This window comes from Mesorhizobium argentiipisi (SeqCode) (genome assembly GCF_037179585.1).
GTDB classification, from domain to species: domain Bacteria; phylum Pseudomonadota; class Alphaproteobacteria; order Rhizobiales; family Rhizobiaceae; genus Mesorhizobium; species Mesorhizobium argentiipisi.
Genome location: NZ_JAPYKO010000039.1, coordinates 1 through 44,104, shown reverse-complemented (window position 1 = coordinate 44,104; position 44,104 = coordinate 1). Strand labels below are relative to the sequence as shown.

Genomic DNA, 44,104 nt, shown 5'->3' with positions numbered 1-44,104 from the left:
GACGCTCTAAAGCCTAGAGACCTCACCTATTTCGTCCCCCGGGTCAGTTCTGGTGATTTTCAACAGCAAGAATGTTCGACCCTGGTTCAGGTTCCGGCCGGGCATGCAGCGAGTGCCGGACCTGCGCCTTCATCCAGTCGATCTCTGGACCAGCTGTACTATCCACAGAACGCTGCATCCTTTGCGAGTAACCGGCGTTGAAGAGGATCGTTCAGGATGGTTTCCATGGGTGCAAAGATGAAAGTGCCGGTAGCCGAAGCCTCTCAGGAGGCCGATATCCTCGTGAACAAAACGGCGCATTTCGTGGGCGAATGGATCGATGAACACAAGGCTGAAGCTCCGGTAGCGCTCCCTGCGGAAATCGTAGCCGCGGAATTGGCGGATCAATGTATCGCTGACGCTGAAAACGAGGGCATAGGGCCTGACGAGATCAGCGAAGAAGTTGGCGACCTCAAGGAATATATCGCCGAGACCGTGCTGGAGAAGCAAAGCGATGGCGGCGGCGATGTTCATGGATCGATCTCACCTGCGCCATCTGCCGTTGGAAACGGGGAGCCAAATGCCGAAATTCCGCATTGAGTTCCTCGAATCCACGGCGCTGCCACCGATCTACGTCGAGATGGAAAGCCTCGAAACCGCGAAAGCCGAGGCCAAACGGGCTGCCAAGGAAGCCATGCTCGACGGCATTGCCGGAGACCCGACCTCCTGGACGACCAAGATATATGACGAGGCCGGTTATCTGGTGGCGACCATCGAGTTTCAGGATCTGGCGTCCGGCCGACAGCGTCCCGGTCAAGCGGATGAGGCCGGCGAGCCTGGCGTAATGCGCTCAGGTTGAGATCTGATCCAGCGCCGACGAGAGCGCTCGCATCGATATCCGGGCCATGGCGATTTGCTTCAGCCCGCCGTGCGGGCTTAGTCGTCGCCTTTGTAGGTTTTGGCGGCTTCCTCGATCTTGCGCCAATCGTTGCCGTAGCGCCGCACCAGCTCTCGTGCCTGCGCGGGCGATAGATTCTGCGTCTCGACGATATGCTTCACTTCCGTCTCTTCGCCCTTCAGCGGACGCGAGCGCGGCCGCCTGGAGTGTTTGGCTGTCGCCGCATCTTGTCTCGCCATGCATGACCTCGCTCGGATCGGTATCAACCGCCGAGCCGAAGGAAGGTTTCCTGAACCGCTCGTCAGCCCGGCTCGATCTCCGAAAACAGCCAGTCGCGAAAGGCCTTCACCTTGCGCTGGCGGATCGCTTCCGGCGGATAGACCAGATAGAAGCTCGACACCGCCTTCAGTGCGTGGTCGAACGGCCGCACCAGCCTGCCGGTGGCGAGGTCGGCTGAAACCAGCATGGTGCGTCCGAGCACCACGCCTTCGCCTTGCACGGCCGATTCCACCGCGAAGGTGGCGGAAACCCGCCGAGATCGCGCCGGCCTATCTCTATCTCATGCAGAACGAGTTCATGACCGGCGAGACCATCCACATCGACGGCGGGCAGCGGCTGGTGTGAGCGGACCAGGCCGGAGCCTCCATTTGAAGTTCCGGCCTCCAACTGTGGCCATCGATCAGTGCCGGCATCGCCGCCAGATCTGCGCTAAACATGGCGTTTCCGGGGGAACGCTAATATAGATGATGCTCGAATGAGCAGCGCCTCCACATCGTCGAGGAATGCCGTGCGAAGGGTCATCGTCGCAGCCATGTGGATTGCCGCCGCGACAGGCGCCGACGCCCATGACTGGTACGAGAATAAGTTTGACCCGGTGACGAACTTCAAATGTTGCGGCGGCACGGATTGCCGCCCCATCCCGGAATCCTCAGTGCAGTCCAGGGCCGACGGCGGCTATGTTTACTTGCCCGATGGTTTCAACATCCCGCGAGACCGCGTGCAGGAATCGCCGGACGGCCGTTATCATATCTGCGAGAACCATTACGTGATAACCAACCAGCCCTATCTGCGCTGCTTCTTCGCGCCGCGGCTCAAAATCTCGCGGCTGCTCCCTCGCTAGCCGGGCCCTCGATCTGGATCGGACCTGACACCGGCCATCGCCACCATTTGAGCTTTCACTTTCGTGCGAAGCTGAAGGTGAAATGGCTGCCGCGGTGATAGACGGCGGCATGGACGACCGGGGTTCCGGTCCCATCGAAACAGGTTTCCGTAATGAGCAGGGCTGGCCCGAAGTCGCGCAGGTCGTTGCGCTGCACGATTTCGTCGGGCAGCGTCACGGCTGCAACGGAGGCGGCCGACATACGCGGCTGATGGCGGTGCTTTTCCAGCAGGGCGAGCAGCGAGCCGCTCCATTCGATGTCGAAAAGGCGCCCCGGCAAAAGGCTGCGCGGCACGTAGTCGAGCGAATAGATGAGGGGCAGATCGTTGTGCAGCCGCAGCCGTTCAAGCCGGATGACGCGCTCTCCGTCCGCCAGGCGCAATTGCTGCTGGATCAATGGATCGGGCGTTTCCTCGGCGATAGAAAGGACCTTGTTGACGGTGGTGTAGCCATAGTGGCGCGACATGTCGGTCACGCTTTCGAACACCGTGATTGGACGGTCAACCTGGACAGCGGAGTTCGCGGTCACGAAGCGGCCGAGACCATGGGTGACGGAGATGATGCCGTCCTGTTCGAGAAGCTTCAGCGCTTCGCGGAGGGCAGGGCGCGAGATGCGGAAGCGCTGCGTCAGCTGCGATTCCGTTGGGAGCCGGTCGCCGGGTTTGAGCCCTTCGGTCCTGATGAGGTCGGCCAAGCGGTCGCGCAGCTGAACCGCCAATGTGCGCGCATCCCGAAGCGGCTCGTCCAAGTCCCTCTTCCCCATTGTGCCAACTCTCCTTTTGTTGTCGGACAATCGCGCTCAGGTCAAGCGGAGGCATGCCGTGGCGATCGCATGGCGTATAGGCAATGCTGCGAACCGATCCGCAAAATTTCTCTTGAAATGTCTTCCTGCAGATGTCAGTTGTCTTACAACTCAGTTGATCGAGGGAACGATGCTTAATTTCGATGAAGCCCGGTTTGTGCGCATCCAATCGGGGGCGGTAGCCTTGCGCGAGCGCATTGAAGCCGTTGTGGCGCAGTGCCTCGCCGCCGGGGCGCAAAACATCTTCTTCCTCGGCACCGGCGGGGCAGCGATCCTGATGCATCCGGCCGCGCAATTGCTGCAGCGCCGATCCGGCTTTCCGGCCTTAGTCGACATCACCGCCGAGCTGCAGCTTGCCCAATCCGTGCACCTGACCGACAAATCGATCGTCGTGTTGCCCTCGCTCTCCGGCACGACCAAGGAAAGCGTGGCGCTGCTGTCCCGGATCAAGGACGTCGGGGCGACGGTGATCACGCTGGTCGGACATCAGGAGACGCCGCTCGGCAAGGGCGGGGACCATGTCTTCGTCAACTTCGCCGAGGACGACACGTCCTGCGAATCCTTCTATCTCCAGTCGCTCTTCATCTCGCTTGCAGTGCTGAAGCATCGCGGTGAGCTCGCCCAATCCGAACGGATTCTCGCTGAACTGGAACAGTTGCCGCGACTGTTGCTGGAGGTGAAGCGGAGCTATGAAAAGGAAGCCGCCGGCTTCGCACAAAAACTCGCCGCCTCCGACTATCACATCATCACCGGCGCCGGGAATGTCTGGCCGCAGGCCTGGTATTACGGCATGTGCATCCTGGAGGAGATGCAGTGGATCCGGACCCGCCCCGTGCACGCTTCAGACTTTTTCCACGGCACGCTGGAGCTGGTGGACAAGGACGTCAGCGTCGTGCTCTTCAAGGGCGAGGACAGCGCCCGGCCATTGGCCGATCGCGTGGAGACATTCGCGCCTACCTACACGGACAAGTTGACGGTGCTCGACACGGCCGATTTTGAACTGCCCGGCATTTCGCCGGATGTACGCGCGCTGGTTTCGCCGATCGTGCTCGCGACCGCGCTTGAACGGGTCAGCGCGCATCTCGAGGTAATCCGCAACCACCCGCTGACGACGCGCCGCTACTATAAGCGCGTTGCCTACTAGCGCCGGTCTCCGCGCCGGCGCTGACCACGTAGCACAGGATATGAGCAGCTTTCGATTTGCCACCGTCGGCGACAACTGCATCGACCGCCTCGGAGCGCCGATCGGCCGCTCGCTGGTCGGCGGCAACGCGCTCAACGTTGCCGTCCAGCTTGCCCGGCTCGGCCAGAAGAGCTTCTATTTCGGCGCTGTCGGCCGCGACGCCGAGGGCGAACGCACCCGCGCCGAGCTCGAAGCCAATCAGGTGGCGGTCAAGCACCTGCGCATACGCCAGCGCAACACCGCCTGGACCGACATCAAAGTCTTGCCGTCCGGCGAGCGTTTGATTGCCGCCGAGGATTTCGGCGCCTGCGCCGGCTATGCGCCGGACGAGGCCGAACTGGCGATTCTGGAGGCGATGGGTCACGTCCATATCGGCTGGCTGGACGATGGCGGCGCCTTGCGCAGGCACCTGTCGCGGGCGGGCGTCAGCGTCTCGCAGGACATTTCGGTCAACGCCGATCCCGCCGATCTCGGTGTGGAGGGTTTGAGCATAGTTTTCTGCTCGACTGGCCAATCTCGCGATGCGGCCGAAGCAATGGCCGCGGATCTCTTGTCGCGCGGCGCAGGCTGCGCCGTCGTCATGCGCGGTGCCGTGGGGTCGATGGCGCTGACGGCCCGCGAACGCGCCGAGACCGGCATCCGCCCGGTCGAGGTCGTCGACACGACCGGCGCCGGCGACAGTTTTATTGCCGGTTTCGTGCATGCATGGCTGGCCAGGAAGCCGCTGGTGCAATGCCTCGAAAGCGGCCGCGATCATGCCGCTCTGGCCTGCCGCCATCTCGGCGGCTTTCCCCAGGAGGGGATGCCGCATTGAAGCTCAGCGTTTGAGCGATCGCCCGAACCGTTCCTCGATGCGGGACTGCAGGAATTCGAGCCCGATGGACAAAATCCAATAGATCATCGAGGCGGTGATCAGCATCTCGATATGCCGGAACTCGGTCTGGCCCTGCGTGCGCGCCAGATACATGATCTCCCAGACCCCGACCACCGAGACCAGGGAGGAATCCTTCAGCATCGCGATGAACTGATTGCCCGTCGGCGGCACGATGACGCGCATCGCCTGCGGCAGGATCACCAGGAACATCGTCTGGTTGGGGCTGAGTCCAAGCGCGGTGGCTCCCTCGGTCTGGCCGCGCGGAATGCTTTCGATGCCGGCCCGGAAAATCTCGGTCATATAGGCGCCGTAGCAAAGCGACAGGGCCATGATCCCGGCGGGCACGGCCCCGATCACATAACCGACCTGCGGCAGGCCGAGATAGATGATGTAGATCTGCATCAGCAATGGCAGCCCGCGAAACAGCGACGTGTAGAACGTTGCCAGGCCATAGACGATGCCGTTCTTGGAGAGCTTGGCTATGGCGCCGATGAAGGCGATGATCGTCGCGATGGCGATCGAAATGGCGGAAATGTAGAGCGTCGTCACCACGCCCTGCGAGATGAGGAAACCGATCTTCCTGGCAATGAAAGAAAAGGACAGGTCGAAGGAGTAGAAGAAGAGCATCAGCAGCACGAACAGCTCGATCCAAACGGCCACGATCTGCTGCTTGCGCCCGAGTTGCTGCAGCGCCTTCCAGTTGGCGGCCACGATCAGCGCGATCAGCACCGCTGAGACGGCTCGCGCCACCGCGGGATTGGCCGCAAGCCACTCGATTGAGCTCGGGATCAGCTTGCCGATCCAGTCTGCCTTGATGCCGAGACCGTAGAGGCCCGCGGCGAAAGCGGCGAGCGCCAGGCACAGGCCGATGCGGCGCGCGGCGTCCGGATAGTTGAGCAGCAGTCTGCCGATCACCTGTCGATATCCCTTCTGGTTAGCGGGGGCGTTCGCGCCACCAATCCTGCGCCTGCAGCTTCCAATAGGTGAGTTGCGCCGCGGCAAGCCCCACCGGCCCGCCTGCCCAGGCCAGTCCGAACGGCGCGAACAGAAGGTGGCGGTCCGACTGGCCCAGTATCGCTTCGGCGACCACCTTGCCGGCTATGGCCGTCGTGTTGATGCCGTGCCCGCCAAACGCGGTGAGATACCAGGCGCCTGGCTGCAGCTGCCCGATCTGGGGCATCAGGTGGCGGGCGTAGGCCATCAGTCCTGACCAGGCGAGTTCGGTCTTGAGCGCATGGAGCTGAGGGTAGGTTCCCACCATCTCACGGCGCAATTCCCTGGCCAGCGTCGCCGGCGAAGCGGCCCGCGTGGTAATGCGCCCGCCCCAGAGCAGCCGCTTTCCATCCTCCACGACGCGGTAGTAGTCGCCGGCCCGGCGGTTGTCGCCGACGGCATCTGTCGTCGCGATGGCGCCGGCGATGAGATCGGGGGCTTCCTCGCTCAGCATCACATAGGTTGCGATCGGCAACATGGCCCGCTTCAGCCGACCGACCAGCGGTCCTGTATAGCCGCCGGTGGCAAACACCGCTTGCCGCGCGCGTACTTCGCCGCTTGCGGTGCGTAGGCTCTTGTGCGGGCTATCGAGTCTGGCCTCGATCGCGCTGGAGCCTTCGTGAATCCTGCCGCCCAGCCGCTCGATCTCCGCCCCGATGGCGCGCAGATAGTTCAGCGGATGCATATGGAAGGCGTTGGCATCGCGCAGGCCCTGGTAGTAGCGCTCGGAACGCAGCACAGCGCGCACCTGGTCGCGCTCGAGATATTCGAGCCGATAGTCGAAATCCCGCGCCAGCCTCTCTGCATGAGCCTTCAGTTCGGCGCCGCCGTCATGGCGCAGCACGCCCATGATGCCGGGGCGAGGCTTCGCCGCCGTGATGTTGAGATCCTTGATTGTGTGCCGCACGAAATCGACGCCTTCGATCGACAGCCGATGCAGTTCTCGTGCCGCCGCCGCGCCGGCCATCGCGGCGATCTTGTCGCTGCCGGTCGCGAAGCCCGGGCTGACGAAGCCGCCGTTGCGGCCCGAGGCGCCGAAGCCGATGCTCTCGGCTTCGAGCAGCACGACCTGCTGCCCGGCCCGCGCCAACTGCAGCGCCGTCGTCAGACCGGCCAGTCCGCCGCCGACAATGACTGTGTCGCATTCGGCCGGACCCGCGAGCGGTGGTCTGACCTTCTCGTCGGCAAGTGTGCGTCGATAGTAGGTGTCGGGATAGGTCATGATGGGTTCTGATGGAGCAGGCGGCCTTGAGGGGCCGCCCGCGATGAGCGTCAATCGGCGCTGTAGTTCTTGCCGTACCACTTGGTGGTCAGCGTGGCGAGCGTGCCGTCTTTCTTCATCTGGTCGATGATGCCGCCGATCTTGGTGGTCCACTCGGCATCGCCTTTGTCGGCGATCACCACCAGCGGCTCGCGGAAGGCGTAGTCGCCCTCGAGAATGCGCAGCGGGTAACCGTTCTTGATGGCGTTTTGAGCGGTCTGCTCGGGCGCGATGACCGCGTCGAGCCGCACGCCGTCCCCCAGTCTCAAATCGTCGAAGGGCAGCATGGAATCCGCGAAAGTCCGGATCTCGCCAGGCTGCAGCTTGTATTCGACAGGCGGAAGGCCGGGAGCGTCGATCTCCAATTGGCGGCGGATGAAATCTTCCGACGTGGTGGCGGTCTCGACGCCGATCACCTTGCCGTTCAGATCGTCCACGGATTTCGCCTTGCTGTCCTTGTGGACCACATAGACATAAGGGCTGTAGTAATAGATGCCGGCGAAATCGATCACCCTCGCCCGGGCCTTGGTCGGCGTCACCGAGCCGACGCCGAGATCATAGCGGCCCTGCCAGTGGCCGCCGGTCATGGTCGCCCAATCGGGCGTCTCGAAGCTGACCTCGACGCCGAGCCGTTTGGCGATCTCTTTCGAGACCTCGATATCGAAACCGACCAACTGGTTGCTCTCGTCGAGAAAGCTCTGCGGTGGCCAACCGCTGTTGGTCGCGACCACCATGGCCTTCTTGGTTGTGACGCGATCCAGGGTTTCTCCCGCCCACGCTGCCGACGCAAATGCGAGCGCGCCGGCAGCCAACGCGAAACAAGCGATAAATCTCCTCACGAAACCTCCCTCTCGTATGTAAGATGTCTGACAACGTAACTTGTCCGGAAGGGAGAGGATGAGTCAAGCGTCTTTATCTGCGCATTGTCGAGTTTCGGCCTGCGATGCGCGTCCCGGCGTTGGCGTATGTTGGCGTCAGCTTCGACGGCCGGAGAGTGTTCTTCGGCCAGAAGCGCATGCGGTCCGGCGCCGGTGCGCCGCTTCCTTCCCGACCTGATTGAGCGCGTGCTGCAAGGCCGCATCAAGCCTGGCAAAGTCTTCGACCTCCCGCTGGCCCGAGGTCGCCGAAGGCTACCGCGCGATGGACGAACGCCGCGCCATCAAGGTCATGCTCGAGGTGCAGCCGGCGGCCCGGCTGCGAACCGTTTCAAGGCTAGGGAACCACCGCCCATAGCGTCTTCGCAAATCCGCGTTTGTCGAGCTGCCACGACTTGCCGGCAACCGTCGCCTTTCCGTTCCGGCATTTGTAGGAAAAGACGGCGTCGTGACCGGTCGCAAAGGCCGGCACGAAGTCGTCATTGGGGTTGGTCTTGCAGAACTCGTCCGCGCCGGGATTGTCGCGCGCCGCGTTCATTTTCGCGCAGGGCAGGTTGGCCCCGACGAAGCAGGCCAGCACCTTGCCGTTCATGCAGCGGTAATTGGCCTGCGTCTGCAGTTCCGATTCCGACGGCGTGCCCTTTGCGTCTGGAAACAGCTTCTTGAACGCCTTGACCGTACCGCCGTAAAGCTCGTGCGAATAGGGGCGGACCGTGTCGTCGTTCTTCATCTGGCGGCAGAGCTTGTAGAGGTTCTGGGCGAGCGCCGCGTTAGCGGTCGCGGCGGGCGTGGTAGCGGATGCGGGCGCCGCCATAGCGCTGACGCCAGCGGCAGCGAAAAGGGCCGACACGAGCGCTGAAGCAAGAAAGCCGATTGTCGAAAGGCGAAATGCAGTCATCGTAATCTCCTTGGACTGACCGGAGCAAAACGCGCAAGAAGCCGTTAGACGAGACGATAAGATTGCAGGAGCGACAAAGATGGCGCAACCCGTCGACAAACAGGAGCCACTCACCTTCCGCTTCGCCGATGACGGGCTGGTGCCCAACCATCCGCGCTGGCCGATGCTCGTCTATCCCGGCGCGGTGCCGTTGCCGGACGACGTCGATCCGGCTGCCGTCTTCGAGGATATTTTCGGCGCCAATGGCTGGGGCGACAGCTGGCGCAACGGCATCTACGGCTTCGTCCATTACCATTCGCGCATCCACGAGGTGCTGGGCATCGCGCGCGGCGCCGCCGAGGTCCGCTTCGGCGGCGACAAGGGCAAGGTGCTGGAGGTCAAGGCCGGCGACGTGGCGGTTCTGCCGGCAGGCACAGGCCACCAACGCCTGTCCGGCTCGGCTGACCTTCTGGTGGTCGGCGCCTATCCGCCTTTCGGCACATATGATCTGTGTCGCGGTCCGGAGCAGCATGCCGAGGCGCTGCGCACCATCCCGAAGGTCGGCCGGCCCGACAAGGATCCGCTCTTCGGCGGCGACGGGCCGCTGCTGAAAGCGTGGAGCGAAGGCTGATGGAGTAAACCGGAACGCGCGGTCCCCCGCCTACGGATAATGCGTTTTTTTGGGCGCGTAGGTTGCCGGATCGAAATCGAGCTCCTTCGGCAGCGGCTGGCTTGAGCACTCCAGATGCATCTGGCGAGCGAGAAGCCGCCGCTGTTGCTGCTCATGCTCCTTCACCGCCGCAACCATTCCCATGCTGTAAGGCCCAAGCAGAACCCCGAATCCCCAACCGGGATGGTTCTTCTCGCGTTGGGCATAGTCAGCGGCGGCAGTACGGGCCTGCTGGCATTGCGGCGATGTCCATTTCGGATCCTGCTGCGACAGCGAAGCGCCATCATCGATGGGAGAGGACACGCATCCCGCCACTGCCGCGCTCAGCGCGACGATCACCGCAATTCTCATCCTTGAGTCCCTGCTAATTTAAGGCGGAGAGAACACAGAACGCTCCTTCGTACAAGCGAGATAGCGGCGAAAAGCAAGGGGCAGGGCGGGACTGCCGCCATCGTCGTCCGTCTGCGCTTCCGAAATTTTTCAGCGCCTCGTTCCGTTTCCATCCGCGGTTTCGTCTCTGCTTCATCCGCCGCGAAAAAGGAGAACCGCTATGGCTGGAATGGTCGTAATCTACAAGCAGCCGGCTGACGCGAAGGCGTTCGACAAGCATTATTTCGAGACGCACATACCGCTGGCCAAGAAGATACCGGGTCTGAGGAAATACGAGGTCAGCCAGGGGCCGATCACGGTTGTGGCCGGACCAGCCGACGTCTACCTGATCGGGACGCTTTATTTTGACGATCTCGAAGCGATGAAGAGGGGTTTCGCAAGCCCGCAGGGAAAGGCGGCTGGCGCCGACCGCCGGCTTTACGCGCCCGATGAATCGGGAGTCCAGATGTTCCTCTTCGACAGCAGGGAAGTTTGAGGCCGCGGCTGAGACAGGACGATCGGTCCGCCGAGAGCCACGGCCGGATCGCTGATCACGTCGACTTTCCCCGCTCGATGTCGGTGCGTTTTTGCTCCGCCGCGGCAATCGCGGTTTCCATCACGGCATCCAGATCGGCCATCGCTTCCAGATGACCGTGATCGGCGATCGACTTGCGCAGCATGCGCATGGCCAGCAACGCGTCGTCCAATGCCTGTTCGACATTTTTAACCATGGCCGGGTCAGCCTTTGCGCCGGCTGCGCTTCTTCGGCGCCGGATCGTCGTCGGCCGGGCGATTTTCTAAGGCCTTGCGCGCCAGCGCCTCGGCCGCCACCGGGTCCGGCTGGCCGGCCGGTATCGTGACCGCGCCGGGCATCGCAGCACCCGGCTGTTCGCCCAACCCATTGTCCTCGCGCTCGATTTCCTCGCGAGCCTGATGCCAGTGCTCCTCGTCCTGGCCATTCGCTTCGCCGCTGCGTTGCCAGATCTCATAGGCACGGCGCTTGATGCGTTCGTATTTGTCGGTCGCCATTGTCTGGTCCTCCGTCATCTGCCTTCAAACGCGCGCTGGCCGCGAATGATCCATGACAGGGGCAGGGAACGGATAAGGTTGCGGCTCAAAACCTGCGGCTGAGATAGGCCGACCCGGCGAGGCCGAAGCGCCACTCGGCTTCCACGCCCTTGGTGAGGCCGATCCGGCGGCCGACGAGGATCGCGGCCGCACCGGCATCGGAATGGGCGAATTCGAAGGGCGGCGCGGTCAGCGAGAGCCCGTTATGCGAGGCGTCGACGCCGAGTGCCTGGCAAAGCTTGCCGGGACCGGAGCAGAGCAGCCGGTCGTTATCGGTGCCGCGCCGCTCGCGCATCTTGCCGATGCCGGATTGCGGCTGGATCGCTCGGATCAGCACCGCGCTGCCCGGCAGGCACACCGCGTTCAGGCACCAATGCAGCCCGTAGGAACGATAGACGTAGGCGTCGCCCGGGGCGCCAAACATTGGCGCGTTGCGCGGCGTGCGGCCGCGAAAGCTGTGCGAGGCGGGGTCGTCGGGCCGGTATGCCTCGGTCTCGACGATGATGCCGCCGACACCGGCAAGCCCAAGCCTGGCGCCGATCAGCGCGCGTGCCACCGCCAGGGCATCGCGCGCGAAGAAATCTGGAGCACAACGAGTGTCAACTGGCATGGTGGTAGACGTCAACCGGAGAGGCTATCGCTGGCGTTCTGTCATCCAAGCAGATTGCGCGCGGTGCGCATGAAGATTCGCGAACCGATCGGGATAAGATCATCGGGAAAATCATAATCGGGGTTGTGCAGGGAAGGGTGCTTTTCGCCAGCGCCGAGGAAGAACATCGCCGATTTGGCATTATGGCCGAAAATGCCGAAATCCTCCGAGGCGCGCATCGGCAGCGCCTCCTCGCTGCGCGCAACGCCTTCCTCGTCGAGCGCGCGGTTGAGATGCTCGACCGCGTCCGGCGCATTGACGCTGGCGACGAAGATTTCGTGATAGTCGAAGCGCACCGAGAGGCCGTGCTTGGCGGCGATCTTCGTGGCAAGCGCTTCCGCGGCGGCGACCTGCTCGGCCATGCGCTCGTCGCGGCGGGTGCGCAGCGTCGCCCACACCTCCGCATAGCCGGGCGCGATGCCGAACACGGCTTCGCCCATCGCGCAATGGGTGACGGTCACCATGCCGAAATCCTCATCAGTGAAGGTGCCGCGCCCGAGCGCGGGCAGCGCCGGCATCAATTCGCTCACCGCCGGCATCGGCGAGACGCCGGTCTCCGGCATCGACGAATGTGCGGTCTTGCCTTCGAGCACGATGCGCATGCCGCGCGAGGCGCAGTTGACGGTGCCGGTTTTCAGCCGCACCTCGCCGAACGGCACGCCCGGCAGATTGTGCAGCGAAAACGCAAAGTCCGGCGCGATCTCGGCAAAGCGCGGATCGGCGACGACCCCGGCCGCGCCGTTGCCGGTTTCCTCCGCCGGCTGGAACATCAGGACGACGCGCCCGCGCGCCGGCCTGTCGCGCCCGAACTGGCGGCCGAGTGCCGCCAGGATCGCGGTGTGCCCGTCATGCCCGCACATATGCGACTTGCCCGGCACTTCAGAGACATGTGCGACGCCCGAAAGCTCCTCGATCGGCAGCGCGTCGAGCTCCGAGCGGAACAGCACCGTCGGTCCGGCCTGTCCGCTGTCATAGACCGCCGCCACGCCGTGACCGCCGAGCCCCGTCAGCATCTTGTCCGGCCCGGTATCGGCGAGGAAATTCACCACCTCTTTCGCAGTCTTTTCCTCCTCATTCGAGATCTCCGGCTGGCGGTGCAGCTTGCGTCGCCATTCGGTGAGTTCGATGAGATCGCGGTTGGTCAGCGTCATGGACTGAGACTCCGATTGGGCTTTCCGGTCACACAAACACGATAGGTTTTTTCACGCGCCGTGCCATGGCGATCAATTCGGATAGGCCATCGGCCCCCGCAAAATCAATGCTGCTATCTCCACCTTCACCTGCGGCAAGTCGCGGCTAATCGGACGAAGGTCGACGCTCGTCCCGCAACGCCCCGTTCAGAACCGTTGCCCGATGGTCCCGTCTCGATCGGAGCCGCCGCCCGGTTTTCTCCCAGCTCCCGGCGCCGGCCAGATTCAACGGAGAAATGCGACGTAAACCGCTGAAATCCTTAACACGATTTTCATTCCGCTCGCCTAACCACTAGAGACATGAAAGGGCATGGCGAGCGGCTGGTGGTGGGTCCCTCCTCCGAGGGGAGGAGCGAAGCCGTGGAAGCCGGCATCCTGCGCGACCAGCTTGCGGATCTGAGCAAGGGCATCTTCATCTCGATGCCCATCGGTACGGTGCTCTCGGCCCTGATCCTGGCGGTGCAGCTCTTGTCCGGCGGCGGCCTTGCCGCGGTGCTGTGGTTCGTGGCGATCGCGCTGATCAACGGCGCGCGCGTGGTGCTTGCCGTCGCCCAATCGGAAGCCGCCTACGACAGGCAGGGGGCGGTGGACGCCCGGCTTTCCCTTTATGGCCTTATGGCGCTTGCTTCGGGCATCGCCTGGTCGTTTCTGGCGCTGCTGAGCGACGGATACACGACCAGCCAGGCGCCGCTCTATCTCATCGTGCTTGCCGGCATTTCGGCTGGTTCGGTCACCTACGGCACCTGCTATGCGCCGGCTTCGATCAATTTCATCACCCTGCCGCTCCTCACCGCCGCCGGCTGCGTGCTTGCCAATGGCGGTGTAGAAAATTACGTGCTCGCCTTCACCATCCTGCTTTTCCTCGGCGGCATGATCAGGAGCGCGCTGCTCGGGCAATCCCGCTTCCGCGAGACGAGCCGTCTCAAATACGAGGCGCGCGAATTCGCCGCCGAGATGGAGCGCAACTCCAGGCGCGACCCGCTGACGAATCTGCTCAACCGCTATGGACTGGAGCAGGCGATCGCCAAGCTAGGGCTCTCCGACGGCCCGTTCGTGGCCATGCTGATCGACCTCGACGGCTTCAAATCCGTCAACGACACCTATGGCCACAACATCGGCGACGACCTTTTGGTCAAGGTGGCGCGCCGGATCGAGGACCACGCCCCGCAAGGTGCCACGATCGCGCGCATCGGCGGCGACGAGTTCGTGCTGCTTTTCTCGGCCGGCAGATACCGGCAGCCAGCCGGCGAGCTCGCTTGCGCCATCATCGCGGCCATCGCCAATCCGGATCCGGAGCTGAATTCGGTGCGCGTCGGCGCCTCGATCGGCATCTATCAGTCGGAGAAGCCGCGCCTGACGGAAATGCTGCTCAAGGCCGATTTCGCGCTCTATGCCGCCAAGCGCGGCGGCAGGAATGAATATTGCCTCTTCGACGCCGGGCTGGATGCCGCGCTGGAACGCAAGAATTGCATCGAGCGCGACCTGCGCGGCGCGATCGAAACCGGCGCCCTCTGCTCCTGGTTCCAGCCCCTGGTGCGGCTCGACACCAACGCGGTCGTCGGTTTCGAGGCGCTGCTGCGCTGGCATCACGACGTCCATGGCGCCATCTCGCCACCCGAGATCGTCACCGCGGCGCGCGAAACCGGCCTGCTTTCGCTTCTGACCGAAACGGTGTTCCTCAATTGCTGCGCCATGATCGCAGAGCTGGTGAAACACGGGCGTAGGGACGTTCGCGTCGCAATGAACCTCTCGCCGCGCGAGCTCGAGGCCGGCAATGTCGACGACATGATCCTCGACGGCCTGAAGGCCAAGCATGTGCCGGCCGCGATGCTCGAGATCGAGATCACCGAGGAGGCGCCGGTCGACCGCGACAGGGTCGACGAGAAGGTCGGGCGCCTGGCGGATGCGGGCATATCGATCGTGCTCGACGATTTCGGCACCGGCTTCTCGACCCTGGTTTCACTCAAGGACAGCCGCATCCGCAAGATCAAGATCGACAAGGATTTCGTGCGCGACCTGGCGAAATCCATCGAGGACCAGGCCGTGGTCGAGGCGGTGATCGGCCTCGGCCGGACGCTGGGCATCGAGGTGATGGCCGAGGGCGTCGAGACCGACGCCGACCGCATGATCCTGCGCTCGCTGGGCTGCGTGATTGGGCAGGGCTATCTTTTCTCGGCCGCGCTCCCCATGAGCGATGCGCTCGCCCTCGACGCGACCGGCAGGTCCGCCACCGAGGCCCTTTTCGAGCCGCGGCGCACGCCCCAGAGCGGCAACGCCGCCTGATTGACCACCGGCAAGGGCATTCATTGACCCGGCAGGCACGGCGTCTGAAGGCCAGGGTAGCCGCGAAGGGTGCCCCGCATGAAACTTTTTGATTTTTGGGCCGTTGTGGCGCGATGCCCCCGGCCAAGCGCAAACCGAGACCGGCTGACAGCGCCACTCAGCGCGGCGCAAGCAAGCCGCCTCCGGCGAAGTCGCGCCATGAGAAGACGCGTCCGCCGAAACCCCGTGGCGCGCCCAAGCAACGGCCGGACAAGGCGCTGGAAGACAGGCAGCAAGAAGACAAGCTGAGAGAAGAAAAGGCGCGGCAAGAGAAGGCCCAGCGAGAGAGGGCACGACCTTCGACCGACAAGAACGCGCCCGAAAAGCGGCCCACCGATCCTGCGCCGGAGGCAATCGGCCATGCCGGGTCGCCGCCGCCCGAGGCGATCGAGCCCGGTCCCGCGCTTTCGCCCGAAGAGGCCGAGCGGGCGCGCAAGAAATATCTGTTGCGGCGCTTCTGGATCAGCGGGCGCGGCTATTGGGGTTTGCATGGCGACAGGCTCGCCTGGCCGCTGACGATCGGGCTGTTCACGCTCATCTGCCTCAATGTCGGTTTTCAATACGGCATCAACCGCTGGAACCGCGCGATCTTCGATGCCATCGAGCAGCGCGACGCCCACACCGTCTATTGGTTGAGCGCTATCTTCCTGCCGCTGGTCGCCGGCAGCATCAGCCTGGTGGTCGCCCAGGTTTACTTGCGCATGACCATGCAGCGCCGCTGGCGCTCCTGGCTGACCACGGCGGTCATCCAGCGGTGGCTGGCCAGCGGCCGCTACTACCAGCTCAACCTCGTCAAGGGCGACCACGCCAACCCCGAGGCCCGCCTGACCGAGGATCTGCGCATCGCGACCGAATCGCCCGTCGATTTCGTCGCCGGCGTTCTCAACGCCTTCCTGTCGGCCTCGACCTTCATCGTCGTCTTGTGGACCATAGGCGGTGCGCTGAGCTTTTCGCTGGGCGGTTCCACCATCACCGTGCCCGGCTTCCTCGTCGTCACCGCGGTCATCTATGCCGCGATCACCTCGACCTCGATGTTCGCCATCGGCCGGCGCTTCGTCCAGCTTTCCGAAGACAAGAACCAGGCCGAAGCCGAGTTCCGCTACGTGCTGACGCGTGTGCGCGAGAACGGCGAAAGCATCGCGCTGCTGGGCGGCGAGGAAGAGGAGAATGCCGGCATCGACCGCACCTTCGCCGGCGTGCTCGGCCGCTGGGCGCGGCTGACCGGCCAGCACATGCGCACGGCACTGGTCTCGCAAGGGTCCAGCCTGTTCGCGCCGGTGGTGCCGGTGCTTCTGTGCGCGCCGAAATTCCTCGACGGCTCGATGAGCCTTGGACAGGTGATGCAGGCGGCCTCCGCTTTCGCCATCGTGCAGGGCGCGTTCGGCTGGCTGGTCGACAATTATCCGCGCCTCGCCGACTGGAACGCCTCGGCCCACCGCATCGCCTCGCTGATGATGTCGCTCGACGGGCTGGAGCGCGCGGAGGAGAACGACCGGCTCGGCCGCATCCAGCGCGGCGAGACCGAGGACGGCGCCATGCTCAGCCTCAGAAATCTTTGCGTGACGCTCGACGACGGCACCTCGGTGGTGAAGGAAACCGAGGTGGAGATCCAGCCCGGCGAGCGCGTGCTGGTCTCGGGCGAATCCGGCACCGGCAAGTCGACGCTGGTGCGCGCCATCGCCGGCCTGTGGCCCTGGGGCAGCGGCAGCGTCGATTTCCACCCGGGCAAGCGCCTCTTCATGCTGCCGCAGCGCCCCTATATCCCGTCCGGCACGCTGCGCCGCGCCAGCGCCTATCCCGCCGCCGCCGACAACTGGAAGACGAAAGAGATCGACGCCGCCCTCGACAAGGTCGGTCTCGGCTATTTGAAGGACCGGCTGGAGGAGGAGGCGCCTTGGGACCAGACGCTATCCGGCGGCGAAAAACAGCGCCTGGCCTTTGCCCGCCTTCTGCTGCATGCGCCGGACATCGTCGTGCTCGACGAGGCGACCTCGGCGCTTGACGAGAAGAGCCAGGACAAGATGATGCAGACGGTGATCCAGGTACTGCCCAGGGTCACCATCATCAGCGTCGCCCACCGCGCCGAGCTGGAAGCGTTCCACACGCGAAAGATCACGCTGGAGAGGCGCGAGGGCGGGGCGCGGCTGGTGAGCGACGTGGAGCTTGTGTCACGCCGGAAGAAGCGCGGCTTGATCCAGCGCGCTTTGTGGGGCAGCGGCGTGAATGGCGGCAAAGGGTAAGGGGAGTGCTCCGAGGTTGTGCGTAATCACGGATTGGGGGACTGGCGCTGCCATCTGCTTATGGCAAATATGAAGATGGCGGAACGCTGAGGCCGCGCGTTCCTGCTTCATGACCAGCAGCGGGCAAAAAAGGGGGTGTGACAGATTGAAGGGGGTTGCGGTTTTAACCGAGGGAAGAAGCGGTTCGAACTGGCTGGGAAGTCTCACCAATGCGACGGGTATCATGGGCCGTTCGGGAGAATGGCTGAAGCAGCTCCATCTCGGTCCGGAACCGCGCAGATACGATGCGCTCGAGGAGACGGTGATTCGCGAAGCTTCGACCGCGAACGGGCGCTTCGCCATAAAGGTGTTTCCGCGCCATCTGAGCTGGTCGAAGGGCAAGTGCGGCAAGGACTTCCTGCTGGAAATTCGAAAGAACAACGATCTGGGCTTCATCCTGCTCGAACGCCGCGATCGGCTGCGGCAGGCCATTTCCTTCTACCGCGCCAGCGTTTCCAACGTGTGGGTAAGCCGGCACAAGAGGGCCGATTCTCCCGTCCCCTACAGCTTCGCCGGCATCAGCCAGGCTTTCTTCCAGATCGAGCAGAGCTACGCGTTCTGGCGGGCCTATGTGGATCTTTCGCAATTGCCCCGCCGGCATTTCTTCTACGAGGATCTCCTGCCGGACCCGGGGCCCTATATCGAAGCCGTCGCCGAATTGCTCGATGTTCCGGCGCCGGCCACCGTGCCGGTCTCCCAACTCGAGATCCAGCGCGACGACCTCACCGAGGATTGGGTCGAGCGCTTTCGGCACGAGGCAGCGAAGAAGGGCGCCATCGAGGCGATCGAGGAGGCGCCGGTGCCGCGCACGCTGGGTAATTTCGCCCGCATTGCCCTGAAGCGGCCTTTGAACAGAAGGCGATTCTGAGCGCCGCCGGAACAGCGGCTGGAGACAAGGCGACCGTGCTTCGGCTAGACTGAGCGCGGCGTGTGATCATCGAAGGGAAGCGTCGAAATGAGCGAAGTCAGGCCGCTTTCGGAGATCGCCAGCTATCACGCCCACATCTATTACGGCGATGCGGCGCAGCGCCGGCAGGCCGAATGGCTGCGCGAGCGCATCGGCGAGCGTTTTCGCGTGCGCCTCGGCAACTGGCGCGACGAGCCGGTCGGCCCGCATGAGCAGGCCATGTACCAGGTCTCCTTCGCCACCGGGATCTTCGCCACGCTGGTCCCCTGGCTGATGCTGAACCACGGAGGCCTCAGCATCCTCATCCATCCCAACACCACCAACCCCAAGCGCGACCACCTGATCGACCCGATCTGGATCGGCCGCGCGCTCGGCGTGCATGGCGAGGTGCTGGGGGAGGAGGATGAGGCAGAAGAGGCGCTGGAGGTGAATACTAAGCCGACGCTGGGGGTGTGAGGCGCACTCCGCAGGGCTTGGCTGCCATGCTTGCAACCACAGGGAAATCAAACGCTAACCCAAAGTTAGTCCATCGAACTTCTTGTGAACGCGCTCTCAGACGAGAGCGAGGACTAGTAGCGCTCTCAGTGTATTTCTGAGATTCCGTCCTAGCCTCGCTCAGACGCGCTGCGCGGAATGTACAGAGCATCCCCTGAAGGGACTTTCGCCGCGAATTGAAGCGTGAACAGGAGACGATTCTGGCCGTCTGTCACGTTCATGATCCATGGCGTCATATGATCCCAGAAGGACTGCTTGCTCTCGTTTATCATCTCGCCGGCAGCGCGCACGGCCTCTTGCCGCGCCGCATCCAAGTCCGGGAGATCGACCCCTTCTTGGTCGGGGGTGAAGGTGCCGTTATCGACGTGGAAATAATATTTGGTCATGCTGCTCTGGCCTGTTGGACAGAACCCCAACTCTCAGAGAACCGCTTTGTTGCCTTCCGCCTTGACAACCAGCGATAGCACGGGCCAGTTTCTCGGCGTCTGAGGATCAACCGGGGGTGCCCATGAAGAAGACCTACGAAAAGCCCATACTCGTGCGGAAGGCTAAGCTTTCCGCAATCGTCGCTAGCCCTTCGGCACCGACGGCGCCCGCGGGCTGATTGTATCTGAGAATCACAGGCCCGCTGGCTCCGGCCGGCGGGCTTTTTTACATCATCGGTTTTGTGAGTCCGCCCATCAGGCGCCTGTGCTTCTCGAAGAGGTGCAGCTTCTCGGGATATCCAAGCCTTAGCGCCGCGTTACACGACGGGCATTTGAATGAAGATATGGTCTTAAACCATGTGCCCTTTCGAATGATCGGGCGTTCGCACCGTGGGCACTCAAAAGTGAGGTATTCGTCGTTCAGTTCTTGAGGAATCGGCAATCCGGCACCTTTGGCGATGGATGCCCACCGTCATCGCAGGCAGTGGGGGCATCCATGAGTTGGCGACGAAAGGACTATGCTCGCCAGCACTCCCCAATGGCCGTGTCTAGAAAAGGTTTCGTACTGAAGGACTTATGAGTTGACGGATACGACGTTCGTCTCACGCGCATTGCGACTGACGGGTCGGATATAGGTATCGGAGGAACAACCCGGGCTTTCCGCTGTTCCCGAGTAGCCTGCCGCGCACGTTGCCAGTGTGCGCCCTTCAGGCTCCTTCAGCACCTGCCCGCTGGTTCCGGCCGGCGGGCTTTTTTATGAGTTTGAGAGCGCTGTCTTTATCTCGTCCAGCGTCTCGACGCCGTTCTCAAACAGCGTCATGATCTCCGCCGCCAGCGTCTCGCGCTCGGGACTGGCCAAGGGCAGATCGGCTCCAAGCTCTTTGAGCGCGGCTGCAAGTATCGCAAGCTGTTCCGGTGTGGCAGAACCGTTGTGCCGCATCTTCATCGCCCCTGAGCCCCTCGTTAACCGTCGCCCGTCCTGGTTCTTCTAGCCAGGAACAATAGGCATTAACATTTGTTGTATGCCGCATGGCCCATGCGGATTCAGCCGTTCCTGTAACAATTTTGCTCGCTGCAATAAGATTACAGGTGGCTCTCAACCGGCGAGCATGCACGCGCTCAGGAAGCGTGAGGCAAGCGGCAGGGGGACTAGCGCACGACGGCATCGTTGTAGAACTTCAGCCACTTCGGCAGGTCTGCAATCGGGAACGTTCCTCGCCAGATGCCCTTCACCAGAGTGAATGTGCCCGCCTTCGAATCGCAAGTCGCTGTCGCCTTCATGGGGGCGTTATAGGTCCGTGTTCGTGAAACCAAAGCCGGGGTCCGATCGTTTGCGGTTTGCAAACCAGCGGGTGCGCCATGCCGTCCACCTCGATCAGGAAAACCGAATACGATCCGGCGAGTAGAGTATTGTCCGTCTGGTTCGTGGCCAGCGGAAAGCGCTATGATTTTGAGGGGGTGCCACCAGAGACGTACACCGCGTTCCGGTCGGCGTTTGTCAAAGGCCGCTATTTCAACGACCATATTCGCAATCACTTCCGCTATCGCCGCATTCCGGACTAGCTGTCTAGTTCAAGCGGCTCGTGCTCATCCTGCTCGTGCCACAGGACTTGCCACATGTCTTTGCAGTCGACCATTTGACCGCACGTCTCACATCGATAGAAGTACGAATTGGCGTCCGGCTGGCAGTGCACCGTCACCTCTTTCGGACGGCCGAGCTCGGAAACCCTTGTCATCCTCGAAGCTTCCTCGCCTCCCGCTCCAAAGTCTTTCGGTCGTTGCCGTACTCTTTGATGAGATCACGAACGCGCTCGGGGCTAATCCCATGCTGGTTGGCGAAATAGCGGACCTCGTAGTCATCGTCGGCTGAAACTAGGTCGCGGTCGCGAGAACCCCGTTTGGTTTTGTCGTCTGCCATCTCTGCATCTCCTGGCCTGTTCTTGTGAACAGTCGCAACACGGGAATGTTCCCATTAGTATGAGCTAATGGAACCGATGCCGAGACGACGACTTGAATCCGGTACGGCGTATGGCGGAGCGTGGCTGTGCAGGATCAGCGATTTGAGAAGCCAGTGCGCATTGCGCTCGGCAAATCGGGCAACACAATCTACACGGTTGATCGCGTGGCGCAGGCGGCAGATATTCTCCTAAACCGATGGCCCGCGCCGACCGGCCGGAAGCACATAGCGGCGCGAAAGGCTTGCCTCCGCGTCCTCCGAGGGCTGAACGAAACACGGCACGCGCGAAAAGCCTTTGTGGAGGCCGCCGCAGAGGCTGATATTCTGGTGGAGCGCGATCCATTTGAATGAGCTTCCATGTGCAACGATTACGAGCAGCATATCGCCTGGGCCGAGTACTGCCGGATGATGGCCGAGCTGGCGCTGAAGATCCCAACGCACCAAGCCGAGCTTGATCTTCCCCAAGCTGACGACATACGCATCAACGATCCGGCGCCAATCATGCGAGCTGCCGGCGATGACGTCGAACTCGCCTCAATGACGTTCGGCTTTCCCCCGTCGGGACCGAAGGGAGGGCCGGTGTTCAACTTCCGCTCCGAAGGTCGCCGGTTCGCTGACAGCAAGCGCTGCCTGGTGCCGGCCTCTGCTTTCTTCGAGTTTACGGGCAACAAATACCCGAAGGCGAAACACCGCTTCGCTCCGAACGGTGCTTCGTTCCTGGCTATCGCCGGGCTCTGGCGTGAGGCGGCCGGCAACAAACCTCCTACCTTCACCATGCTGACGACCTATCCCGGGCCGGACGTCGCGCCGTATCACAATCGGCAGGTGGTTGTTCTTCGACCTGAGAATTGGAGGGCCTGGCTCGATCTGTCGAGACCGGAGAGCGAGTTGTTGCGACCCTTGCCGGCGGGATCGTTGTTGGTTGAAACGGTCAGGCCAGAGCGCGCCTGAGTTCAGTTGCGAAGCGGCTCCGGCACGCTGAGCGGTCCGATTTCTAGAATTCGTTTATAGGCGCCCGGGCGGCGCCAGAGGCCGCGTGCCCGCCCGTTCTCCCGGTCCCGCTTCGGATCGAACGCTATACCCCCGAAATGGGCAACAAAGGCATTCGCCGCATCCGGGTCCGCGAAGCAATGCAGCCGCCATTGCTCCTGCCTGCCATCTTCCCAGACCGCAATCACCGCCCTGATCCGGCATGAAAGGCCCTCCTGATCGAGGAATCGCTGGATCAGCGTAAAGTTGCGCCCTGTGCAGATGTCGTCGGGCAGGGCGACTTGGCGGGGCATGTCGCGGTCGATCACCGAAGGCGGCGGAATGCTGTGACTGCGCCCGACCATCAGTGGCGCTGTTGTCGCTCTCTGTGCTCCCAGGCTTCCTTCAGGATGATGTCGGTCTGTTCGCGCATTGCATCGGAAAGTGAAATCGCCAATCCCAGATCGTCCGGATAAATTGCCACGATCCAGGCCGCCGTGAGTTCCGCGATCGCCCGCTTCTGGCTGACATCCGATAGACCGCGCAGTTGCTTGGCCATCTTGCCGACGGCGCGGTGAATGGCAGGCATCTCGCGCTTTACGATCGTATATATTTCGGGCTGTTCAGCTTTGGTCGCACGCATCGGTTTCATTTTTCTGTCTCCTTTCATTACCAGTGAACAAAAAGAGAACAAAGACTCAAGGCACCCCTTGACCGCATGGGAATATGTTCCTCATTTCACGGTATGCCGGAACAACCCGAAAAGTGGCCACGAGGCCAGGCCTGGACGCTGATGCATGCCCATGAGGCAGGGCAGATCGCGCGCATCTCCTGCGGCCATTGCCATATTACACGCCACTACAAACCGATCGAGTTGCGCGAGGTGATCGGCAACGTCTCCATCGAGCAGGTGCGAGAAAAGGTACGTTGTCAGGTCTGCGGCAAGCGGGAGTGGATGTCCGCCGAACTCTTTCATGCCTATGGGCAGGAGCTTGTGACCATCCGTTTTCGGCGCCTGAAGGAAATAAGATGGGAAAGGCGTGTCATTTGGCGCGACGAATAGCGGCTAAGGGCTGCATTGGCAGCAGCAACGTAACAGGGTCTTGGCCTCGATATCGTGCCTGGCCTTGCCCCGGCGAGGCGCCCAGCGCATCCCAGCGGGTGATGTCGGCAAGCTAGGGCCGACCCTTCCGGCCCTCAACCCTCATCCGGCACGACAAACGAAAGCGCGATCAGGTCGTCGACGTCGATGCCGCCATGGCCATTGTCCAGCACGTCCGCGACCCTTTGAAAGGCCAGCATGTCATCCATGCTGAGGTTGGCTTCCCTCAGCCTGTCTTGCAAACCCGCCACCTTGGTTTCCAGGATCCTGGAAGTCTCGATCATGCTTGTCTCCGTTGCTGTCCAACGCCGCGTTCCACACACCCAGCATCAGGCACGTGAACACCACCGGCCCGATGAAAAGGCTGATGGCTATGCCAACCGCCGCCGCAATGCCCATCCGCTCCGCTTTCACGGCGGTCCTTGCAAGACCGTCATCGGCCGGGACGAGAATGGAAAGATCGCGGTGGTGGAGCGCGCCGTTGTCGTTTGCGGCCACCTCGAGCCGCTCCCGGAAGGGAAGCAGCGCCTGGCGAAAAGGTTCGCGGGAACTCATCCGCATAGGTCACGCCGCCTTGCCGTGGCGTTCGAAAAGCGCCAGCTTGGCCGAATAGCCAAGCCTGAGCTTGGCCTTGCAGGCGTCGCAATGGAAGGTGCTCACCGCCTTGAACCATGAACCGTTCCTGATGATCGGCCGGCGGCAATTTGGGCATTCATAGCGAAGACTCACGTCCCGCAACTCCTCGGAAATCGACATTGTCCACCTCTGTCCCCAGCCCCTGTTCTTTCTTCGGATGCCCGCCACCTGCGGGCAGGTGACGGACGATCCAGCCGACTGACGATGAAGGGACTGATTGCTCGTCAGCGCAGCCCTAATGAGACTGCGGGGCTTAGGTTTCACGCGATGGACCAATGCGCCGGCGAGTGGGACCTCAGTCCGTATCAGCGGAACCTAATGTTCTTCGCGCGCTTAAGGCCACATGAGCAGGCGCGGTCTCGACTTCTTCGACAGATGGATGGCGGAGCATCTGCCGAACGTCATGACGGAGGATCCCCTCGCGGTGGGCGATCTTGCCGACGAGGTGATGAAGGCGGCCGCGCACGAAGGCATCCCAGCCAGCGAGATCAACGAAGAAGTCGATAGCGTTTTCGAAGTGATCTCCGAGGCGCTGCAGCATCGCGAAGGCAGTTTGGGGGAGAGCGACCAGGCTGTCTTCGAATTGCTAGCAGGGCGCCTGGCAAGGGAAACCGGCATCACCCTGGATCAGGCCGGCGAGCTCATCGAATCAACCGGAACCGGCTGGGATTCGCTCCTTCGCGAGGCTCATTTCCTGAAAGAGCAGGGCGAATGAGCGAGCGTGGCGCGGAGTTCTTTGGCCGATGGATCACCGATAATGTGATGCGCGGCAATGTGGGCGCGGACATCCTCTCGGTGGCCGAGCTGACCCCCAAGCTGTTCGCCGATGCCAGGGCGGCAGGTATCTCCGAGGAGGAGATCGAAGAGGAAGTCGGAAGCGCATACGAGGCGATCATGGCGGCGATAGTCGGCTCCAAGGACAGCGGCAAACCGTAACTGTCGGGTGGCCGTCATGCTTCCTGAGCAGCTAGGTTAGATCAGGATGACGTTTTCGTTTAATCGCCATCCTGATCTAACTCTTTGTTGGAGCACGATCTTCTGCGAAAATCGGTTCCCACTTTTTGCACTCGCCGGGCTTCGGTTCGGGATCATGCTCTGGATCCACGCCGGACCATAGGAACATTAGCGCGCCCTAAGGGTTCTCTCAGCAAGAATCGAACACCCAGTTGGAACCATGGCCGAGTTAGCATTTGCTTTTGTGTATTATTCGGGGCTGACCGGCCATGACATGCTGGGCGCTGTCGTGTCTTTGACCGCGGGGCTTCTTCTCTACAACGTTATGCGCGAAGACCGGCCAAACCGATAACCAGCCCGACAATCATGAGCGGCCCGGCTCGAAGCGGGGGTTGCCCACGAGCCGGGCCTGACCGGCGGGGGCACGGACTAGATACAGGGCGCCGGCTGATATTGTCATATCAGCCTATGCTAAAGTCATCGCCCTCCGAACGAAGGACGCCGGGAACAGTCACTCGGCGGAACATTAGCATCTACTAATGATTTATCCTCCACAGGAGGATCTGCCATGCACAGCATTATCTATCTCGTCGGCCTCGTCGTTATCATTCTCGCCATCTTGAGCTTTTTCGGGCTTAGACGATAAGCGCCAAGCCCAACGCGGCCGAAACGGTCGCCAGACATATGCTGGTTTCCTAAATTCGAAAGTGCTAATATTGGCGGCGCTTGTCGAGGAAACCCGCGGATGGAGTTGGCTGCGCATATCTTCGCCGGTGTCTGGGGCGCCTGCGTTCTGGCGGCAGTCTGGTATTTTTCGACGCATTCGTCGCCGCCCGTTGCCGAAAGCAAGGAGCAGCGGGAGCTGCGTGAGTGGCTCGACAACCAATGGTAGGCGTGGTGGCAGCCAGCCGCCGGTTCGCTCACCCGCCAGCCAATCTCGGCAGCAGGAAAATCTCCGCCCCTGGCGGCAGCTCCTTCGACCACGTGTCGCGATAGATCGTGCCGTCGATCGCCACCGCGATCCCGCGGTCGATCCACGGCTCGATGCCCGGATACTGTTCCGCAAGCTTGCGGAATAGCTCCCTTATGTCCTTGGCCTCAATGTCGTGCTTGGCCTTGCCTCCGGCGACGGCGCTGAGCGAGCCCCAAAGGGTGACCTCGACCATCGCCGGCAGGCCTCGCCTCAGCCTTCCCGTTCCGCGTCGAGCGCCGCGAGAATGCGCGGCGGCGACATCGGGATGTGGGTCATGCGCACGCCGACCGCGTTCGACACCGCGTTGGCGATCGCCGCGAGCGGCGGCACGATCGAGGTTTCGCCCACGCCGCGCACGCCATAGGGGTGGTTGGGGTTGGGGATTTCCAAGATCTGCGTATCGATCATCGGCAGGTCGGAGCAGACCGGGATGCGGTAGTCGAGGAAGCCCGGGTTCTGCAGGCGCCCGTCCTTGCCGTATATATACTCCTCGTTGAGCGCCCAGCCGATGCCTTGCGCCGCACCGCCCTGGTACTGGCCCTCGACATAGGTCGGGTGCACCGCCTTGCCGGCGTCCTGCACCACCGTGTAGCGGATCACCCTGGTCAAGCCTGTCTCGGGGTCGACCTCGACGTCGCAGATATGCGTGGCGAAGGACACACCTGCGCCGTCGGCGACGAGCTCGCTATGGCCGGCGATCGGCCCGCCGGTCTTGCCGGAAGCGGCCGCGATGTCCTTCAGCGACAGCGGCGAAAGGTTGCCGTATTTCTCGCCCTTAGCGATGGCATGGCCCTTTTCCCAGGTCACGTCCTCCACCGGGATGTCCCACATCTGCGCGGCGCGATCCTTCAGGATCTTGATCGCGTTGCGGGCGGCCGAGATGGTCGCCATCGAGGAGGAGAAGGTGCCGCGGCTGCCGTCGGTCATGTCGTTGTAGCCGAGGGAAGACGTGTCGGCGACGACGGCCTTGACTTGGGAATAGTCGATGCCGAGCTCTTCCGCCGCCACCAGCGACAGCGAGGCGCGGGACCCGCCGACATCGACCGTGCCGACGGCCAGCGACACCGTACCGTCCATGCCGATGTTCAGGTCCGTGCAGGTCTGGCCGCCGAAATTGAACCAGAAGCCGCAGGCCATGCCGCGTCCCTGGTTGGCTTTCAGCGGCGCCTTCATATGCGGATGGCTCTTCACCGCTTCCAGCGTCGGCCCGATGCCGATCGGCCCGTAGACCGGGCCATAGGACGAGCGCGTGCCTTCCTGCGCGGCATTCTTGATGCGGAACTCCACCGCATCCATGCCGAGCTCCTTGGCGAGCTCGTCCACCACGCTTTCCACGGCAAAGGCCGCCATCGGCGCCGAGGGCGCGCGATAGGCCGCGGTCTTCGGCCGGTTGACCAGCACTTCGTAGCCGACGGTCTTGACGTTCTCGAGCTTGTAGCAGGCAAAGGCGGTCATCGCGCCGATCTCGGCCCAGGAGCCGGGGTAGGGACCGCAGCTGTAGCGCAGCGTCGCTTCCGCGGCGGTGATGGTGCCGTCCTTCTTCGCGCCGATCTTGACGTCGATCGAGGTGGCGCTGGTCGGGCCCGACGCGCGGAAAACCTCGTCGCGGGTCATCACCAGTTTTACGGGACGGCCGGCCTTGCGCGACAGGGCAAGCGCCACCGGCTCGGCCCAGACATGGGTCTTGCCGCCAAAACCGCCGCCGATCTCCGAGGAGGTGACACGCAGCTTCGAGGCCTCCAGCCCAAGCAACTGGGCGCAATGCTGGCGGTAGACGAAATGGCCTTGCGTGCAGACCCACAGGTCCGCCGTGCCGTCTGGGTTGACGCTCGCCACGCAGGCATGCGGCTCGATATAGCCCTGATGCGTCTGCTCGGTCTTGAACGAGCGCTCCACGACGAAATCGGCCTGGGCAAAGCCCTTATGGACATCGCCATGGCCGAACTGCGTGCGCTTGGTGACGTTGGAGGGCTTGGCCGGCTTTTCCTCGAGGCCTTCGGTGAAGACCCGATCGTTGATCAGCGGCGCGTGGTGCTGGGCCGCCTCGTCGACATCGGTGACATGCGGCAGCACCTCATAGTCGACCTCGATCAGCTTCAGCGCCTGGCGGGCGGTGCGGGCGTCGATCGCCGCCACCGCGGCCACCGCATGGCCGTCATAGAGCGCCTTCTTACGCGCCATCGAATTGTCGAGGATGTCGTACATGGCGGCATCGCCATTGGTGAGGTCCGGCAGGTCCTTCGCCGTGATCACCGCCTTCACGCCGGCAAGCTTTTCCGCCTTCGACGTGTCGATGCTTTTGATCAGCGCATGCGCGTGCGGGCTGCGCAGCACGCGGCCCACCAGCTGGCCGGCCATGTTGAAGTCGGCGCCGTAGCGGGCGCGTCCGGTCACCTTGTCGATGCCGTCAGGGCGGATCGGCCGCGTGCCGACCGAGGAGAAATTGCGTCCGGAGTAGCGCGGATCGAAATTCATGATCAGGCTCCCTTCATCACGTTGGCCGCGTCCTGGACGGCGCGCACGATCTTGTCATAGCCGGTGCAGCGGCAGAGATTGCCGGCGAGACCAAAGCGGATTTCCTCCTCGGTGGGCGAGGGGTTCTTCTCCAGCAGGTCCTTCGCCGCAATCAGGAAACCTGGCGTGCAGATGCCGCATTGCAAGGCCGCATGCTCCAGGAATTTCTGCTGCAGCGGATGCAGCTGGTCGCCATGCGCCATGCCTTCGATGGTCTCGACCTTGCGGCCTTCCGCTTCCGCGCCAAGCACCAGGCAGGAGCAGACCAGCCTTCCGTCGACGATGACGCTGCAGGCGCCGCAGTCGCCGGTGCCGCAGCCTTCCTTGGCGCCGGTCAGGCCCAGCCGATCGCGCAGCACGTCCAGCAGCGTCTCGTCGGGCTGGCAGAGATATTCGACGGCATCGCCGTTGATCGTGGTTGATACAGCTACACCGGCCATTATTTGCCTCCCGCACGCTTGTAAGCGGTCGTTGCGGCTCTCTGTGCCAGCACGCCCGCGACCTTCCGTCTGAATTCGATGGTGCCGCGCTTGTCGTCGATCGGGCGGCATGCGCCGGAGCAGATCTTCGCCAGCCGCTCCAGCGTCGCTTCGTCAAGCTTCGAGCCGATCAGCACTTGCCCGGCTTCCTCGACCAGGAGCACGGTCGGTGCCGCGGCGCCCAGCGCTACGCGGGCGGTCTTGATCGCGCCCTTGTCATCCAGCGTCAGGTTGACGCCGGCGCTCACCACCGCGATGTCCATTTCGGTGCGCGGAATGAAGCGCAGATAGGCGTCGCCCGCATGGTCAGGCCGCTTGTCGAGCAGGATCGCCTCGATGATCTCGCCCTTGGCCAAAGATGTGCGGCCGGGTCCCGTCGGCACGGCTTCCACGGCAATCGTGCGCTTGCCCGCAGGCCCGGCGACAACCGCCTTGGCGCCCGCCGCCACCAGCGCCGGCACGCTGTCGGCGGCGGGCGAGGCGTTGCACAGATTGCCGGTGATGGTGCAGCGTCCCTGCACCTGCTTGGAGCCGATCAGGTTGGCCGCCTCGACGACGCCAGGCCATGCCTGCTTGAGCGCCTTGTTCTCGCCCAGCACCGCGCAGGGCACCGCGGCGCCGATCCGGAAACCGTCGGCCGTTTCGGTGATGTCGGCCAGGCCGCCGATTGCCTTGATGTCGACGATCAGCTCAGGCTCGATGAAGCCGCCCTTCATCCTGACCAGAAGGTCGCTGCCCCCGGCCAGAATCGCGGCCGGGCCTACCGCCTTGGCGAGCTCGCCAACGGCATCTTCTATTGAAAGCGGACGTATGTAACGCATTGTCTCCCCTTGGTGATCGCTTTGTCAGTGACCGTTATAAAGCGTCTGGTTATAATGGCCATCCCGTTCGTGCATGTCCGGGTTGGGCCAGAGCCCTGTTCCAGATGCGCCCAGGGGGCGGGCCAGGGTGTTGCAGCTTCTCCCGTCTCCCCGTCACTATGCGGGCAGAAGGTGCCCGAAGGGCGGATGAGGCGCGGCGCCGGCGTTGGTCATTGCCCGTCCCCGTCGCAAACCGCAAAACTGTTATTCCCCTCAAGCAATCGCGGTTCCCGGTGTCCATACCGGCTCGAACGACACATTGCGCAGCCCGGCCTTGCGCACCCGCTCGACGAACACGTCATTGACGAAGACGGGGGAAGCCCGCATCGGCAGCTTGAACACTTCAGCGCTCCCGATCTCTTGCGGATCAGGTCGGCTTCGGGCCGCGCGGACCATTCACGGCTGGGCACCGGCGATATTGTTATCAAAGCCACCGGCCTGTAAGAGCGGACATGACCTCCATCTCCCGTCTCGCCGCACTCGCCCTGCTGGCTCTCATCACCTTCGCAACGTTGTCGCCCATACAGTTGCGGCCGCATCTGGGCGACGCCAACATGGAACGCGCGTTGGCTTACATCCTGCTGGGGCTGACCCTGGCGATCGGGTTTCCGTCCCGCTTGACGCAGACCGTGCTGTTCATTTGCGCGGCGGCCGGCGTCCTCGAGTTCCTGCAGCTGTTGGACCCTGGCCGGCATGCGCGGGTTGTCGATGCCCTCGTCAAGGCGGCGGCGGGTGTGGTGGGGATTGTCTTGGCGCGCATTCTCATCGCGTTGACGAGCAGGGCCGCCGAGCGGCGCTAGCCCCCGCGGTCGCGGCTTGATGATGTTTCGACCGGATGAAGGTCGGATTCAGAAGGCCTGGCCCAGCGATTTTCGCATAATGTCCGGTTGAACGAGGACGGTCCCGGAGGAAGATGGCCAAGAAGTTCGCATTTCTTTTGGTGCGCGATTTCACTTTGTCGCCGCTGTCGCTGTTCATCGACACGCTGCGACTTGCGGGCGACGAGGGTGACCGCAGCCGCAGGATCGAGTTCGATTGGGAGATCGTCGGCGAGCGCGGCCTGCCGATCCGCGCCAGCTGCGGCGTCGAATTGCTGCCGACCCGGGAGATGGGCAATCCGGAGGATTTCGACAATGTCGTGGTGGTCGGCGGCCTGCTCGACACCAGCCGCAAGCTGAGCTCGGAAAAGGAAGCGTTCCTTTTGCGCGCGGCCGAAAAGGGCGTGCCGCTCACCGCGCTCTGCACCGGCAGCTTCGTGCTGGCGCGCTATGGCCTGCTCGACGGCTACAGTGCCGCGGTCAGCTGGTTCCACATCAAGGATTTCCGCGCCGAGTTCCCCGATGTGAACGCCCATGCCGACAGCCTCTATTCCGTCGACCGCGGCCGCGCTACCTGCGCCGGCGGCACGGGTGCCGCCGACCTCGCCGGCTATTTCGTCTCGCAATTCATCGGCCAGAAGGCAGCGGAGAAGGCGGCCAAGATCCTGGTGCTCGACCGTATCCGCTCCAGCCGCGACGTTCAGCCGGTCGGCGACCTTTTTCCCGCGGCCGCAAGCCGGGCGGTGAAGCGCGCGCTGCTCCTGATGGAAAGCAATCTCCAGGAGACGCTTTCGGTCGCCGAGATCGCCGCCAGGCAGAACTGCTCGCGCCGCCACCTGGAGCGCCTGTTCGGCGCCGAGCTCGGCATCGGCCCGATGGCCGCCTACCTGGCGCTGAGGGTGCATTACGCCAAGTCGCTGCTGGAAGGCAGTGACCTTGCCATCGGCGAGATCGCCTATCGCTGCGGCTTCCCCAATGCCGGCCATTTCAGCCGCGTCTTCCGCCAGCAGACCGGCATCACACCGACCCATCTCAGGCACCCAAATCGGGTTTTGGCGAATAACGTTGCCAAGTAGCGGTCCCTGTACACTGCTCGGTAAAGCTGGCACCGGGGTCCAGGCCAATGGCGGTCGACTGCTACGTCACAGCGATGACCTTTCCCCTCGCATCGAGCCGACAAAGGACTTTCGCTTGTCGCACTTGGATGCCGCCTCGAAGCGCATAATTTATTCGCACCTCGAGCGGCGCCGCCGGGCCGGCTTTGCGTTGGCGCATCGGACCGGCGCTGACCGCGTATACGCGCACAGCGCCAAGCGGCGTCGCCGCCGACATGATCGCCGCGCGGCATGCGCTCACGACTTTGCGCGGAATGCCCGCCTTCGCTTTCAGCGATACAAGGGGCGCAAAGGGATAGCCCGCTCTAAATCGCCCGAACTCCCCGCCCCCTGTGCTGGAAGGTTTGAGAACGGATGGTAGGCTGATCGCGGTTCTTGCGCTTTTGGCAGAGGAAACGGTTGGGTTGTCAGGGGGCGCGGTGCCCACGGTCGCGGACGTTGCCGTGCCGGTACTTGTCGAAACGCCCGCGTTTGCGCTGTCCGGAGCGTCATCAGCTGAAACGCCCGCACCGACTGACCTGGTGCCAGCATTCGCGGACGCGCCAATGCTTGCCCCACCTGCGCCTACTGAAGCGCCAACGCCGACGCCGCCCGCGCCCGCTGATGCCCCAACGTTTGCGCTGCCGGAGCCGCCGACACGTGCCCCCACGCCCGCGGAAATGCCTTTTGATCCTGCGCTCACTCCAGCGGCAACGCCAAGGCCGCCGACTTTACCGCCACCACCGACATCAACCGCCGCCGCCGGTCCGGTGGCGGCGGCGATCATCAAGGCGACCGCCAGGTATTTGCCCATTTCAGGACCCCTCCTGCGGCATGCGTTCGTGTCAATCCAAATGCACTCCTGGCCATCATCATCGAGGCGGGGTCGGAAGCAACGCGTCGGGGAGCGTGATCGTCGTCGCCACCAGAACCCGTTTCGGTGATCTTGGAACCTTCGCTCTGTTTTTGTCCTGCAAGCCTGTTTGGCGGACAGCTTGGCCATTCTGGCTGGCAAGTGAAACTGCGGCGGGACGCGTCCTGGGTGCGCGCTCCATCTGCGCTGTGCGGCGCGCGCTTTGCGCTTTGACAAGGTCGATCGCCTTTCGCGCAGCGGTAAGGGCAACGGACATGTCGGTCAGTCGTTGACGCTCTTGCTCCAACGCCGCGCTCAAGTCGGCAGATGCCTGCTTCGCAGCGTCTCTTTCCCGACGGGCGCCATCGGCGTCGCTTGCGGCCGAAACCGCGCGCGCACGTTCCAGATCCAATGCTTCGTTGGCATGCTTTGCGGCAGCAACCGCCAGCTGGAGGTCCTTTAGGGCGGCGGCCCGTTCGGCCGTGGCCAGATCTGCGCGTTTCTCACCCGCATCGCCGGCCTGGCGGGCCATCGCGAGTTCGTGCTCGAATTGTTCGACCTTAAGCCGCTCTTCGGCAAGCGATTGATTTGCCTCGGCCAGGGACGCTTTCGCAGCGTTGCGCGCTTCGTTCGAGGAAATGGCTTCTGCCTTCAAGCCCTTGATGACGCGCTGCGCCGCTTCGAGGTCGAGTTTGAGGGCTTCGTTGCTTTGGGTCGCATCATTCAAGGCTTTTGCCTGCTCCGCGGAGGTGCTGGCTAGCACTCTTGCCTGCGCGCTTGCGCTGCGCTCGGCGTGCTGGCTTTGGCCCAGTTGCGCTTTTGTCGACGCCAGTTCGCCTCGCGCCGCCGCGATCTGTCGCTGCATTTCGGCGCTATTGTCTGCCGGAGATATCAGCGCCAAGAGGAGGATGCACACGGGAACGGCGCTCCACCTCCAGTGGCGCATGCCGAAGCGAACCCATGCCGGGCGCGGGTCGCCCTCGAACTCCTCGTAGGATTCATGCATGAATGTCACTGGCCACGGTCCTTTGTCTGCTGGGCATTCCTCGCGATGCTCAAGAAGCGCGTCAAACCGGCTGCGCGTGCGCAAAATTAAGATTTTCGGTCTTAACGGTTCGCTCCGTGTTGAAGTCATTCTACAGCCTTGAACAACCTGTATTTTGCCAAGTTGTCGGCTGGTTATACCAGACGCCTTTAGGCGCAGGATGCATCATCCAAATGGACTAGACGTCATGACGGGATCGTCTCGGAGCAGAACTTCTCGATGGCGGGATGATCAATGTCGGGCAGTCTAAGCGCCCGGTTGCTGCGGCCGCGAAATGATGATGACCGGAATGACCCCTGGTCGGGTCGCATGACCGGTCTGGCCGATTGCGCCGGCGCGCAAACGAACCGTAGCTTCGTGACGGGCGGCGCGCCGCTGTTCCAAGAGTTGAATTCGCCTTCGGAGAGCCATGCCGCATTATCCCGACGCCATGCCTGGATCGAAAAACCTGTTCGAGCGCGCCAGGAAGGTGATGCCGGGCGGCAATACGCGCACCACGGTCTTCGTCGATCCGTTTCCGATCTACGCTGCGCGCGGCCAGGGGTGCAGGGTCTGGGACGTCGACGGCAATGCCTATTACGACTGCATCAACAATTTCACCGCGATGATCCACGGCTATGCGCATCCCGATGTCACCGCGGCTGTTGTCGAGCAGCTGCCCTTCGGCACCGCTTTCGGCGCTCCGACGCTGAGCGAGATCGAGCTTGCCGAGCTGCTGGTCGAGCGGCTGCCTTCCATCGACCGGATCCGCTTCACCAACTCCGGCACCGAGGGCGTGATGATGGCGATCAAGGCCGCGCGCGCCTTCACCGCGCGGCCGAAGATCGTCAAGATCGAGGGCGCCTATCACGGATCCTACGATTTCGCCGAAGTGAGCCTGGACTCCTCGCCGGCGAACTGGGGCGACCTGCCGAGGTCCACGCCCTATGCCAAGGGCACGCCGCGCGGCGTGCTGGAGGACGTGATCGCCGTGCCCTTCAACGACACCGAGGCGCTGCGCGCCGTCTTCGCCGCCGAGGGCGACAGCATCGCAGCGGTGCTGATCGATCCGATGCCCAACCGTGCCGGCCTTATACCGGCGCGGCGGGATTACCTCAGCGCCATGGTCGAGATCGCCCATGCCGCAGATGCGCTCGTCATCTTCGACGAGGTCATCTCGTTTCGGCTGGGCTGGTCTGGCGCGCAAGGGCTGTGGGGCATCGAGCCCGACCTGACGGCGCTGGGCAAGATCATCGGCGGCGGCTTCCCGGTGGGCGCCGTGGGTGGGCGCGCCGATATCATGGCGGTGTTCGATCCGACCGGAGGCAAGCCCGCGCTGCCGCATGGCGGCACCTTCACGGCCAATCCGGTGACCATGCGTGCCGGCCTTGCCTCGATGCGGGCGTTGACGGAAGAAAGCTTTGCCGATCTTGATCGGCTCGGCGCATCCTTGCGCGAAGGGATTACCGCCTCATTCGAAAAGCATGGGCTTGCCGGCCAATGCGTCGGCCTCGGCTCGCTATTCAAGGTTCATTTCACGTCGCATCCCGTCACGGATTACCGCTCGATCTATCCAGGTCCGGCCGAGCACAGGAAGTTCGACACCTTCCACAAGGATTTGCTTGGCCGCGGCGTCCTGTCCGCCAGCTACGGCCTGTTCGCGCTGTCGACGCCGATGACCGAGGAAGATGCCGGCGCCATTCTTCAAGCGATCGACGAGACCTTGGGCGACGTCGCCGCGTCGTCGTGAAAGCAGGCGGACCACAGATGACAGCTTCTCCTCATGTCGTGGTGATCGGCGCGGGCACGCTGGGCATGTGCACGGCGCTCAACCTCGTCGAGCAAGGCGCGCGCGTGACCGTGCTCGAAGCGCAGTCGATTGCGTCCGGGTCGAGCGGCCGGTCAGTCGGCGTCGTCGGATCGCAATTCACCGACCCGTTCGAGATCATGCTGCGCGTCCATTCGCTGCGCCGGTTCCGCGAATGGGAAGGCGAGGGGCTTCGGTTCAACCATATCGGCTATCTGCGGCTGGCGCGTACGACCAGTCAGATGGAGCTCTTCGCGAGATCGGTCCAAATCCAGGCCGAGGCGGGGCTGAGGTCGCGTCTCGTCCGCGCGAACGAGCTCAGGGACTTTGTTCCGCACATCAACCCGAACGGGCTCGAAGGCGGATTGTTCGGGCCCGACAATGGCTTCCTCGATCCGCACGAGATGTGCAATTTCCTGGCCGGCATCGTCCGCGCCAAGGGCGGCGAGATCCGTCAGTACCGCAAGCTGCTCGGGGTGCAACGGCGCCCGGGCGGCTATACGCTGGAAACCAATGGCACCCCGATCGATCGCGAGCGACGACTGATCGACTGCTATGCCGTGGTCAATGCCGGCGGTGCCTGGGCGCCGCAGGTCGCCGCGCTTTTCGGCCAGGGTCTGCACATCTGGCCCGAGCGCCACGAGGCCGTAGTCATCCATCTTGACGAGCCGCTCGGCTACACCATGCCGATGGTGATGGATCTCGTGAACGGCGAAGGCAGCGGGCTCAATTTCCGCCACGAAAAGCCAGGCGAGCTGATCGCCGAAATCCACAAGGTGAACTCGATCGCGCCGGAGGACCCCGACAATTACGACGACCAGTGCGAGGAGCAGTCGAAGGTCGATCTGGCGGAGCTGCTTTTGGAACGCGTGCCCGACCTGCCGGGCGCGCGGCTCGGCCGAGGCTGGGCGGGCCTTTATCCCGTCACCGCCGATCATCGCCCCTTCGTCGGACCGATCGATGCCTCGGAACCGACGCTGATCACCGCCGCCGGCGCCGGCGGCTACGGCATCCAGCTGGCGCCCGTGATCGGACAGATCGCGGCCGACTGGGTTCTTCACGGCGCGCCGGTTTCGGTGCATGGTTCGCAGAGCCTCGCGCCATCGGCAGAACGCAACGTCCTCGGTCACTGACCGATGCATCAAGCCGGCCGGGACGCGTAAGATTCGAGCGTCCCCATTAACCATCAATTAACTATCCGGTCGCCTTTAATACGGTTCTGGAGGATACTGATTTTGGCCGCGAGCGAAGAGTTCACGACCGGCCGAAATGAGAAAAGAAGCGACAGACACCGTCGCCATTCTGCCGGGGAGGCGCCCAGCATCTTTTGATGAGGAGCGCCGGAATGAATATCGAGGAAGCAGTCACTGCAGCGACGGCAGGGTCAGGCGCGCTCCTGTCCTGTCTTGGCCAGCCTGTGGTCGCCTATCACGTCACGGTCATCCTGCGTGAAACCGACAAAAGGCACGCGCGCCAGATGCAGCTTGCCTTGCTGCGGCGAAGCATCGAGGCTCTTGTCGATGAGGGCCTCGAAGACGTTGAGGCTGAACACTTCGCATCGCAGCTCCACGGTCGCGTCGGCTTGGCGTGGGACCTGTTGCATCCGGCCAGCGACACGCCGCACTGATCCCTGCCACGTGGGGCTTTGCCGGGCCAACTATATAACGCCCCCGTCATGAGGTAGACTGTCGGCTGCGACTGGGCTGACCTTCATGAAGCGGGGGGCATGCGATGCAGGCGATACCGATAGCGCATCCGGCGGAAGCGCCGGCCACTCGAGCGATACCCTCCTTCACTGGTTATCCCACCGCCGTGCTGTGCTGGCTGCTCTCGGCCGGCGTCTATATCGCAGCCAAATGGGTGGCGCCGGAAATGCCGCCCTGGGGGCTGTGCTTCTGGCGGCTCATGCTCGCCTGCGCCATTCTGTTGCCGATCGTGCACCGCCATCACGGCGCAATGCTGGCGCTTCTAAAATCCCGGCCGCTGGAGATCGTTGCCGTCGGCGCGATCGGCCTGACGCTTTGCCAGGGCATGATCTACCATGGCCTGAACGACACCGATGCGACCACGGCCGGCATCATCATGGCAATGTCGCCGATCATGACCATGCTGCTCGCGCGCCTCGTGCTGGGCGAACCGCTCGGGCTCTGGAAAGCGCTCGGCGCGGTTGCGGCACTTGCCGGCATGCTGGTCATCGTCGCCCATGGCAAGCTGGACGCGCTGGTGCAACTGCGCTTCAACATCGGAGAATTGTGGATCGTCGGCAGCGCCTTCTGCTGGGCGCTTTATACCGTGCTGCTGCGCCGCTCCAAATTCGGCCTCGAGCTCCTGCCGCTGGTGGTCCTTCTGCTTGGCTCCGGCGCGCTGGTGGCGCTGCCGTTCCATCTGTGGGAAATCGTCAACGACGAGCGCTCCGCCCTGAACGGCAACGGCTTGCTCGCGCTCGCCTATCTGGCCGGCCCCGGCGGCGCGCTGATGTATTATCTCTACAACAAAAGCGTCGAGACGCTGGGCGCGAGCCGGGCAAGCATGCTGCTCTATCTGCAGACTTTGTTCGTCGCCGTGCTCGCCTATCTGCTGCTCGGCGAGAGCCTGCATGACTACGATCTGCTCGGCGCCGCCTTCATTGTGGCCGGGGTCGTGCTGGCGACAGCGGTCAGGTCGAGGCCGGTTCCGTCAAAGGCGTGACCGAGCGGCCACGTGCCTTAATTGACATATGCGGCTGTCCGCGCCGCCAAGTCGATCTGGTTCCTCGGGCCGTGAGGGACCAAGCTTTCCTAAATTAGCCGATTTTGCTATTGGCTGCCCCTTCGCAGCGTCGGCCAAGGCCGAAGGGAGATTGGCGATCGACAAGCGCGTGGAAGCATGAAAGGCGGCCAGCACATGCTGGAACTGCGCGTGCTTGGCGATTTTCAGGTCACGCGCGACGGCGAGCCGCTTCACCTGCCGCCATCCCGCAAGACGCGGGCGCTGCTCGCCTACCTTGCCGTCACCGGTAGGCAGCATCAGCGCGAGCGGCTGTGCGAGATATTCTGGGACATCCCGGACGATCCGCGCGGCGCCTTGCGCTGGAGCCTGTCCAAGATCCGCCAGGTGCTGGGCTCCGACGAATCCGTTCTTGCCGCCGATCGCAACGCTGTCTCGCTCAATGTCGAAACGGACTATGCGCGGCTGGCGCCGCTGGTGAAGGCCGATCTTTCCTCCCATGCGACCGAGGAGCTCGAAGCCGTCCTGGCCTCGATCCGAGGCGACTTTCTCGCCGATCTCTCGCTGGAGCGCTGCTTCGACTATGAAGCCTGGCGGCAGGCCATCGCCAGCGAGGTGGAGATCGTCGAGCTTGGCATCCTGCGCGAGCTGGTCGAGCGCCTGGGGAATGAGCCGCGACGCGCGCTGCCGTTCGCCCAGCGCCTGCGCCGCCTGGCGCCCGACGACGCCAGCCTCGCCGCCGAGATCGAGGCGCTGGAGGACAAGGTCCGGTCGGCCGCCGCTCAAGCCACAGGCCGCGCGCCGCAGACTGCTGCTTCCTCCGCGCCGCCGCAGGCGCCCTTGAAACCCGCTGTGTCACCGCAGGATCCCGGCCGCGCCGTGCAGTTCTGCCGTGCTCTCGACGGCACCAGGCTCGCCCATGCCAGTACCGGCAGTGGCCCGGCAATCTTACGCGCCGCGCACTGGATGTCGCATCTCACCTTCGACTGGGACAGCCCGATCTGGCGCCACTGGATGCGGGAGCTGTCACGTCACAACCGGCTGGTGCGCTATGACGAGCGCTGCAATGGCCTGTCGCAAAGGCATGTCGTCGATATCTCGTTCGAAACTATGGTGTCGGACCTCGAATGCGTGGTCGAGGCGACAGGGCTCGACCGCTTCACCTTGCTCGGCCTCTCGCAGAGCTGCGCGGTTTCGATCGCCTATGCCATCCGCCACCCCGAGAAAGTGTCGGGCATGATCCTCTATGGCGGCTACGTCAAAGGCTGGCGGGCGCGCGGCGACGCCGGCGAGATCGCGACGCGCGAGGCCGTGGCAACGCTGATGCGCGAGAGCTGGGGCAAGCCGAACCCGATGTTTCGCCAGGCCTTCTGCTCCATGTTCATCCCTGGCGCCACGCACGAGCATTTCGCCTGGATGGACGATTTGATGCTGCGCACCGTCTCACCCGACGATGCCTGGCGTCTTCAGAACGCCTTTTCGGTGATCGACGTCAGCGACTTGCTGGAAAAGGTGCGTGTGCCAACCTTGGTGATGCACGCGCGCGACGACAACGTAGCGCCGGTGGAGTCGGGCCGCACCATGGCCGCCGGCATTCCCGGCGCGCGCTTCATCGAGCTCGATAGCCAGAACCACATCCTCTTCGAAGGCGAGCCCGCCTTCGAAGAGTTCATAGACCACGTCCGCGCCTTCATCGCCGGAACGAGCGGATAACCGGGTACTCGCGAAGCCCTCAGCCGCCGATGAGCGGCACGGTGAACACCGTCGCCGTGCCGGTGAGGCAAAGCTCGCCCGCTTCGTCGCGCACCGATGTCTCCAGCTTGGTGATCGGCTTGTCGGCGCGCACGTCCTTGACCTCGACGCGGCCGGTGATCAGTTCGCCGACGCCGACCGCCTTGACGAATTTCCACGACACTTCGAGGAACACCGAGCCGGGGCCGGGGAGGTCTTCCGCCACCACCGCGTTCAGGATGCCGGACGTGACGCCGCCCTGCACGATGAGCTTGCCGAACACAGAAGCCTCGGCCAGCGCCTTGTCGTAATGCAGCGGATTACGATCGCCGGTCATCTCGGCAAAGGCGTCGATATCCTGCGGCTGCGTGCGCCGCGAGCGTTCGGCAAAGGCGCCCACCTTTGGCCGGCCCTTGATGACACCGATCCACCCGTCTTTCATCATATGCACAGTCATGGTCTTGCTCCGGTTCGGTTGCGGGAAAGCTCGGCCGGCGGCTCGTCCTCGTTGGCCGGCGCTCGATAGGTCGAGGGCTTCGATGCGGTAGCGCGGCGGGCCGGCATGGGCTGCCCGGCCAGCGCCTGCACCTCGGCCTTCAGCACGGCGCTGAAGCGGCGATGCCGCTCGCCGAGATCGTCGAGCGTCCAATCGAAGCCGGCGATGGCGTCCGTGGTGTCGAGGATCTGGTTGGCGATTATGTCGCGCTGCTGCTGCCAGACCGCGAATGCTGCCTCGGACCCACTGAGGATTGCCCGCGCGAGGCTCTCGGCGTCGCGCAGCGCGTCGGAAATGCCGTGCGAGGTGATCGGATCGCGGAAGAAGCCGGCGTCGCCCACCAGCGCCCAGCCCGGGCCGTGCGGCTGGCGGATATAGCCCGGCACGCCGCGGAACGCCTGCAGGCGCGCATCCTTCGGTGCCCGGGCCGCCTGTTCGGCCAACGCTGGTGAAAGCGCCTCGAGCACATCCATGCGGGCGTGGGCGTGGCCGCGGCGGAAGCGCTGGTCGAACAGGCCTGTCGGCACCGAAGCGACGATGCAGGCGAGGCCATCATTGGTCGGGATGAACGAGCCGGCGATCCCGTCGCGGAAGTACCAGTGATAGTCGGCGCCCGGCTCGACCGGCGCATAGCCATAGACATGGGCAGCCGACACCGCGCCGCGCCGCAAGGTCTGGGCGTCGACGCATTTTGCCACCAGCGAGCCGATGCCGTCGGCGCCGACCACGATATCGGCGCTTACCCGCATGGCAGCACGGCCGGCGGCGCGGATCTCGATCCCCCGCACGCGTCCGCGCATGTCGGCGAAGAGATCGCCGACCGCGACTTCGTGCAGGACCTCCGCGCCGGCCTTGCGCGCCGCATCGACTAGGATGCGGTCGAGCACGGTGCGCCGCGGCGCGATGAGGCCGGGGAGGTCCGAGCTATTGGCGAGGGGGATGGTGATCTCCTCGTCGCCATAATGGAAGGTTGTCGTCTCGATGAGCGGCGTGCCGGCCTTGAGCAGCGGCTCGAGCAGACCCCAGCGCCAAAGCTGCAACACGGCCGGGCGCATCAGGGCATGCGTCGACAGCGTGTCGGATCCATAGGGCTTGCGGTCGATCGCCAGCACCTTGAGGCCGGCGCGCGCGAGCAGCATCGCGGTCGCCGCGCCCGCGCAGCGCGCGCCGACGATGATTGCATCGTAATGGCCATGCTTCGGAGCGGCCATCAGGGAGATGAGGTTGTTTGCCATGTTCGTGGTCCTCAGGCCGCCTTGCGGCCGTTGCAATCGAGATAACGGGAGATTTCAGCGGTGATCGCCTCGGCATCCGCGCCGACGCCGCCGATGAAGTTGGAATCGCGTTTGCGCAGGAAGCGGAAGCCGAGCGCGTAGAGGCCGGGCACGCTGGTGACGCCGCCCTGATGGGCGAGCTCGCCATCGGCGCCGAGCGCCAGAGGCTCCAGCCAGCCGAACGAGCGCGCATAGCCGGTGGCCCAGACGATGCTGCGGATCGATCCGTCCGCCAGCGACAGCCGTTCTGGGCAGGCTGCGGGCATCGCCATCGGCTCGGGCCGGTATGGTGTCGTCACACCCGCGAAGCGGTCGATCTGGTCGAGCAGGCGCGTCTGCTTCGCTTCGGCTGCCGCGATGTGCTGGCCGAGACCGCCGGCGAAGGCGATCTCGCGGTCGCCGACGCCGCGCACCCGCCCGGCCAGCTCCACGCCGAGCGCCTGCAGCGTGGCGAGATCGACATCGGCCCTGTCGGGTCGACCGGCGAGCTGCAGCGATGGCTGGCGCCGGGCGCTCTCCGGATCGGCGAGGTCTTCCAGGCGCTGCCCCATCAGGCCCATTGCGCAGAGCCAGAAGAAGATATCCTGGCCGCGCCATGTTCTGGGCAGGCGCGTATGCTTGCCCACTGAAAGCACCACGCGCCGCCCGGCGCGGGCGAGCTCGTCGGCGATCTGCACGCCGGAGGATGAGGCGCCCACGACCAGCACGCCACCGCCCGGCAGCTCGCCGGGCGAGCGATATTGCGAAGCGTGGATGCTGAGCGGTCCGCGAAGAGTCTCAGCCGAAAATGGGATGACCGGCCGGTCGCAATGTCCCGTCGCGACGACGACGGCGCGCGCCGCCCAGTCGCCGGCGCTGGTGCGCAGGGCAAAGCCCTCGCCGGTCCGCCTGGCAGCGATGACCTCGACATTGGTCTCCACGGGCGCATGCCATTGCCAGGCGTAGCGTTCCAGGCTTTCCGCGAAAGCCTCCTTGGTCATGAAGCCGTCGGGATCGCCGCCCTTGTAGGGCGAACCGGGCAGGGCGTTCAGCCAGTTCGGCGTGAGCAGCCTGAGCGAGCGCCAGCTCTGCGAACGCCAGCGCTCGCCGATGCGGCCGCGCTCCAGCACGGCATGGTCGATGCCGGCCTGGCCAAGGCAATGGCTGAGCGCAAGCCCGGCCTGGCCCGCGCCGATGATGACGACGTCCGCACGTCTCATGGTTCATTTCCGTCTTGGGAGACGGCGGCCCGGATCGGTTCCGGACCGCCGGCCTGCTTACTGGATGGTCTCGATGCCGACGGTGACCGGCACGCCCTTGGTCAGCACGTCGAACACGGCCGAGCGGGCGCGCGACTGCTCGACCAGCTGCTGGAGCTTTTCGGCCGGCGCGTCGCCTTCGATCTCGAACGACACCTGGATGTTCTGGAAACCGTTGCGGACCTCGTCGGAGATGCCGAGAATGCCGCGCAGGTCGATGTCGCCGTCAACCGAGCATTTCACCTTGGTGAGCTTGATGCCGCGCGCGGCGGCGATGTTGGCGACGCCCGCCATCAGGCAGCCTGCCAGCCCGTGCAGCAGCCATTCGACCGGGGTCGGCGCATTGTCGGCGCCGCACAGGATCGCCGGATGGTCGGCATCCGCATAATGGGGCTTCTCGTGCTTCTGCTCCTGGCCGGCGCCGAAGAAGCCGTTCATGACTGTCTTGCTGTGCGTGCCCTCGATCCACTCGTTGTGGGCGCGGAACTGGAACTTGGCCAGCTCCGGTTGCCCGGCGACGAAATTGATCGTCGCCAAAAGGTTCGGCGTGTCGACGCCATTGAGCGGAAGCCGTGCAGGTTTGGTGTTGGGTTGCATCTTCATCTCCAAGGTTCGTTTGCGGCTTGGTTGCCGTGACGGCCTCTGTTTGCCGATGGAGCGTTTGAACGAGAGTGGATGCGACCGTGGAATCTTTCATACGCCTACCGTGGAAATTGGGTTGGGCGTATCGTTTGAAACGAAGTGTCTTGACCCGAATGCGCCGGAACGCAAAAGCCCCGGGCGTGGGGAAGCCCGGGGCCTGTCGACGGCGTGGCGACGATCGCCATGGGCGGTCAGTGGGCGTTGCGGATGTCCATCCCGCCGGCGTCGGAGGCGTAGCGCATCGAGGTGTAATGATCGATTTCAGAACGGGCGATACCCATGTCCTTGAGCAAGTCGGGCATGGCCTGCATGGCGGCGCGGTCGCTGCGCATCCTCATTGCACGGTAGAAAAGCCTGAGTGAACGGCCGGCAAAGCCGGTAAGACTGAGGCCCGCGCGGCCGGTTTCATAGGCGGTGTGTTCCATGGTCGTCATCGTCGTCTCCATCGTTTTGCGGCGCGATCCTTCGCGTCGTCGATGGGAGGAGTGTCGCTGACGACCGGGGGAACCAGCGTTGGAGCGGGCGTCGAAATTACCGTGGAAATGGAGGTTTTGCCGCTGACGCCCCCAACCGCCCATAGGCGCTAAGATAGGGTATTGCGGCGCGGAATCGGTTGTGATTCTACGCTGGGGATGACACACGAATCGCTTGTTGATGATGGCTGGGCCGAGACAGTTAAGCTTCTCGGCGGCGAAGAGTTGA

56 protein-coding genes and 2 pseudogenes are annotated in these 44,104 nt (G+C 63.7%); 26 read left to right on the top strand and 32 right to left on the bottom strand.

Annotated elements, in window-relative coordinates:
- Positions 1–225 precede the first annotated feature (225 nt).
- Both O7A05_RS31330 and O7A05_RS31325 read left to right on the top strand, forming a co-directional pair.
- Positions 226–579: a hypothetical protein gene (locus O7A05_RS31330; protein ID WP_337097151.1), complete on the top strand. Its 354-nt coding sequence runs from the start codon at positions 226–228 to the stop codon at positions 577–579.
- Positions 560–838, top strand: coding sequence for a DUF6894 family protein (locus O7A05_RS31325; protein ID WP_337097150.1), 279 nt, complete (start codon positions 560–562; stop codon positions 836–838). The genes O7A05_RS31330 and O7A05_RS31325 overlap by 20 nt, the downstream gene beginning before the upstream one ends.
- Before the next feature lie 77 nt (positions 839–915).
- Here O7A05_RS31325 and O7A05_RS31320 read toward each other — a convergent pair whose 3' ends face one another.
- Positions 916–1,116 carry a hypothetical protein gene (locus tag O7A05_RS31320; protein ID WP_337097149.1) on the bottom strand — a complete coding sequence of 67 codons (201 nt, stop codon included), beginning with the start codon at positions 1,114–1,116 and terminating at the stop codon, positions 916–918.
- Positions 1,117–1,178: 62 nt separating this feature from the next.
- Positions 1,179–1,403 (bottom strand): annotated as a pseudogene (locus O7A05_RS31315) (LysR substrate-binding domain-containing protein); the annotation flags it as partial.
- 228 nt (positions 1,404–1,631) lie between these two features.
- Between O7A05_RS31315 and O7A05_RS31310 the strand changes: the two are divergent.
- Positions 1,632–1,997 carry a hypothetical protein gene (locus tag O7A05_RS31310; RefSeq protein WP_337097147.1) on the top strand — a complete coding sequence of 122 codons (366 nt, stop codon included), beginning with the start codon at positions 1,632–1,634 and terminating at the stop codon, positions 1,995–1,997.
- Between the two features lie 55 nt (positions 1,998–2,052).
- Here the strand turns inward: O7A05_RS31310 and O7A05_RS31305 are convergent, their stop codons facing one another.
- The gene (locus O7A05_RS31305) at positions 2,053–2,784 is read right to left on the bottom strand and encodes a GntR family transcriptional regulator (protein WP_337097146.1); all 732 of its coding nucleotides are present in this window, start codon (positions 2,782–2,784) and stop codon (positions 2,053–2,055) included.
- Between the two features lie 184 nt (positions 2,785–2,968).
- On the opposite strand from O7A05_RS31305, the gene O7A05_RS31300 reads away from it, so the two are divergent.
- Both O7A05_RS31300 and O7A05_RS31295 read left to right on the top strand, forming a co-directional pair.
- Positions 2,969–3,982, top strand: coding sequence for an SIS domain-containing protein (locus O7A05_RS31300; RefSeq protein ID WP_337097153.1), 1,014 nt, complete (start codon positions 2,969–2,971; stop codon positions 3,980–3,982).
- A 40-nt stretch (positions 3,983–4,022) separates the two neighbouring features.
- Positions 4,023–4,835, top strand: coding sequence for a PfkB family carbohydrate kinase (locus O7A05_RS31295; RefSeq protein WP_337097144.1), 813 nt, complete (start codon positions 4,023–4,025; stop codon positions 4,833–4,835).
- Positions 4,836–4,838: 3 nt separating this feature from the next.
- On the opposite strand, the gene O7A05_RS31290 is transcribed toward O7A05_RS31295, so the two are convergent.
- From O7A05_RS31290 to O7A05_RS31280, 3 genes are read right to left on the bottom strand one after another with little or no spacing between them, the layout of a single operon-like run.
- Positions 4,839–5,810, bottom strand: coding sequence for an amino acid ABC transporter permease (locus O7A05_RS31290; protein ID WP_337097143.1), 972 nt, complete (start codon positions 5,808–5,810; stop codon positions 4,839–4,841).
- 19 nt (positions 5,811–5,829) lie between these two features.
- Entirely contained in the window at positions 5,830–7,110 is a 1,281-nt protein-coding gene (locus O7A05_RS31285) for an NAD(P)/FAD-dependent oxidoreductase (RefSeq protein ID WP_337097142.1), read from the bottom strand.
- A 50-nt stretch (positions 7,111–7,160) separates the two neighbouring features.
- Positions 7,161–7,988: a transporter substrate-binding domain-containing protein gene (locus O7A05_RS31280; protein WP_337097141.1), complete on the bottom strand. Its 828-nt coding sequence runs from the start codon at positions 7,986–7,988 to the stop codon at positions 7,161–7,163.
- A 131-nt stretch (positions 7,989–8,119) separates the two neighbouring features.
- Here O7A05_RS31280 and O7A05_RS31275 point away from each other — a divergent pair.
- Positions 8,120–8,382: pseudogene (locus O7A05_RS31275) on the top strand (hypothetical protein); the annotation flags it as partial.
- Here the strand turns inward: O7A05_RS31275 and O7A05_RS31270 are convergent.
- A complete protein-coding gene (locus O7A05_RS31270; RefSeq protein WP_337097140.1) occupies positions 8,362–8,922 on the bottom strand; it encodes a hypothetical protein in 561 nt (186 codons plus the stop codon). The pseudogene O7A05_RS31275 and the gene O7A05_RS31270 sit on opposite strands and share 21 nt — an antisense overlap.
- 79 nt (positions 8,923–9,001) lie before the next feature.
- On the opposite strand from O7A05_RS31270, the gene O7A05_RS31265 reads away from it, so the two are divergent.
- A complete protein-coding gene (locus O7A05_RS31265; protein ID WP_337097139.1) occupies positions 9,002–9,532 on the top strand; it encodes a cupin in 531 nt (176 codons plus the stop codon).
- Positions 9,533–9,562: 30 nt separating this feature from the next.
- Here O7A05_RS31265 and O7A05_RS31260 read toward each other — a convergent pair whose 3' ends face one another.
- Positions 9,563–9,922, bottom strand: coding sequence for a hypothetical protein (locus O7A05_RS31260; RefSeq protein WP_337097138.1), 360 nt, complete (start codon positions 9,920–9,922; stop codon positions 9,563–9,565).
- Positions 9,923–10,121: 199 nt separating this feature from the next.
- Here O7A05_RS31260 and O7A05_RS31255 point away from each other — a divergent pair, with 199 nt between their 5' ends.
- Positions 10,122–10,436 carry an EthD family reductase gene (locus tag O7A05_RS31255; protein ID WP_337097137.1) on the top strand — a complete coding sequence of 105 codons (315 nt, stop codon included), beginning with the start codon at positions 10,122–10,124 and terminating at the stop codon, positions 10,434–10,436.
- A gap of 55 nt (positions 10,437–10,491) precedes the next feature.
- Here O7A05_RS31255 and O7A05_RS31250 read toward each other — a convergent pair whose 3' ends face one another.
- The 4 genes from O7A05_RS31250 to O7A05_RS31235 all read right to left on the bottom strand — a co-directional run bounded on the left by O7A05_RS31250 (position 10,492) and on the right by O7A05_RS31235 (position 12,808).
- Positions 10,492–10,647 (bottom strand): hypothetical protein, encoded by a 156-nt coding sequence (locus O7A05_RS31250; RefSeq protein ID WP_337097136.1) that lies wholly within the window; start codon positions 10,645–10,647, stop codon positions 10,492–10,494.
- A gap of 31 nt (positions 10,648–10,678) precedes the next feature.
- Positions 10,679–10,969 carry a DUF2934 domain-containing protein gene (locus O7A05_RS31245; RefSeq protein ID WP_224513334.1) on the bottom strand — a complete coding sequence of 97 codons (291 nt, stop codon included), beginning with the start codon at positions 10,967–10,969 and terminating at the stop codon, positions 10,679–10,681.
- Between the two features lie 85 nt (positions 10,970–11,054).
- Positions 11,055–11,618 (bottom strand): DNA-3-methyladenine glycosylase, encoded by a 564-nt coding sequence (locus tag O7A05_RS31240; protein WP_337097134.1) that lies wholly within the window; start codon positions 11,616–11,618, stop codon positions 11,055–11,057.
- Positions 11,619–11,659: 41 nt separating this feature from the next.
- Positions 11,660–12,808: an amidohydrolase gene (locus tag O7A05_RS31235; RefSeq protein ID WP_337097133.1), complete on the bottom strand. Its 1,149-nt coding sequence runs from the start codon at positions 12,806–12,808 to the stop codon at positions 11,660–11,662.
- A 399-nt stretch (positions 12,809–13,207) separates the two neighbouring features.
- On the opposite strand from O7A05_RS31235, the gene O7A05_RS31230 reads away from it, so the two are divergent.
- The 4 genes from O7A05_RS31230 (at position 13,208) to O7A05_RS31215 (ending at position 18,811) form a co-directional block, all read left to right on the top strand.
- Positions 13,208–15,130: a putative bifunctional diguanylate cyclase/phosphodiesterase gene (locus tag O7A05_RS31230; RefSeq protein ID WP_337097132.1), complete on the top strand. Its 1,923-nt coding sequence runs from the start codon at positions 13,208–13,210 to the stop codon at positions 15,128–15,130.
- 113 nt (positions 15,131–15,243) lie between these two features.
- Positions 15,244–17,409: an ABC transporter ATP-binding protein/permease gene (locus tag O7A05_RS31225; protein WP_337097131.1), complete on the top strand. Its 2,166-nt coding sequence runs from the start codon at positions 15,244–15,246 to the stop codon at positions 17,407–17,409.
- A 109-nt stretch (positions 17,410–17,518) separates the two neighbouring features.
- The gene (locus O7A05_RS31220; protein WP_337097130.1) at positions 17,519–18,316 is read left to right on the top strand and encodes a Stf0 family sulfotransferase; all 798 of its coding nucleotides are present in this window, start codon (positions 17,519–17,521) and stop codon (positions 18,314–18,316) included.
- 87 nt (positions 18,317–18,403) lie between these two features.
- Positions 18,404–18,811, top strand: a complete 408-nt coding sequence (locus tag O7A05_RS31215; RefSeq protein ID WP_337097129.1) for a DOPA 4,5-dioxygenase family protein — start codon at positions 18,404–18,406, stop codon at positions 18,809–18,811.
- A 149-nt stretch (positions 18,812–18,960) separates the two neighbouring features.
- On the opposite strand, the gene O7A05_RS31210 is transcribed toward O7A05_RS31215, so the two are convergent.
- The 3 genes from O7A05_RS31210 to O7A05_RS31200 all read right to left on the bottom strand — a co-directional run bounded on the left by O7A05_RS31210 (position 18,961) and on the right by O7A05_RS31200 (position 20,556).
- A complete protein-coding gene (locus tag O7A05_RS31210; protein ID WP_337097127.1) occupies positions 18,961–19,236 on the bottom strand; it encodes a DUF6894 family protein in 276 nt (91 codons plus the stop codon).
- Between the two features lie 793 nt (positions 19,237–20,029).
- Positions 20,030–20,221, bottom strand: a complete 192-nt coding sequence (locus O7A05_RS31205; RefSeq protein ID WP_337097126.1) for a hypothetical protein — start codon at positions 20,219–20,221, stop codon at positions 20,030–20,032.
- Positions 20,222–20,424: 203 nt separating this feature from the next.
- Positions 20,425–20,556, bottom strand: a complete 132-nt coding sequence (locus tag O7A05_RS31200; RefSeq protein WP_337097125.1) for a hypothetical protein — start codon at positions 20,554–20,556, stop codon at positions 20,425–20,427.
- A 78-nt stretch (positions 20,557–20,634) separates the two neighbouring features.
- On the opposite strand from O7A05_RS31200, the gene O7A05_RS31195 reads away from it, so the two are divergent.
- On the top strand, positions 20,635–20,838 hold the full coding sequence (locus tag O7A05_RS31195; RefSeq protein WP_337097124.1) for a KTSC domain-containing protein: 204 nt from the start codon (positions 20,635–20,637) through the stop codon (positions 20,836–20,838).
- A gap of 169 nt (positions 20,839–21,007) precedes the next feature.
- Here the strand turns inward: O7A05_RS31195 and O7A05_RS31190 are convergent, their stop codons facing one another.
- Positions 21,008–21,193, bottom strand: a complete 186-nt coding sequence (locus tag O7A05_RS31190) for a DUF3606 domain-containing protein (protein ID WP_337097122.1) — start codon at positions 21,191–21,193, stop codon at positions 21,008–21,010.
- 153 nt (positions 21,194–21,346) lie between these two features.
- Here O7A05_RS31190 and O7A05_RS31185 point away from each other — a divergent pair, with 153 nt between their 5' ends.
- Entirely contained in the window at positions 21,347–21,583 is a 237-nt protein-coding gene (locus O7A05_RS31185; protein WP_337097121.1) for a DUF982 domain-containing protein, read from the top strand.
- 6 nt (positions 21,584–21,589) lie between these two features.
- Positions 21,590–22,183 (top strand): SOS response-associated peptidase, encoded by a 594-nt coding sequence (locus O7A05_RS31180; RefSeq protein ID WP_337097120.1) that lies wholly within the window; start codon positions 21,590–21,592, stop codon positions 22,181–22,183.
- Between the two features lie 2 nt (positions 22,184–22,185).
- On the opposite strand, the gene O7A05_RS31175 is transcribed toward O7A05_RS31180, so the two are convergent.
- Both O7A05_RS31175 and O7A05_RS31170 read right to left on the bottom strand, forming a co-directional pair.
- Entirely contained in the window at positions 22,186–22,566 is a 381-nt protein-coding gene (locus O7A05_RS31175) for a hypothetical protein (RefSeq protein WP_337097119.1), read from the bottom strand.
- The gene (locus O7A05_RS31170; protein ID WP_337097117.1) at positions 22,566–22,853 is read right to left on the bottom strand and encodes a hypothetical protein; all 288 of its coding nucleotides are present in this window, start codon (positions 22,851–22,853) and stop codon (positions 22,566–22,568) included. Before O7A05_RS31170 ends, O7A05_RS31175 begins: the two co-directional genes overlap by 1 nt.
- Positions 22,854–22,994: 141 nt before the next feature.
- Between O7A05_RS31170 and O7A05_RS31165 the strand changes: the two genes are divergently transcribed.
- Positions 22,995–23,264, top strand: a complete 270-nt coding sequence (locus tag O7A05_RS31165; RefSeq protein ID WP_337097116.1) for a hypothetical protein — start codon at positions 22,995–22,997, stop codon at positions 23,262–23,264.
- A 240-nt stretch (positions 23,265–23,504) separates the two neighbouring features.
- On the opposite strand, the gene O7A05_RS31160 is transcribed toward O7A05_RS31165, so the two are convergent.
- Positions 23,505–23,864, bottom strand: a complete 360-nt coding sequence (locus tag O7A05_RS31160) for a hypothetical protein (RefSeq protein ID WP_337097115.1) — start codon at positions 23,862–23,864, stop codon at positions 23,505–23,507.
- Between the two features lie 3 nt (positions 23,865–23,867).
- Positions 23,868–24,032 (bottom strand): hypothetical protein, encoded by a 165-nt coding sequence (locus tag O7A05_RS31155; RefSeq protein WP_337097114.1) that lies wholly within the window; start codon positions 24,030–24,032, stop codon positions 23,868–23,870.
- Positions 24,033–24,318: 286 nt separating this feature from the next.
- Here O7A05_RS31155 and O7A05_RS31150 point away from each other — a divergent pair, with 286 nt between their 5' ends.
- The 3 genes from O7A05_RS31150 (at position 24,319) to O7A05_RS31140 (ending at position 25,785) form a co-directional block, all read left to right on the top strand.
- Positions 24,319–24,654 (top strand): hypothetical protein, encoded by a 336-nt coding sequence (locus O7A05_RS31150; RefSeq protein WP_337097113.1) that lies wholly within the window; start codon positions 24,319–24,321, stop codon positions 24,652–24,654.
- Positions 24,651–24,875 carry a DUF768 domain-containing protein gene (locus tag O7A05_RS31145; RefSeq protein WP_337097112.1) on the top strand — a complete coding sequence of 75 codons (225 nt, stop codon included), beginning with the start codon at positions 24,651–24,653 and terminating at the stop codon, positions 24,873–24,875. Before O7A05_RS31150 ends, O7A05_RS31145 begins: the two co-directional genes overlap by 4 nt.
- Before the next feature lie 763 nt (positions 24,876–25,638).
- Positions 25,639–25,785, top strand: coding sequence for a hypothetical protein (locus O7A05_RS31140; RefSeq protein WP_337097111.1), 147 nt, complete (start codon positions 25,639–25,641; stop codon positions 25,783–25,785).
- A gap of 28 nt (positions 25,786–25,813) precedes the next feature.
- Here the strand turns inward: O7A05_RS31140 and O7A05_RS31135 are convergent, their stop codons facing one another.
- The 5 genes from O7A05_RS31135 to O7A05_RS31115 form a co-directional block, all read right to left on the bottom strand.
- On the bottom strand, positions 25,814–26,059 hold the full coding sequence (locus O7A05_RS31135) for a MoaD/ThiS family protein (RefSeq protein ID WP_224513361.1): 246 nt from the start codon (positions 26,057–26,059) through the stop codon (positions 25,814–25,816).
- A 17-nt stretch (positions 26,060–26,076) separates the two neighbouring features.
- Positions 26,077–28,341, bottom strand: a complete 2,265-nt coding sequence (locus tag O7A05_RS31130) for a xanthine dehydrogenase family protein molybdopterin-binding subunit (RefSeq protein WP_337097109.1) — start codon at positions 28,339–28,341, stop codon at positions 26,077–26,079.
- 2 nt (positions 28,342–28,343) lie between these two features.
- On the bottom strand, positions 28,344–28,820 hold the full coding sequence (locus tag O7A05_RS31125; protein WP_224513363.1) for a (2Fe-2S)-binding protein: 477 nt from the start codon (positions 28,818–28,820) through the stop codon (positions 28,344–28,346).
- Positions 28,820–29,680, bottom strand: coding sequence for an FAD binding domain-containing protein (locus tag O7A05_RS31120; RefSeq protein ID WP_337097108.1), 861 nt, complete (start codon positions 29,678–29,680; stop codon positions 28,820–28,822). Before O7A05_RS31120 ends, O7A05_RS31125 begins: the two co-directional genes overlap by 1 nt.
- 252 nt (positions 29,681–29,932) lie before the next feature.
- Positions 29,933–30,115 (bottom strand): imm11 family protein, encoded by a 183-nt coding sequence (locus tag O7A05_RS31115; RefSeq protein WP_337097107.1) that lies wholly within the window; start codon positions 30,113–30,115, stop codon positions 29,933–29,935.
- Positions 30,116–30,171: 56 nt separating this feature from the next.
- On the opposite strand from O7A05_RS31115, the gene O7A05_RS31110 reads away from it, so the two are divergent.
- Together O7A05_RS31110 and O7A05_RS31105 are read left to right on the top strand one after the other, a co-directional pair.
- A complete protein-coding gene (locus tag O7A05_RS31110; protein WP_337097106.1) occupies positions 30,172–30,519 on the top strand; it encodes a VanZ family protein in 348 nt (115 codons plus the stop codon).
- A gap of 113 nt (positions 30,520–30,632) precedes the next feature.
- The gene (locus O7A05_RS31105) at positions 30,633–31,613 is read left to right on the top strand and encodes a GlxA family transcriptional regulator (RefSeq protein WP_337097105.1); all 981 of its coding nucleotides are present in this window, start codon (positions 30,633–30,635) and stop codon (positions 31,611–31,613) included.
- 61 nt (positions 31,614–31,674) lie between these two features.
- Here the strand turns inward: O7A05_RS31105 and O7A05_RS31100 are convergent, their stop codons facing one another.
- Together O7A05_RS31100 and O7A05_RS31095 are read right to left on the bottom strand one after the other, a co-directional pair.
- On the bottom strand, positions 31,675–32,445 hold the full coding sequence (locus tag O7A05_RS31100; protein ID WP_337097103.1) for a hypothetical protein: 771 nt from the start codon (positions 32,443–32,445) through the stop codon (positions 31,675–31,677).
- 58 nt (positions 32,446–32,503) lie between these two features.
- Entirely contained in the window at positions 32,504–33,490 is a 987-nt protein-coding gene (locus O7A05_RS31095) for a coiled-coil domain-containing protein (protein ID WP_337097102.1), read from the bottom strand.
- A 448-nt stretch (positions 33,491–33,938) separates the two neighbouring features.
- Here O7A05_RS31095 and O7A05_RS31090 point away from each other — a divergent pair, with 448 nt between their 5' ends.
- From O7A05_RS31090 to O7A05_RS31070, 5 genes are all read left to right on the top strand, one after another.
- On the top strand, positions 33,939–35,258 hold the full coding sequence (locus tag O7A05_RS31090) for an aspartate aminotransferase family protein (protein ID WP_337097101.1): 1,320 nt from the start codon (positions 33,939–33,941) through the stop codon (positions 35,256–35,258).
- Positions 35,259–35,275: 17 nt separating this feature from the next.
- On the top strand, positions 35,276–36,448 hold the full coding sequence (locus O7A05_RS31085; RefSeq protein WP_337097099.1) for an NAD(P)/FAD-dependent oxidoreductase: 1,173 nt from the start codon (positions 35,276–35,278) through the stop codon (positions 36,446–36,448).
- Between the two features lie 212 nt (positions 36,449–36,660).
- Positions 36,661–36,942: a hypothetical protein gene (locus O7A05_RS31080; RefSeq protein ID WP_337097098.1), complete on the top strand. Its 282-nt coding sequence runs from the start codon at positions 36,661–36,663 to the stop codon at positions 36,940–36,942.
- A 104-nt stretch (positions 36,943–37,046) separates the two neighbouring features.
- A complete protein-coding gene (locus O7A05_RS31075; RefSeq protein ID WP_337097097.1) occupies positions 37,047–38,003 on the top strand; it encodes a DMT family transporter in 957 nt (318 codons plus the stop codon).
- A gap of 195 nt (positions 38,004–38,198) precedes the next feature.
- On the top strand, positions 38,199–39,734 hold the full coding sequence (locus O7A05_RS31070) for a bifunctional AfsR/SARP family transcriptional regulator/alpha/beta hydrolase (RefSeq protein ID WP_337097096.1): 1,536 nt from the start codon (positions 38,199–38,201) through the stop codon (positions 39,732–39,734).
- A 19-nt stretch (positions 39,735–39,753) separates the two neighbouring features.
- Here O7A05_RS31070 and O7A05_RS31065 read toward each other — a convergent pair whose 3' ends face one another.
- The 5 genes from O7A05_RS31065 to O7A05_RS31045 form a co-directional block, all read right to left on the bottom strand.
- Positions 39,754–40,209, bottom strand: a complete 456-nt coding sequence (locus tag O7A05_RS31065; RefSeq protein WP_337097095.1) for a MaoC family dehydratase — start codon at positions 40,207–40,209, stop codon at positions 39,754–39,756.
- Positions 40,206–41,483, bottom strand: coding sequence for an NAD(P)/FAD-dependent oxidoreductase (locus O7A05_RS31060; RefSeq protein ID WP_337097093.1), 1,278 nt, complete (start codon positions 41,481–41,483; stop codon positions 40,206–40,208). Before O7A05_RS31060 ends, O7A05_RS31065 begins: the two co-directional genes overlap by 4 nt.
- An 11-nt stretch (positions 41,484–41,494) precedes the next feature.
- Entirely contained in the window at positions 41,495–42,721 is a 1,227-nt protein-coding gene (locus tag O7A05_RS31055) for a flavin-containing monooxygenase (protein ID WP_337097091.1), read from the bottom strand.
- A 57-nt stretch (positions 42,722–42,778) separates the two neighbouring features.
- Positions 42,779–43,357 carry an OsmC family protein gene (locus tag O7A05_RS31050; protein ID WP_337097090.1) on the bottom strand — a complete coding sequence of 193 codons (579 nt, stop codon included), beginning with the start codon at positions 43,355–43,357 and terminating at the stop codon, positions 42,779–42,781.
- A gap of 236 nt (positions 43,358–43,593) precedes the next feature.
- Positions 43,594–44,104: hypothetical protein (locus O7A05_RS31045; protein ID WP_337097089.1), on the bottom strand; the 511-nt coding region annotated here is incomplete at its 5' end.

Coding starts and splice junctions, on each gene's coding strand:
- O7A05_RS31330 (WP_337097151.1), top strand. CDS start 226: ATGGGTGCAAAGATGAAAGTGCCGGTAGCCGAAGCCTCTCAGGAGGCC.
- O7A05_RS31325 (WP_337097150.1), top strand. CDS start 560: ATGCCGAAATTCCGCATTGAGTTCCTCGAATCCACGGCGCTGCCACCG.
- O7A05_RS31320 (WP_337097149.1), bottom strand. CDS start 1,116: ATGGCGAGACAAGATGCGGCGACAGCCAAACACTCCAGGCGGCCGCGC.
- O7A05_RS31310 (WP_337097147.1), top strand. CDS start 1,632: ATGAGCAGCGCCTCCACATCGTCGAGGAATGCCGTGCGAAGGGTCATC.
- O7A05_RS31300 (WP_337097153.1), top strand. CDS start 2,969: ATGCTTAATTTCGATGAAGCCCGGTTTGTGCGCATCCAATCGGGGGCG.
- O7A05_RS31295 (WP_337097144.1), top strand. CDS start 4,023: ATGAGCAGCTTTCGATTTGCCACCGTCGGCGACAACTGCATCGACCGC.
- O7A05_RS31285 (WP_337097142.1), bottom strand. CDS start 7,110: ATGACCTATCCCGACACCTACTATCGACGCACACTTGCCGACGAGAAG.
- O7A05_RS31270 (WP_337097140.1), bottom strand. CDS start 8,922: ATGACTGCATTTCGCCTTTCGACAATCGGCTTTCTTGCTTCAGCGCTC.
- O7A05_RS31265 (WP_337097139.1), top strand. CDS start 9,002: ATGGCGCAACCCGTCGACAAACAGGAGCCACTCACCTTCCGCTTCGCC.
- O7A05_RS31260 (WP_337097138.1), bottom strand. CDS start 9,922: ATGAGAATTGCGGTGATCGTCGCGCTGAGCGCGGCAGTGGCGGGATGC.
- O7A05_RS31255 (WP_337097137.1), top strand. CDS start 10,122: ATGGCTGGAATGGTCGTAATCTACAAGCAGCCGGCTGACGCGAAGGCG.
- O7A05_RS31245 (WP_224513334.1), bottom strand. CDS start 10,969: ATGGCGACCGACAAATACGAACGCATCAAGCGCCGTGCCTATGAGATC.
- O7A05_RS31240 (WP_337097134.1), bottom strand. CDS start 11,618: ATGCCAGTTGACACTCGTTGTGCTCCAGATTTCTTCGCGCGCGATGCC.
- O7A05_RS31235 (WP_337097133.1), bottom strand. CDS start 12,808: ATGACGCTGACCAACCGCGATCTCATCGAACTCACCGAATGGCGACGC.
- O7A05_RS31225 (WP_337097131.1), top strand. CDS start 15,244: ATGCCCCCGGCCAAGCGCAAACCGAGACCGGCTGACAGCGCCACTCAG.
- O7A05_RS31220 (WP_337097130.1), top strand. CDS start 17,519: ATGACCAGCAGCGGGCAAAAAAGGGGGTGTGACAGATTGAAGGGGGTT.
- O7A05_RS31215 (WP_337097129.1), top strand. CDS start 18,404: ATGAGCGAAGTCAGGCCGCTTTCGGAGATCGCCAGCTATCACGCCCAC.
- O7A05_RS31210 (WP_337097127.1), bottom strand. CDS start 19,236: ATGACCAAATATTATTTCCACGTCGATAACGGCACCTTCACCCCCGAC.
- O7A05_RS31205 (WP_337097126.1), bottom strand. CDS start 20,221: ATGAAGATGCGGCACAACGGTTCTGCCACACCGGAACAGCTTGCGATA.
- O7A05_RS31200 (WP_337097125.1), bottom strand. CDS start 20,556: ATGAAGGCGACAGCGACTTGCGATTCGAAGGCGGGCACATTCACTCTG.
- O7A05_RS31195 (WP_337097124.1), top strand. CDS start 20,635: ATGCCGTCCACCTCGATCAGGAAAACCGAATACGATCCGGCGAGTAGA.
- O7A05_RS31190 (WP_337097122.1), bottom strand. CDS start 21,193: ATGGCAGACGACAAAACCAAACGGGGTTCTCGCGACCGCGACCTAGTT.
- O7A05_RS31180 (WP_337097120.1), top strand. CDS start 21,590: ATGTGCAACGATTACGAGCAGCATATCGCCTGGGCCGAGTACTGCCGG.
- O7A05_RS31175 (WP_337097119.1), bottom strand. CDS start 22,566: ATGGTCGGGCGCAGTCACAGCATTCCGCCGCCTTCGGTGATCGACCGC.
- O7A05_RS31170 (WP_337097117.1), bottom strand. CDS start 22,853: ATGAAACCGATGCGTGCGACCAAAGCTGAACAGCCCGAAATATATACG.
- O7A05_RS31165 (WP_337097116.1), top strand. CDS start 22,995: ATGCATGCCCATGAGGCAGGGCAGATCGCGCGCATCTCCTGCGGCCAT.
- O7A05_RS31160 (WP_337097115.1), bottom strand. CDS start 23,864: ATGCGGATGAGTTCCCGCGAACCTTTTCGCCAGGCGCTGCTTCCCTTC.
- O7A05_RS31150 (WP_337097113.1), top strand. CDS start 24,319: ATGGCGGAGCATCTGCCGAACGTCATGACGGAGGATCCCCTCGCGGTG.
- O7A05_RS31145 (WP_337097112.1), top strand. CDS start 24,651: ATGAGCGAGCGTGGCGCGGAGTTCTTTGGCCGATGGATCACCGATAAT.
- O7A05_RS31140 (WP_337097111.1), top strand. CDS start 25,639: ATGGAGTTGGCTGCGCATATCTTCGCCGGTGTCTGGGGCGCCTGCGTT.
- O7A05_RS31135 (WP_224513361.1), bottom strand. CDS start 26,059: ATGGTCGAGGTCACCCTTTGGGGCTCGCTCAGCGCCGTCGCCGGAGGC.
- O7A05_RS31130 (WP_337097109.1), bottom strand. CDS start 28,341: ATGAATTTCGATCCGCGCTACTCCGGACGCAATTTCTCCTCGGTCGGC.
- O7A05_RS31125 (WP_224513363.1), bottom strand. CDS start 28,820: ATGGCCGGTGTAGCTGTATCAACCACGATCAACGGCGATGCCGTCGAA.
- O7A05_RS31120 (WP_337097108.1), bottom strand. CDS start 29,680: ATGCGTTACATACGTCCGCTTTCAATAGAAGATGCCGTTGGCGAGCTC.
- O7A05_RS31115 (WP_337097107.1), bottom strand. CDS start 30,115: ATGGTCCGCGCGGCCCGAAGCCGACCTGATCCGCAAGAGATCGGGAGC.
- O7A05_RS31110 (WP_337097106.1), top strand. CDS start 30,172: ATGACCTCCATCTCCCGTCTCGCCGCACTCGCCCTGCTGGCTCTCATC.
- O7A05_RS31105 (WP_337097105.1), top strand. CDS start 30,633: ATGGCCAAGAAGTTCGCATTTCTTTTGGTGCGCGATTTCACTTTGTCG.
- O7A05_RS31100 (WP_337097103.1), bottom strand. CDS start 32,445: ATGGGCAAATACCTGGCGGTCGCCTTGATGATCGCCGCCGCCACCGGA.
- O7A05_RS31095 (WP_337097102.1), bottom strand. CDS start 33,490: ATGCATGAATCCTACGAGGAGTTCGAGGGCGACCCGCGCCCGGCATGG.
- O7A05_RS31090 (WP_337097101.1), top strand. CDS start 33,939: ATGCCGCATTATCCCGACGCCATGCCTGGATCGAAAAACCTGTTCGAG.
- O7A05_RS31085 (WP_337097099.1), top strand. CDS start 35,276: ATGACAGCTTCTCCTCATGTCGTGGTGATCGGCGCGGGCACGCTGGGC.
- O7A05_RS31080 (WP_337097098.1), top strand. CDS start 36,661: ATGAATATCGAGGAAGCAGTCACTGCAGCGACGGCAGGGTCAGGCGCG.
- O7A05_RS31075 (WP_337097097.1), top strand. CDS start 37,047: ATGCAGGCGATACCGATAGCGCATCCGGCGGAAGCGCCGGCCACTCGA.
- O7A05_RS31070 (WP_337097096.1), top strand. CDS start 38,199: ATGCTGGAACTGCGCGTGCTTGGCGATTTTCAGGTCACGCGCGACGGC.
- O7A05_RS31065 (WP_337097095.1), bottom strand. CDS start 40,209: ATGACTGTGCATATGATGAAAGACGGGTGGATCGGTGTCATCAAGGGC.
- O7A05_RS31060 (WP_337097093.1), bottom strand. CDS start 41,483: ATGGCAAACAACCTCATCTCCCTGATGGCCGCTCCGAAGCATGGCCAT.
- O7A05_RS31055 (WP_337097091.1), bottom strand. CDS start 42,721: ATGAGACGTGCGGACGTCGTCATCATCGGCGCGGGCCAGGCCGGGCTT.
- O7A05_RS31050 (WP_337097090.1), bottom strand. CDS start 43,357: ATGCAACCCAACACCAAACCTGCACGGCTTCCGCTCAATGGCGTCGAC.